Origin of the sequence: Streptomyces adustus (assembly GCF_009377175.1) — a bacterium.
In the GTDB taxonomy this organism is placed as follows: Bacteria; Actinomycetota; Actinomycetes; order Streptomycetales; family Streptomycetaceae; genus Streptomyces; species Streptomyces adustus.
Genome location: NZ_VJZD01000061.1, coordinates 1 through 41,268, shown reverse-complemented (window position 1 = coordinate 41,268; position 41,268 = coordinate 1). Strand labels below are relative to the sequence as shown.

Genomic DNA, 41,268 nt, shown 5'->3' with positions numbered 1-41,268 from the left:
GGGCGACAGGGCGGGGGTCGATGCCGCGGGCCCGGTCGGCGGCCTGGCGTCCGGCCCGGCCGCCCAGGAGGCGCTGGACGGTGGCGGGCGGGAGTGCGGCGAGCAGACCGACGCAGTGGACGCCGTAGTCGCGCAGGATCTCGGTCTGGCGGGGGCCGATGCCGTGCAGGGCCTGGACCGGAAGCGGTCCGAGCCATTGCGTGACCTGGTCGGGGGTGACGGCGAGGACGCCACCCGGTCCCGTGATCCGACCGGAGGCCGTGGCCGCGACGGTGATGGACGGACCGATCCCGACGCGGATGTCGACGCCCAGCCGTGAAATGGTCCGCACCCGCAGTACCTCGCCCAGCCGGACGGCGTCCACGCCGTGGTAGCGCAGCGCGCCCTTCAGCTCCACGAGGGCCGCGGTGGGGGGCAGCGCCTGCACGACCGGCGACAGCTCCGCCGCCTGTTCGAGGACCTGCCGGTAGAGGTCCTCCCCCAGCCGGTCCGGGCAGCGCACATGCATCACGCTCGCCACTTGTCGTACTTCCGTCCCTGTCTCCACGGCACCCACCTCCTCCACCCACGTTATCGAACTAAAATTCGAACACGCGAGATGGCGAATCAGGCATCCGTGGATCTAGAATCGTAAATATGTTCGACGACCTGCCGCCTGACCTGGCGCGACTGCTCACCCTGCGGGTGTGGCACGCCATGTGGCTCCAGCGCATCGACACCAAGATCGCCGCCCTCCAGCAGCGGGAAGCCGAACAGGAGCAGGGCCGCAGGAACCGGCCCGCGGAGCCGGACTGGGTCGTCGAACTCGGCATCGGCCACGGCCGCCCGCCCATCGAGGTCCACGTGGGCGGCTGCTACGCCGTCGGCAAACGACGGCGCCCCGTCCCCCGCGACGAAGCACGCCGCCTCCTCACCTCGGGCGTGCGCGCCTGCGGCCACTGCCAGCCCGACACCGCACTGGAAATCCTCGACTTATCCGCAGGCCCGGCCCCCTCGACCGCGACGCACTGACCGGCAGCCCGACTCCCGCGTCCGCGGTGACCGATCCACTCCTCACGCGGAAGCAGGACAGCGCGATGACCAGCACTCCCCCGCCATCGGTCAGCGAACCGGACCCCTCCACCTTCACCTGCTCCACCAGCGTGGTCGGCCCGTGCTCCGGCTGCCAGCGCACCACCCACAAGTACGGCAACGGCGGCCTGCCCCTGTGCCAGTGGTGCATGGCCGACGCGCAGGAAGCCTGGGGCACGTCCGTCCGCTTCACCAGCACCCGCCCCCAGGCCGCACCTGCCCCCGGCACTCAGGCACGCATCGGCACGAGAGCGGCGTGAGCGCCTCCTTGAGAGTCGGAACTACGCCAGAGCCACGACCATGCCGACCAGCCCGACGACGACCAGCACGACCACAGCCGCGATCAATACGAGAGCGACAGGCGCCCACGCCTTGGACGCCGTGGGCTCGTGCTGGGAGATTCCCGCCGTGGTACTCCCCTCCCCCGGCGGGGTGGGCACGGGAGGCACTTTGCGACCACGGGAAGCAGCGCCGAGCTCCGACCAGGTAGGGGGGTGTGAGGTTGTCATGACATACTCCGGTTGCTCCGACTCGCAGGAGAGGTAGCCGGCCGTTCACCGCGTCGCGTCGAACGGCAAGCCGCTCGCACCGCAGAGCCCGCAAGCCTTAAGTGCTCGGAGAGTCCAACGGCAGGAACGGCGTGAACAGCAAACCTGCGAGCCACGAGTTCCCTCCCCAGGTCGCGGCAATCGCGGGACCAAGCAATTCGAGGCAAGGGCCTCGAGTCCTGTGACGCAGCACCCGCACCCGAGGCCTACGCGGCACCGACCGTCGCGCAAATGCCGCACCGGGACGGTTACGGCGCCGTACACTTCACCATGCTGACCGACGAAAACGAGTCGTACGAGGCCGTCAGGCGACTGACCGGCGGGGCTGCTCTGGCCCAGGCGCTCGATGTGACCGACCCGGACTCCTGGATCGATCTCGACTTCGAGGTCCGCGAACTGGCCTGGCAGCGGCCGGAGCTGTTCCACTCCAAGGCGTCGCCGTCCGGACGGCGGATGAACCGGGGTCCGGATCCTTCGATGCCCACCGTCACTTGGTCCCAGACGCCAGGTGACGCCGAACTCGCCGTCGCCCTCTGCCATCCCGACGGCCGGATCCGCGAGGCCGCGCTGGACCATGCCGAGAAGCGGCCCGACCTGCTGGCGCTGGTCGTCATCCGCTGCGCAGACTGGGTGGGACCGGTACGCGAACGGGCTCGCGCCCTCCTGGCCGAGACATCCCCGCACCGGCTGGCCACACACACCGCGCTGATCCTGCGGATCGGCCGCCGCTCTCGGGGCGGTTTCGCCCAGGACCTGCTGACCGGGGCGCTGCGCGCGGGCCCAGCCGCACAGACCGAGGCCCTGCTCGACAGCGACGACCGGGACACGGCCCGCCTCGCGCACCGCGTCGCCCTCGAGCGGCGGCTGCTCCCCGCAGCGCGGCTCGCTCGAACCGCCGCCCGCCACCGCGACGTCGTAGTGCAGGACCTGTGCGCCGAGGCGGCCGTGGCCACCCTCCGTGAAGGCACCACCATCGACGAGTTCACCGAGGTCGTGGTGCCGCTGCTCGGATCCCGGCAGCCACGGGTCAGGGCGGCCGGGGTCACCGCGCTACGCCGCACCGGACGGCACTCCGACGCCCAGCCGTACCTCACCGACCGGTCCGCCGTGGTGCGGGCGTGTGCCCGATGGGTACTGCGGCAAGGCGGCACCGATCCGGCACCGCTGTACCGCGCCCTGTGCGCCAACCCCGCCGCCCGGCCCGCCGCCGCGGTGGGCCTCGGCGAGTGCGGGGTTCGCGAGGACGCGGACCTGATCCGGACGCTGCTCGTGCACCCGGCCCCCAGCGTGCGTGCCTGCGCGGTGGCAGGCCTGCGAGCACTGGACGCAGTGCGCGTCGACGACGTACGGCCGCTCCTGGACGACCCGTCAGCGGCAGTGGTCCGGCAGGCGACCACGGCTCTGCTTCCATCGGCCGACCGTGTACCGCAAGAGCTGCTGCGCGGACTCCTGACCGAGGACCGTCCGCGCCACCAGCGGGTCGCGGCGATCCGGCTGCTGCGGGCGGTCGGGATATACGCGTCACGAATACCCGGCGCGCGATGGTGATGCTGCTCGAAGAAGAGGTCGATCCCGGCGAGCACGCCGTGGACCCAGGGGCTGGGGGATCAAGCGACGAGTTCGTCCTCTCGAACGGGCGGAACCTCTCCAACGGGTGGAACGGAGCTCGTCCGTCCGCGGGGCACCGCAAGGTCCGACGCCCCGGAGGTTACGCCTTGATGGGACCGCCACCCGGCTCCTTGACGATGCGATCGCCGACCGCGATCGACTTCCACAGCCCCCGGTCGATACGCACCTTGATGAACTGGCCGTCCCCACGCCTCACCTTGACGAAGTGATACATGTTCGCGCCGTCGAGCATGCCCCGCGACTTGTCCTCGACGATGCCTTCCCAGGCATCGTCCGATCCTGGTTCGTGAGATTTGAACATGCCACAAGCCTACGAAGGTCGACAGACGTGGTGCAGTGTCAGGACGCACGAATCCGGCAGTACAGATGTCGCACAGGGAGCCTCACAAATGTCCTGAGCAGCGCAAAGGCGAGTATCTGCTGAGGTCGTCACGGCGTCGTGGTCAGGCGCTCTTCGCCGCCGGTGAATCGGCCGGGCAGAGCGTGCGGGCAGCCGTACGCGCGGCGGCGTCCGGCCTCTTGAGGGGGTTGTCGGTCACGCGGTCGGCGCAGGGCATGAACCCGCCACCGGTCGTCTCCCACGTCACCACGTACCCCTTGACCGGCTTGGCGCCGCCGCCCTGGCACGTGTACGTGAAGTCGGCTTCGATCAGGTCGACGGCGTTCCACAGGTAGTAGGAACCCTCAAGGTCCCCCATGGCGTAGTCGAAGTGGATGGGGAACTCATCCGGCTCGGCCGGCTCCGCGGGGTCCGCGAGCGGCTCGTCGGTCCCGAGATACCGGCCGAGAGCCTTGATGGCGTCCGCCGCGTGGGTCCCGGGGCCCGTGGCCGTGACGTGGGGCTTGTAACTGACGCCTTTCAACGGCTTGATCAGACCCGAGACGGAGTCCGTCTTCTTCTTCAGCCTGATCGGGTCGGCGAGCCCGGTCAGCTTTTCCTCGCGCAGGATGCCGGACCAGGCGTACGTGCCGTGCGCGCACGCGGCGGCCCCGTCGCCCTTTTCGCCTCGGTCCCCGGTGCCGTCGGCGCTGGCGGTGGTGCACAGGAGCAGGACCGCCGCGGCAAGTCCCGTCGCGGTGTTCGTGACTGTGCCCCGGCCCATACCGTCCCTCGTGCCCGTGTGCCCCGTATCCAGCGATGATCACTGGATACGGGGCACACCCTACGTGCGGGTACTCCCGACGGTCGAGGTCTGAGCGCAACCCCCGCGGGCTGATGCGGCCGGAGTCGGGGCAGCGCTGGGTACGCACTTCGGCTTCTCCAAGACGTACTCGCCGACCGACTGCACCACGAACGGAACGACCCGGGGATCCGCGGATCCGACATGGGCGGCTGCACGAGCCGATCGTAGGCGGAGGTCGGCGGCGGATCCCGTTGAGGAAGAGTGATGTGGGATGCGGCACTCGGCCGAGCGTCTGGCTGCCGGTGTGGCGGAAGCGTCCTACGATGATCCCATGATCTCCAGCGCTCGCACCGGTTCCGGGGCGAGTTCTGTGCGCTGGATGTGGCTGGTCCTGGCCCTGGTTGCGGGAGTGCTGGGCATGCACGCCCTGTCCCCTGCCGGTATGCCGGCTGCGGGCCGGCACGACGCGATGATGTCTGCCGAGCTCCCCGGGCATCACCCCGCGCCGGTCCATGTTGCCGGTGATGACTGCCGGCATCTGTCCGATCCGGGCGACAGCGGCATGGCCATGGACCACGCCGACGGAACATGCGCGGCAAGCGGTACGTCCACTGCTTACGTTCCACCCTCCCTGATGCCCGGCGCGGCGGCCGATGCCGAACCTGCGGCAACCGCCGGTGCCGGAAGGGCTACCGGCCCGGTTGACGGCCGCGCACCGCCCGATCTTTCCGAGTTGCAGCTCCTGCGGATCTAGAGGCTCCCGCACGGCACCCTCCTGACGGGGTGGCGTGCTCCGGCCTGCATGCATCCGTTTCTCCCGCGCATGGGCGCGGGCACTTCAAGGAGTTGTACCTCTCATGGCACCTCGCCGTTCCCTCCTCCGCCGCACCCTGGCCGTGGCCGCTGCCGCCACCGCAGCAGTGGTGCTGGCCGCCTGCGGCGGCAGCGATTCCTCGTCGCCGTCGGATCACACGGGCCACAACATGGGCGCGACGTCCACCGCCGGCTCCTCCGACACCGCCGCCGCCGCGCAGGGCGGCCACAACGCGCAGGACGTGTCGTTCGCCCAGGGGATGATCCCGCATCACCGGCAGGCTGTGGCCATGGCCGACCTGGCTGCCTCGCGGGCGAAGTCCCAGCAGGTGAAGGATCTGGCCACGAAGATCAAGCAAGCGCAGGATCCGGAGATCAACACCATGTCCGGCTGGCTGAAGGCCTGGGACGCGAAGGTCCCGGACACCGACACCTCCGGCATGGAGAGCATGCCCGGCATGGACCATTCCGGTTCGTCGATGCCGGGCATGATGTCGGGCGACGAGATGGACAAGCTGACGGGCCTGTCCGGTGACGCCTTCGACAAGGCGTTCCTGGAGATGATGATCAGTCATCACGAGGGTGCGATCGCGATGGCGAAGACCGAGCAGGCCAAGGGCGCCTACGGTCCCGCCATGACGATGGCGAAGTCGATCGTCACCTCGCAGTCGTCGGAGATCACCGGCATGAACGGGATGCTCAGCAAGTAGCCGAGCAGTCAGCCGGGCCGGGTTCGGGGCGGTTGTCGGACCGCCGCCCCGAACCCGTCGGCTGATCCCTCTGGTTCCAGGTATTCACAGGGGTCCGTCCCTTCGCTCGGACTCTGACCGGAGCCCGGTGTCAGAGCCTCCCGATAGCGTGCCTGCAACCAGATCCGACTCCTCTTCGGGAGAACCACCGTGGACATCCTGCTCATCGCCGGCTTGTGGCTCGACGGATCCGCCTGGGACGACGTCGTGCCGGAACTCACCGCGCTCGGCCACCGTCCCGTGCCGCTCACCCTCCCGGGCCAGGGCGACGGCGCCGCCTCCGCGACGCTTGACGACCAACTGGAAGCAGTGCTTGCCGCGGTCGACGCGGCGACCGGAAAACCGCTGGTGGTAGGGCACTCCGCAGCATCGACCCTGGCCTGGCTGGCCGCCGACGGGCGACCGGAGAAGGTGGCCAAGGTCGCTCTGATCGGTGGCTTCCCCGCCGCCGATGGACGGGCCTACGCGGATTTCTTCGCGATCGAGGACGGCGTCATGCCCTTCCCGGGCTGGGATCCCTTCGAGGGCGCGGACGCCGCCGACCTGGACCAGCAGGCCCGCGACCGCTTCGCGTCCGCCGCGGTTCCCGTCCCCGAGGCGGTCGCCAAGGGAGTCGTGCGCCTGACCGACGAGCGCCGCTTCGACGTCCCCGTTGTGGTCGTCTGTCCCGAGTTCAGTCCTGCCGAAGCCGAGGAGTGCATCGCCGCAGGTGACAGTCCTGAGCTCGCTCGCGCCACCCATCTTGAGTACGTGGACCTCGACTCGGGCCACTGGCCGATGGCCACCCGCCCCCGCGAACTCGCCCGCGTCCTGGCGGAGGTCGCCGACTCTTAGTGGTACCGGGTGGGGCGGTCGGACCACCGCTGGCATCGGCCGAGCGCGCCGGTGATGTGCGGCGTTCAGCCTGTGGCGCCGGCGTCGGCCCGCTCGCGGCGCTTCCTGCGGTGCCGGAACACGATGCCGTGGCGCAGCTCGGCCCGCCCGAGCACGAGGTGGCTCCCCAGGAACGACAGCTTGACCAGGACGAGGGCCAGGACGGCGTCGGCGGCCCAGCCGGTCCATCGCGCGTCGGCCAGTGCCGCGCCGCCGATCCCGAGGTGTACCGCGACGATCGCTGCCCCGCCTGCCATGAGGCCCAGGGTGGTTGCGCGTCCGCTGCGGCTCACGTCCCGGTCGTCGGGGTCGCTGTCCGTGCCGGGCTCGGCGTGCGGCGAGGTGTCGGGTTCGGCTCGCTGCCAGCGAGCCTGAAGTCCGTCGCGTCGGCCGATCTTCTCGATCCGCGCGGTGATTGCGTCCTGGAGTCGCCGCAGTGCCTGCTCGTCGTCGGCTTCGACGCGCAGGGTGAGCGCGTCCGCCGTGGCGTCCAGGGTCCACAGGCCGTCGGCGAAGCGGACGGTGCCGTGGGTGTCGGTGAACTCGACGTGCCTCACCTCGGGCTGTGTCCCGCCTTCGCCGTGGCCGCCGGGCGGACGGTGGTTCGTACGGGTCATCTGGCGCAGATGGCGGCAGAGCTGGACGAGGTAGCGGCTTGCGCGGTCGGTCGCGAGGCGGGTTTCTGCGGTCGGCATGGCTGCTCTTTTCTGAGGTACGGGCCCGTTACAGGCGGGTCAGACTGGTGCGCCAGCCGCGGATCCTGTCGGCCGGGGCAGACAGGGAGCTGTCGACCGTGACGGGGTCGATGGCGTCGATCGCCCAGCCGTCCGCGAACGCGGCGCGGATCTCCTCGGGACTCACTCGGTGCACGCGTCCGGAGGGGCCGGGCGGTTCGTCGCGGAAGGAGAGCAGGAAGCACCGTCCACCCGGGGCGGTCACGGCACCGAGGCCAAGGACGTAACGGCCGCGGTCGCGGGTGTGGAACCCGTGGAAGACCAGCGAGTCGAGCACGGTGTCGAAGCTCTGCCCCAGTGCGGGCAGGTCCAGCACGTCGTGCCGCAGGAAACGTGCGGTCAGTCCGCGTTCCCGGGCCTTGCGTCGGGCCGCCGCCAGGGCTGTGGTGGCGAGGTCGACTCCGGTGGCCTCCAAGCCCAGCCGGGCGGCCACGAGGGTGTGCTCGCCGGTCCCGCAGCCCGCATCGAGCACCCGGCCGTGGAACACCCCGCTCTCGGCGAGGTCGAGCAGTGCGGACTGGGGTCGCCCGGTGTCCCACGGCGGCGGGGACGCGTACAGGGCGTCCAGTGCAGGTGTCGTGGCACCGGCCGGATGGGCGGTGCGGACGGGTGGCGCGTCGGACATCGGAGCCTTCCTTTCTCGCCCGGATCGACCCCTCCAGATTTATCGAGACACATTGTCTCTGTCAAGGCAGAGTGTCTCGACCTCGTCGTTGCGTACCCTTGCTGTATGCCGAAGCTGTGGGACGAGACGATGGACGCGCATCGCCGCGCCGTGCAGGACGCCGTCATGGAGACGACCGTCGCGCTCGTGGGTGAGCACGGTCTGGCGTCGGTGACGATGTCGCAGATCGCGAAGGAGGCCGGGATCGGGCGCGCGACGCTGTACAAGTACTTCCCGGACGTCCAGTCGATCCTGATCACCTGGCACCAGCGTCACGTCACGGCCCATCTGGGCCGGCTGTCCCAGGCCCGGGACCATGCGGACAGGCCCGTGGCACGGCTCGAAGCAGTACTGCGCGGCTACGCCCACATCACCTACAAGCGGCCCCAGGACGGAGAGGTCGCCGCTTTCGTCCACAGGGACCAGCACGTCATCGAGGCTCAGCAGCAGCTGCACCAGCTGGTGCGCGAGGTCATCGCCGAAGCCGCCGAGGCAGGCGCGGTCCGGGACGACGTCTCCCCGGGCGAGCTGGCCGACTACTGCTTGCACGCCCTGTCCGCCGCAGGGGGGCTGTCATCGGAGGCAGCCGTGCACCGTCTCGTCGACGTCACCCTCTCCGGGCTCCGGCCTTCGCGCGCAGAAGACCGGACCGCAAGCCATCACTGACACTCGGGCAACCCCCGACTCGCGGTCCGACCCCAACTCGTGTTCGACAGTGCAGGTCCTCGGGGTGCTGGGGCTGGCCGCGTTCTCTGTCCGGCCTCAGGCTCCGGCACCAAGTCGCCCTGGGGCGAGGCCAGTGGGCGCGTGGGGGTGGTAGGTGCCCGTTCCGGTCGGCTGGTGGGCGTCCTGGGTCGGACGGGCCGAGGCGAACACAGCGGCGAGCCGGTCGTGGAGAGAGGCTGCGCAGGGGTGGGCGTTGCGGCGCGGTGTGATCGTGTAGATGCCGCGGGTCGGGGGATCCACCAGGGCGACCGTGGTGACATCGGCCCGCAGTGCGCCCGTCAGCACTGCGGGGATCAACGCGATGGCGTGACCGGTGGCGACCAGGGCCAACTTGCCGGGCAGATCGGCCGCGTTGAGGTCGATGCGGGCGCTGACTCCGGCGCGTGCGGCGTGCTGGCGCAGGAGCGCCGCCGAGCCGTCGTTGTCCTCGGCCCAGGTCCGGTCGGCCAGTGACTGGATGTGCACCGGACCGTCTCCGGCCATCGGATGCCCCAAGGGCACTACGACGACCATCTCGTCGAGTCCCAGGAACCTGCGCTCGACCCGCGGGTCGGCGCTCAGTCCGGGCGGCGCGTCGGTGACGACGGCGATGTCGAGATCGCCGGCGAGCACGCGGCCGTGCAACTGGGCGCTCAGGCCCGGCAGCAGGCTCCACCGGAGGGATCCGGCCTGCTCCAGCAAACCCCGGACGGCCTCGGGGACGATCCCCGCGGCCAGAGAGGGCGTCGCGCCGATGGCCAGGGGCCGCTCCCACACTCCGTCGCGGACGTCCCGTACCGCGCGAACGGCTCGGTCGGCCTCGTTGAGGGTGGCCAGGGCATGACGCCAGAACACCTCACCGGCCGGTGTCGGGCGCACACCACGCGCATGGCGCTCCATCAGAGGCACGCCGAGCTGCCGCTCCAGCCCGGCGATCTGCCGGGAGACGGCCGACTGCGTGTGATGGAGCTCGGCTGCCGCCGCCGACAGCGATCCGGCCCGGCACACGGTCACGAAAGTCCGCCACACCGTCAGATCCATGGCGGCAGTATGCCTCGTCGGTATGCGTCTGCCGCAGGGCAGGGATGCCAGATCTGCGCTTGTCGCGACCCTTCGAGGTGCACCACTGTGGCGGTCATGACCACACCGCACACGATCGCCGTCCTCGGTCTGGGACGCATGGGCGGCACGATCGCGACACGACTGGCCGCCCAGGACCGGGACGTCGTCGGCTGGACCCGCTCAGGGCACACCTCAGGAACCGTCAAGACGACCGGCGACGCGCACGAGGCCGTGGCCCGGGCCGATCTCGTCGTACTGGCGCTGTTCGACGGGCCGGCCTGCCAGCAGGTTCTCGATGACGTCCGTGACTCGCTGCGAGCGGACGCGATCGTCCTCAACACCAGCACCGTCGCCCCCGCCGAGGCAGCGAGGCTGGCCGGTGACCTCGGCCCGGCCTACGTCCACGCGCCCGTGCTCGGCTCGGTGCCTGCCGCTGCCGCAGGCGCCCTCCAGATCCTCGCGGCCGCCGACCGGGACGTGCTCGAACGCGTCCGACCGGTTCTGGAAGCACTGGGCACCGTCCATCGCGTGGACGACGCCGCCACCGCCGCCGCGCTCAAGCTGATCGCCAACAGCAGCCTAGCCGGAGCCGTCCTCGCGCTGCGCGACACCCTGCGGCAGGCCGAAGCCCTCGGTCTGCCCCGTACGCAGACTCTGGACGTCCTCGAACTCGGCCAGCTCGGCGGGCTCGTGGCCCGCAAGCGCCCCTTCCTACTCGGTGAACCGACCGCTGCCACCGCCCACTTCACGATCGGTGCGCTCACCAAGGACATGGCCCTGCTCGCGGCCGCGTCGGACACCCCCTTGCGCAGCGCAACGGGCCTGGACGACCTGGCCGGCTCCCCCGCCGACCCCGAGGACGACATCGCTCTTGCCGCCACCGTCCCCGCCGTACCGGACGCCGTGCTCGAACCGCTGCGCTCCTACATCCGCGGACACGCCACCGGCGACCCCGCCCACTTCCACGACGCGTTCCTGCCCACCGCCCACATCGAGGGCATCCGGGACGGCGCGTTCGTCTCCTGGCGCCTGAACGAGTACTGCGCCCTCTTCCACGGCCGGCCGGCCCCGGACGAGGCGACCCGCACCCGCCGTATCGACGCCGTGGACGTCCACGGGAGCGTCGCGACCGCCACCATGACGCTCATCCACGGCGCCGACACGTTCACCGACATCTTCCTGCTGGCCCGCACCGACGACGGCTGGCGCATCACCAACAAGGCGTACCACCGTCACGCATGAGTGCGGGAAGCGATTCCCGTACCCGGTTGTCTTCCCGGGAGACCTACCCGAGGTCGGTCGGCACCGTGCCGCAGCGGCGGAGACCCCGGTTGTAATCCGCTCCCTCAAGCGCAGCGGAACGCCGACCGATGACCGAATCAGCCATCATCACCGCCTCAATGAGCCATACGATCAACGACCGATGGCATCGTGATCATGTTGGCCAAACGCCTGTACGACGAGGACGAGTCCCATACCTCGGGCCGGCGTCGGTTCGCCGACCGCTCCCCCTCCTTCGCGGCCGCCGCCATCGCGCCGCACTCACCGCAGCGATCTGGTCGGCCTTCGGCCTGCCCGTCCACGAGCCGCCGCACGCTGACTCCAGGGGCCCGCCCGCGCGACCGCTCGGCCTTGGCTCTCTCACGACCAGGAAGGCACCTCGTGCACGACATCGTCGCCCTCGACGCCGTCTCCCTGTCCCGCGCCATCCGGCAGCGGACCCTCTCCTGCGTCGAGGTCATGCAGGCCTACCTGAGCCACACCGAGCGGGTGAACCCGCAGGTGAACGCGATCGTCGGCCGGCCGGACCCGGAACTGTCCCTCGCTCGGGCACGCGAGCGGGACGAACAGCTGAACCGTGGCGAGTACCTCGGCTGGATGCACGGCTTCCCGCACGCGGCCGAGGACCTCGCGGCCGCCGCGGGGCTGCCCTTCACCATGGCTCCCCGCTGTTCGAGGACCGGGCGGCCGCCGAGGACGAGTTGTTCGTGGCCCGGATGCGGGCGGCCGGTGCAATCTTCATCGGCAAGACCAACACCCCCGAGTTCGGCTTCGGTTCGCAGACCTACAACCCGGTCTGGGGAACCACCGGGAACGCCTACGACCCCGCCCTGACCGCGGGCGGGAGCAGCGGCGGCGCCGCGGTCGCCGTGGCCCTGCGGATGGTGCCGGTGGCGGACGGCAGCGACTTCATGGGATCACTGCGCAACCCCGCAGTATTCAACAACGCGTTCGGCCTGCGGCTGGCCATCCGGCCACCGAACCCGGACTGCTGAAGCTGCTGAAGCTGTGCGAGTCGTCCTTCGCCGTCTTCGAGTCCCTCGGATGTTCGGTGGAGATCGCGCTTCCCGACTTCGCGCCGGAGAAGATCTGGGAGACCTTCCTGACTTGCGCTGGTGGGGCATAGCGGCGGCCGGACAGGACTTCTACCGGCCGAAGAAGCGGCGCGCGCGGCTCAAGCCCGAAGCGGTCTGGGAGATCGAGAACGGGCTCGGACTGAGCGGACTAGACGTCTCCGCGGCGGACACCGCCCGAACCGCCCTGTACGCGGCGGTGCAGCGGCTCTTCGAGAGCTACGACTTCGTCCTCGCCCCTTCGGCGCAGGTCTTCCCGTTCGACAAGAACGTGCACTGGCCCGCCGAGATCGACGGCCGGGCGATGGACACCTACCACCGGTGGATGGAGACCGTGGCCTGCTGGTCGCTGACCGGGCTGCCCGTACTGGGCATGCCCGTCGGCTTCGGGACACAGGGACTGCCCATGGGGGTGCAGCTGATCGGCCGGCACCAGGCGGACCTGGCGGTGCTCCAACTGGGACACGCCTACGAGCAGGCCACCCACTGGGTGCACCGGGCTCCCGCGCCGTCGGTCGTCGGCGGCTGACAAACCGTGTACCCCTGGGATGGCTCCGGGGAGCACACGGCAGGAATCACCCGTTCAGCGCCGGGGCGACGCGCTCGGTGCGCGTCTCGATCGCCTGGGCCGGCGCGAGGATGCCGGGGCCCAACCCCGGCAAGCCGCTTCGAGCTCCCGACCGTGTCGCGACCTCACGCCACGCAGCCTTCTAACCAAATCATCATCAAAATTGTCAACAATCACAGCTTCCTTGCCTACAGTCGGGGACTCGAACGAGCTGCACAGCCGGACCTGCCCGCCGTGTCGCCGAGGCGATGCGCAGGTACGGGTGCGGCCCACGTCACCCGCTGCACAAGGAGGTCCACGAATGGACATCAACCGCAGGACAGTTTTCCGGGGCGCCGCGGCCGTAGCCGCGTTCGGAATCGCCGAGAGCGCGGCAGGCGAGGCTTTCGCCGGTACCTCGTCGTCGCGCGGCGCCGCGAGCGCGTCCTCGGCGTACTCGCTGGAGTTCGACTCCACCGCCTGGTCGTACGACTCGGCCAACGACGTGTATTACCAGCTCGGGAAGGTGTACGTCACCAACCCGGCCGCCACGGACTACGAGAACCTGTCGATCTACGTACCGGGCGCCTACCTGACGGCCACCGCGAACAGCGACGGGACCACGTACACGGCGACGGTCAACCCGAAGGGCACCACCGGCGGCTACTCGGGACGCACGGCGCCGATCGTGATCCCGGTCAACACCCCCGGCTACTCGGCGCAGAAGCCGGCCACGTCCTACAGCTACAGCAGCGTGTCGCGGTATCTCCAGGCCGGGCACATCTACGTGTGGCCGGGCCTGCGCGGGCGGAACACCTCGACCAGCACCCGCTCCGACGCGGCGCCCTGGGGCGTGACCGACCTCAAGGCCGCGGTCCGCTTCCTCCGGTACAACAGGAGCGTCCTGCCCGGAAGCACGGACGACATCGTCCTGTTCGGCATGAGTGGCGGCGGCGCCCAGGACACCGTGGCGGGCGCGTCCGGTGACAGCCCCCTGTACCACCCCTACCTGCGAACGATAGGCGCGGCCATGGAGGACGCCGAGGGCCGCCCCCTCAGCGACGCGGTCGCCGGCGTCATGGCCTGGTGCCCGATCACCAGCCTGCACGAGGCCAACCTGTCCTACGAGTGGAACATGGGCCAGTTCGCCTCGACCGGCACGCGCGCGGCGGGCACCTGGACCAGCGCCTACTCCACGGACCTCGCGAAGGCCTGGCCCAAGTACCTCAACCGGCTGGGGCTGCGCGACGAGCAGGGCAGGCGCCTGAAGCTGACCGAGTCCGACAGCGGCATCCACCTGGCCGGCAGCTACTACGACCACCTGATCGAGGTGATCACCACCTCGCTGAACCACTTCCTGGCCGACACCACCTTCCCGTACACCGTCACGACGATGGGCGGCCCGCCCGGATCGGGCCAGACGGGAACCTCCACCACCTACGAGACGGTCGCCGACTACATCACCCATCTCAACGCCGACAGCACCTGGGTCGCCTACGACGCCACGACCAACACCGCCACGGTGTCCGGCCTCGAAGGCTTCGCCAAGAGCCAGAAGAACGCGAACAAGCCGGTCGGCGCGTTCGACGGGTACTCCCGCGCGCAGACCGAGAACGGCGTCTTCGCCATGGGGCTCGACGCCCCGGCCCACTTCGCGCCACTCACCCGGGACGTCATCAAGGCGAACGAGACGACGTACGCCACGTACTCCGACTGGGACTCCGGCTACGGCTCCTCGGCGTACGACAGCGACTTCGCCAAGAAGGACAGCGTCGGCAAGGACATGGCCTGGCGCGCCGACGCGTACAACCCCCTGTACTTCCTCTCCCCCGCCTTCGACGGCTACCGCCGGTCGCGGCCGGCGCGCCACTGGCGCATCCGCACCGGCATCATGCAGGGCGACACCGCCAACACCACCGAGATCAACATCGCGCTGGCCCTGAGGAACTACGGCATCCACGACGTCGACTTCGCCACCGTGTGGGGCCAGGGGCACACACAGGCCGAGCGCACCGGCGACTCGACGACGAACTTCATCAGCTGGGTGGCGTCCATCACCAAGAAGTAACCCCCGTACGAACGGCGTGGGCGCCTGACCGACAAACCTCGGTCAGGCGCCCTGCACCGGAGCGGACGCGGCCTCGTCGTCCCGGTCCTCCTCAACACGCTGAAGTTCCGAGGCGCCCTCGGCCGCTGGATGCCGCCGTGCGGTCAGTGCCCACGTCATGGCCGTCACCGCCGTCCCTGCCAGCACGGCCAGCAGTGCTGTGGTGTGGGTTCCGGCGCCGTCGGCGGCTCGTGCGACCGGGTTGGGCTCTCCCAACCGGTCCAGCAGCCAGCCCAGGGCCGCCGTGCCGGTGAGCGCGGCGCCGGTCAGTCGCAGCACCGGCTGAGCACGCAGTCGTGCCAGCAACAGCAGTGCGGGCAGGGCGAGGCAGACCAGCAGGAGCTGGACCAGCTCGATGCCCAGGTTGAAGCCGAGGAGGCTGGTCACGAGCTGTCCGGTGGACAGGTGCATCTCGGCCAGGACGAAGGAGAACGCCAGGCCGTGCCCGAGTCCGAAGACCCCGGCCACGATTGCCTCCCGGCCAGGGAACAACGGGCGGACGGCGTGGACGGCGCCGACGAGGATGCTCGCGGCGATGAACGCCTCGACCGGCCAGGCGGGGACGTCCAGTCGGCCGAGCGCGCTGGCGGCCAGCGCGACGGAGTGCCCTGCGGTGAAGGCCAGGGTGATGCGGCCGATGCGTACCAGTGCGGTGCGGGAGCCCACCAGGCCGTCCCAGCGACGGCCACGGACCGCCAGGGGCGCGGGCAGGAGCAGGATCAGCAGGAAGAGCAGGTGGTCGGTGCCGGTGAGGATGTGGTCGCCGCCCAGTTCGACCATCGCGAGGAATCCGCGCCAGACGCTGCCCGCCCCGAGGTCGACCTTCAGAGCCGGGACCGTCATGGTCCGGGTGTCGATCCGGATGGTGCCGACCTGGGTGGTGCCCTCGCCGTCGACCTGACCGGCCGCCCAGTCCTGACGTACCGACACCAGGGTTACGTGCGTGACGACTTGGTGGACGATGACGTCGTAGCCGAAGGTGAAGCGCCGTACGTCGCCACCGGCGGGCGGGGTCAGCACGGCCTCGGCCACCAGCTCACGGTACTGGCCGGTCGAGGTCTGTTCGGCGCGGCTGATGCTGAGCGCGCCCACGGTGACCTGCCACTGCGTACCGGAGGTTGTGGCCGGGCGGATGTGACGGCCGAGGTACGCGCGGACGGCCGCGGCCCTACGGGACAAGGTGGCCTGGGTGGCGTCGCTTAGGTCGATGCCGCTGGCCACGGCGAACTCGCCGACCGGGAGTTCCAGCCGCGCGTTCACCGCGGTCTGGTGGACGTCGAGTTCCACGACCGAGTGCGGCATCGGATGCGCGGCGGCCGGCGACGCCCCCGTCAGGAGCGCCGCCGGCACCGCGATCGCGATCCCGGCCACCAGGCGTACGAATGCTGCGGTCAGCCAGTTTCGCAATGCGGTCATGAGAACGAGAACTCGCTGCCGTAGTCGCGGGTGTGGTCCCGGTACACGGTGTGGTAGTGGATCTGGTCGCGGAAGACCACGCCGTTCTGGCACACGAACTCGACCCAGACGCTGGGACCGTCGATGCGGACGTAGTCGCCCTGGGTGTCCAGACCCGTGCCGCCGGAGTAGGCGACATAGGTCTCGGACAGCTCCTTGGCGTACGTCTTCATGAGCTGCGCCGCCGTGGCGTCGTCGACGTCGGCGACCCACGGGTGGATGGCGGCCAGGACCAGCTTCTGCTGCTGGGGCGACAGTTCGCTGACCTTGATGCCTTGCTTGGTCTCCGGGAACTTGCCGTCCTGGCTGGGGCCGAGCAGGACGTCGCCGAAGGACTGGGACAGTTCGGCCTTGGCCAGCTGGTCGGTGCTCAGGCTGCCGGTCAGCTTCAGCAGGCCGTCGCGGAACTTGGCGAGCGGCGCGTAGGTGGTGCCGTCGTCGGCGGTCCAGCTGGTCGGCTCGACGCCCGTGAAGAAGGGGCTGGCGCCGGCGACCTTGCCGTCCTTGTAGGTGATGTTGACGGCGAGGTGGTGACCGCCGAAGTGCAGCTGCCAGGTTCCGGTCGCGGACGGGGTGCCGAGGAAGGCCAGGTAGTATGAGCCGCTGCCGTACGAGAAGCCGCCGGGGCCTCCGCCGCCGCCAGGGCCGCCGGAAGGCGGGGCACCGGTGGGGAGATCGGTGGCGGTCGAGGTGGGTGCGGCCGAATCCGAGGCGGTCGGCTCCGCGGACGCGGAGTCGGTCGGCTCCGCGGTGGCCGAGTCGGTCGGCTCCGCGGTGGCCGAGTCGGAGGCGGAGCTGGTGGCCTCCGCCGAGGCGAGCACGTCGTCGGCCTCGAGGGTCTGGAGCACGTGCTCGTAGCCGGTGTCCTTGCCGGAGCCCAGAGCCACCTTCAACACGTGCTCTGCGGACGCCAGTTGGTCATCGGTCAGGGTGCCGAAGCCGATGCCGGGCCGGCAGGACGAGCCGCACGGCAGATTGGACCAGGCGGTCGCGTTCGCCTGCGAGAAGTCCAGCACCGTGGACGCCTGCTGGTCGGAGTCCAGCGTGTTCAGGAACGCGTTGGCGGCGCTGACCACGGCCGCGACACCCTTGGCGTTCTTGTCGACGGGGCGCTTGGCGGCCGATGCCGCTTTCGTCCCACCGGTGATGGTCGAAGCGTTCGCCGCGGCGAATCCACCAACGGCGAGGGTCACTCCGGCGGCCACGCCCGCGATGCCCCGCCGAACCCTGCGGCTACGCACTCGACTTGTTCTCTCTTTACTCACGACACTCCCTGAAACAAGGATGGGAGACGGTGCCGCAGGTTCCTCCTGCGGCACCGTCCAGGACACGCGCGCGATCGACGAGAGAACTATCAGCAATATTGTTGACACCTCAAGGCGAGGTTCCCCGGAGTGCGTCCCCTTCGGTGGGGTTGCTCCAGGTATCCAGCAAAAGTACTGGGCTTGTTGACAGGTTCCTCTTATCCGGCTTCCAGCAGCCGACACGCGGTCGCGAGACGGCTCGGCCGAGGATCACTCAGGCCGGGACTTCCTCGCGCCGACAAGCTCTGTCGCCGTGACCGTTCCGCTCCGCGAACCAAGATCGATTGTCAGTGGTGGGTGGCACAGTAGGGGCATCGAGTCGGAACGAGGGGGAGCTGCCATGGCCGGAAGCCAGAACTACATCAATCACGTTGCTCTTGTGCTGGACGCCAGTTCGTCCATGTCGCATCTGAGCTCCAAGGTCGTCGAAGTCGCCGACCAGCAGATTGCGTATCTTGCTCGCCGGTCGAGGGAACTGGACCAGGAAACCCGTGTCACGGTGTACGTCTTCGCGGACAAGGTGGAGTGCGTCATCTACGACAAGGACGTGCTGCGGATGCCGTCGCTGAAGCAGTTGTACCGGGTCGGGGGAATGACGGCGCTGCTGGCAGCCGCACTGAAGTCACAGCATGAGCTGGCGCAGACGGCCCAGCTGTACGGCGACCACAGCTTCCTGACGTTCGTGCTCACGGACGGACAGGAGAACGCGAGTCACCGCTGTCCGGACGCCCCTGCCAGGAATCCTCGTGAATTGGTCAAGGCCGTGGCCGAGATGATCGCGACGCAGGAGGACAACTGGACACTGGCCGTCCTCGTGCCGGACCAAATGGGCAAGCGCGAGGCCATGCGGTGCGGTTTCCCTCGGGACAACATCGCCGTCTGGGACGCCACCAGCACACAGGGGCTGGAGGAGGCCGGGCAGGTCATCCGGGAGGCCACCGAGAAATTCATGGTGGGCCGAACCCAGGGCATCCGGGGATCGCGGACGGTCTTCTCCATGGGTGCGGAGGCGGTCAACAAGGACACCATCAAGGCGGTCGGCCTCGCCGCGATGGATCCGTCGCGGTACCAGCTGATCCCGGTGGCCCGTGACGCGGCAATCCGGGACTGGGTCGTCGAATGCGGGCACACCTACCGTACGGGTGGCGCGTTCTACCAGCTGAGCAAGTCCGAAAAGATACAGGCCAGGAAGCAGATCGCGGTGCTGGAGAAGAAGACGGACCGGGTGTACTCGGGGCCCGAGGCCCGCGCTCTGCTCGGCCTGCCGAACGAGGAAGTGCGTGTCAAGCCCGACCACAACGACGACTTCACGATCTTCGTGCAGAGCACCAGCGTGAACCGGAAGCTCGTACCGAACACGCGACTGCTGCTTATGCTCTGACACGCCTACCGCTGGGGAGGGCGCCCCATCCTCGAGTCGGTGGCTTGAGCCGTCCTGCGTAGGCGGCACACCGCACACGCTTCCCGGATCACCGCCTCGGCCGGCGGTCGCCGCCGTCGGGGGCTGCGGTGAGTTCGGCGTGCAGCTGGTTACGGGTGCGCACCAGTATCCGCCCGAGCATGTTCTTGCCGTTCCCGGTTCTGCCCCGACCCCAGTAGTGATCGGTGGTGGTGTCTTCGACGATCTCTTCCTCACCGGTGGACAGAAGAATGTCACGGATATCGGCATGCGCGCGGAACTTGGTTGCCACCGCACGGCGCATCACGTCGTCCTTGACCCGCTCCCAGTCCCTCCGCAGAGGTTTGGACGCGTCACGGCCCAGCTCCGCTGCCCGCAGCGGCGTGCGCGCACGCCGGACGAGATCAGTGTGTCGGGTGCCCTTGAATTTCTGCGCCTGGAAGTAGTGCTCCGAGGTCGGCCACCAGACCCCGTCGAGGTCGAAGCCGTGATCGGAGAAGTTCGAGAAACATCCATAAGGGACTTCGTCGGCGCCATAGAAGTAGATCGTCACGGGAACCTCACGGGTGTTGCGGAAACCCGCACCGTGTCAGGCATGCCCCAGCCCCCGCAACCAGTTTTCTTCGCCGGGCCCGGCCCTCCAGCGCACCAGCGACCCGGGCCCCCTCGGAGTCAGATGCTTTCGGGAACCTGCTGGGGCAGCGTCTTCGGTGATCGGCGGTTCGCGGAAAGCAGCGCGGCCGAGACCAGCATCGCGAGCAGGCCGAGCATGACGACGGCCGAGGACAGCGTGCCCAGCATGCCCTTGGCGGCCAACAGGGCGAGCGGGCAGATGAATTCGCCGAGGAAGAAGGCCGCGGTCCACAGGCCGGTGCCACGCCCGCGGTCGGCGAAGTCGAGCCGGGACAGCGCCAGCGTCAGCAGAGAGGGCAACAGCAGCCCCGTACCGACGCAGTTGACGACGGCTCCGACGACGAGAAGGGCGACGTGGTCCGTCGCTCCCATCAGTACGAAGCCCACGGCGCACAGGAGGAAGAGGACCGGCATACGGCGTCGGGGCCGGTCGGTGAGCCTGGTGAAGAGCACCGAGCCCGCGACGGTGGCCGCGCTGGCCAGCGCCGTGACCGCGCCCACCACTCCGGTGGACCGCACGCCCAGGTCGTCCATGAGGTACGACATCTCCACGGGCACGGTGTAGAAGACCAGCGCGCCGAAGACCGTCAGCACGCAGATCCCCGCCATACGCCGAAGCGGGAAGGGGTGCCGGACAGGTGCTGCCGGCTCGGCCGTCGGGTGTGGAGTCGGCAGCACCCGGGCCATCGCCGGAGCGAGCAGCAGGCCGACGGCGTACAGCCAGAAGGGTGCTCTCCAGCCGATCGAGCCGAGGGCCCCGCCCAGGACGAAGAAGAGTGTGGCGGACGCCGATGCGCACATGGTCTGAAGGGCGAGGTAGCGGTCGCGGGTGCGGCCGCTGTAGTAGTCGCCGATCAGCGTGGTGCAGCAGGTCATGATGGCCCCTTCGGCGACGCCGACCAGGACGCGGCTGAGCACGATGCCGTAGAGGGAGCCCAGCCACAGGGGGACGGTGCCGAACACCGCGTACAGCACGGTGGCCACGACCAGCAGGCGCTTGCGGCCGAGCCGGTCGACGAGGACACCGGCGAACGGGGCGAGCACGGCCAGGGAGAGGGCGGGGACGGTAAGCACGAGGGGGACGAGTGCCTCGCTGCCCGCGACGTGCGCGAAGTGGTCCTGCATGCGCGGGAGGACCGGTGCGATGAGGACGGCTCCCAGGATCGGCAGGCAGCTGCCCGCCATCAGCAGCACGGCGGGCAGCCCGCCCCTGACGGCCGGGTCCCCCGCCGGTTCGTGGGACGGCGGGGCGGCGGAAGCGGGCATGGCGACACTCCGGGGACGTGAAGGTGGGAAGAGCGCCGTGCAGCGGACGGGATGTGCGGTGCAGAGGCACCTGCTGTCGGCTGACGGGCGCGTCGGTGTGCCACGACTATGCGTTCCGGGACTCGGCCTGCCCAGCCCTCACGTCATCCAAGTTGCCGATGCTCCTGATCCAGCGGGTGGATAGCGATGTCACCGGCTGCGCCGGGCCTCGGCGCCTTCCCGCCCGGAGGGCCGTCCTGTCCGGGGTCGGACGCTCGCGTCCGGGGTCTCTGAAGCTCTGCTCAGTCCTGGGGAGCCAGTCGGGCCCCGACGCGCGCGGCGGTCTCGCGCAGCCAGATGTGGGCCGCGTCGTGCGTGTGCACCGGGTGCCACCACAGCGCCTCTCTCAGCGGTACGGCTTCGTAGGGCGGCTCCACCACCCGGACGGCGGCGATGGGTTCCATCATCCGGGCCATGCGTGCCTGGATCAGTGCGATGCGCCGGGTGCCGGCCACCAGCAGGGGCAGCGACTGGAAGCTGTCGACGGAGACTTCGACCCGCGGTTCGATGCCGAGCATGCCGAGCTGGCGCACTGCCGGGGCGTCGTACGTTCGCTGGTAGGTCACCCAGGGAAGCCGGGCGAGGTCCTTGCGGGTGAGCCGGTCGTCGACGCTCGGGTGGTCCTGCGCGACGAGGAAGACCCAGTGGTCGTCGTAGAGGTCGGTGGCGGGGAAGTCGCTGATGACCCCGTGCGGCATGAACAGACCGTCGCTGGCGCTCAGCAGCGTGGCGGTGTCCTCCACCACGGTCGTCGGGGTCTGGGAGAAGCGCAGCCGGATCCCGGGAGCTTCCTCGTGGATCACCCGGGCCAGTTCGGCGCCGAAGATCGCCACGGCGTAGTCGGACGCCATCAGCCTGAACTCGCGGGTCTCCTTGGCCGGGTCGAAGTCCGCCTGGCTGGTGAAGAGACGTTCCAGCACGTCGTAGGCGGTGGCGGTGCGGTCCAGCAGCACCTGTCCCAGCGCGGTGAGCTCGTAGTGGCCGCCGACGCGGGCGAGCAGGTCGTCGTCGAAGTGCCTGCGCAGTCGGGAGAGTGCGGCGCTCATCGCGGGCTGGCTGAGCCCGACGCGCTGCCCGGCGCGGGTGACGTTGCGTTCCTCCAGCAGGGCGCGCAGGGCGACGACGAGGTTGAGATCCAGGCGGGCCAGGTTCATGAAGGTTCCTCCGCGGAGCGATGCCGATCCAGTGCAATCCATACGGTGGATCGCGGTTATCCACAGAATCGATTTCCCTGATCGGTGGTGCGGGGTTCAGATTAGTCGCACCGCAATCAGGAGGACATGTCCGTGAAACCTGAGTCCGTGTCCGCACTCTTCGCCGGACCTTTCGCCCTCGCGACGCTCTCGGCCCCCGACGGGCCCCGCTTCCCCGCTCTCGTCACGCCTGACGGCAACGCCCTGGACCTTCGGGCCGCGCTGGGTGACGAACAACTGACCGTGCTGCGCCTGCTGGACCGCTGGGACGAGACCCTGCCGCGGCTGCGCGCCCTGGCCGCCGACACCGGTGTCGGCCGGACGCCGATCGAGGACCTGCGGGTGCATGCCCCGGTCGAACCGCGCCAGATCTTCCAGTCGGGTGCGAACTACCGGCAGCATGTGATCGACCTGCATGTCGCCCACCGTGCCCCCGGCGACGACCGGCCCGAGGCCGAACGGCGGGCGGAGGCGGCCGAGATCATGGACCGGCGGGCGGCCGAGGACCTGCCGTACGTGTTCATCGGCCTGCCCAGCGCGATCACGGGTCCCTACGACGACGTCGTGCTGCCCGCCTGGGCCGAGAAGCCCGACTGGGAGCTGGAACTGGCGGCGGTGATCGGCAGGCCCGCCTACCGGGTGTCCGTCGACGAGGCGGCGTCGCACATCGCGGGCTACACGATCGCCAACGATCTGACCGACCGGTCGACCGTCTTCCGCAGGGACATGCCGCAGATCGGCACCGACTGGCTGCGCAGCAAGAACGCCCCCGGTTTCACCCCGCTCGGCCCGTGGATCGTGCCCGCGCAGTCCATCGCCAACCCTGACGACCTGCGCGTGACGCTGAAGCTCAACGGCGAGACCATGCAGGACGAGTCGACCAAGGACATGATCTTCAAGGTCGCGCGGATGGTGTCGTACGCCTCGCAGACGGCGCATCTCCTCCCGGGCGACCTGGTGCTCACGGGCAGCCCGGCCGGCAACGGCATGCACTGGGGGCGGCTGTTGCGCGACGGCGATGTGATGGAGGGTTCGGTCACCGGGCTCGGCGTCCAGCGCACGCGCTGTGTGGCGGAGGCGGCGGAATGACCGCCATCGATCCCCGCGACCCGGCGGGCGCGATCGCGCGGGCGGCCAAGACGTACTCCAACTGGGGCCGTTGGGGCGAGGACGACCGGATCGGCACCCTGAACTTCCTGGACGAGGACAAGCGCCGCGAGGGTGCCGGTCTCGTCCGGCGCGGGGTCAGCTTCTCGCTGTCGCAGTCCTTCGACATGGACGGCCCGCAGAAGGGCTGGCGGCGGCGCACCAACCCGGTGCACACCATGCTGGACACCGGCACCGACGCCGCGCTCGGCCACCAGGGGTTCCCGCACGGCATCGGCGGCGCCGACGACGTGATCGCCATGCCGCTCCAGTGCTCCACCCAGTGGGACGGGCTGGGGCACATCTTCGACCGCGGCAAGGCGTGGAACGGTCGCCCGGCCGAAAAGGTCGTCACCTCCGACGGCGACCTGGTCACCGGCATCGAGCACATGGCTCCCCAGGTGGCCGGACGCGGTGTGCTCCTGGACGTGGGCCGGGTCGTGGGCACCGACGGCGAGCTGCCCGACGGCTTCGCCGTCACCGAGGCGCACCTGACCGCCACCGCCGACGCGCACGGCGTGCGCGTGGGACGCGGCGACATCGTGGTGGTGCGCACCGGTCAGCTCGCGCGCGTCCGCCGGGACGGGTGGGGCGAGTACGCGGGCGGTCCCGCGCCGGGGCTCTCCTTCACCACGGCCGGCTGGCTCCACGGCAGCGAGATCGCGGCGATCGCGACGGACACCTGGGGCTTCGAGGTCCGCCCCAACGAGTTCGAGAACGCCTTCCAGCCCCTGCACCAGGTCGCGATACCCAACATCGGCCTCCTCATCGGCGAGATGTGGGACCTGGAAGCCCTGGCCGAGGACTGCGCGGCGGACGGCGTGTACGAGTTCTGGCTCACCGCCGCTCCCCTGCGCATCACTGGCGCAGTCGGTTCCCCCGTCAACCCGATCGCGATCAAGTGACGCGCCCAGCAGAGGAGTTCGCCATGAGCACAGCCCGCACAGTCTTGGTGATCGGCGGTGGGGCCGCCGGAAACGCCGTGACCGTGCTGCTGCGCCGGTCCGGTCTGACCGTGGACCTGATCGAGGCCAAGGACGACTGGAACGCCACCGCCGGTTCAGGTATCACCCTCCAGGGCAACGCCCTGCGGGTACTGCGCGAACTGGGCGTGTGGGAGCAGGTCGACGCATCCGGTTTCGGTTTCGGGTCGGTCGGCATCACCGCTCCCGACGGTACGGTCCTGCACGTCGCCGAGGACCTTCGCACCGGCGGCGACGACCTGCCCGCCACCGTCGGCATGCAGCGCCCCCACCTCCAGCGCATCCTGATCGACGCCGTGCGTGCCAGTGGCGCCTCGGTGCGCCTCGGCACCCGGGTCGAGCGGCTGGAGCAGGACGACACCGGCGTGAGCGTGCGCTTCACCGACGGTACCGAGGGCCGCTACGACCTGGTGGTCGCCGCGGACGGGATGGGTTCCGCCACCCGCGCGGCCATCGGGATCACGGCGAAGCCGGAGCCCACCGGCATGGCCATCTGGCGTGTCGCGGTCCCCCGGCCCGACGGCGTGACCCGCACGGACCTCGCCTACGGCGGCCCCGCCTACATCGCCGGATACTGTCCGACGAGCGACACCACGATCTACGCCTACGTGGTCGAGGCCAACCGCGACCGGGCGTCGATCCCGGCGGAGTCCTACGCCGACGAGATGCGCGGCCTGACCGCGGCGTACGGGGGATTCTGGCCGGAGATCACCGAGCACATCACCGATCCGGCGAAGGTCAACTACAGCTGGTTCGACCGGATGCTGGTCGAGGGTTCCTGGCACCGGGGCCGCGTGGTCCTCGTCGGCGACGCCGCCCACTGCTGTCCGCCCACCCTCGCGCAGGGCGCCGCCCTGTCCCTGGAGGACGCCTGGGTGCTCGCGCAGCTGCTGACCGGCGCCGAGGTCTGGGACGACCCGCTCCTCCAGTCGTACTACGAGCGGCGGATCGCCCGCGTCCGTCCGGTGGTCGAGGCGTCCGTGCAGATCGGGCAGTGGCAGCTCGACGGCGTACGCGACGCGGACGTGCCCGGTCTCATGGGCCGCACGATGACGATGCTCAGGGAGCTGCCGTGACCTCGCCGACCGTCGACGTCCACGCGCACGTACTGCTGCCCGAGGTCGAAGCACTCGTGGAGGGCCTGCCCGGGCAGGCGACGGCCAGAGCGCTGGACGCACGGCGCAACGGCCCCGCGGCCCTCGCGGTCAGCGGCCCCATGGTGCGCGACCGCGTCCCGCAGCTCACCGACCCGGCCGCACGCCTGGCCGCGATGGACGCGCAGGGCGTGGACGTCCAGCTCGTCAGCCCCTCGCCCTCGCACTACCACTACTGGACGGACGAGGAGACGGCCGAGAAGCTGTACCGGCTGGCCAACGAGTCGACGGCCGCGCACTGTTCAGCCGCTCCGCACCGGATGCGCGGCCTCGGCCTTGCGCCGCTCCAGCACCCTCACCACACGGTGCGCGCGCTCGATCACGCCCTGGAGCAGGGACTGGCAGGAGTGGAGGTCTCCAGCCACGCCCCCGGCCTGGAACTGTCCGACCCGGCCTACGAACCGTTCTGGTCGCGGGCGGAGGAGACGGGCGCCATCGTCTTCCTGCATCCCTTCGGGTGCACGCTGGACGAGCGCCTGGACCAGTGGTATCTGTCCAACACCGTGGGCCAGCCCACCGAGAACGCCGTCGCACTGTCGCACCTGATCTTCTCGGGAGTGCTCGACCGTCACCCGGGGCTGAAGGTGATCGCCGCCCACGGCGGCGGCTACCTGCCCACCCACATCGGCCGCTCCGACCACGCCTGGTCCGCCCGCCCCGACGCGGCCGCCGGCTGCGCTCATCCGCCCAGCAGCTATCTGAAGCGCCTGTACTTCGACTCGCTCGTGCACGACCCGTCCGTCCTGCGGGAGTTGATCCGGGTGGCGGGCGCCGATCGGGTGCTGCTCGGCTCCGACTTCCCCTTCGACATGGGCTCGAAGGACCCCGTCGGCGCACTGCGCGCCGCAGACCTGCCCGAGGCCGACTTCGAGGCCGTCCGGGGCGGCACCGCCGCCACCCTGCTCAACCTGACCCAGTCCTGAGGAGGAACCGTCATGAGCGCACGACTGCTCACCCATCTGCGGCACGTCGACCTGGCCGTGCCCGACTACGACAAGCAGCTCGACTTCTACGCGGGCGTCTGGGGCCTGACCAGGGTCGCCGAGGACTCCGGGATCTCCTTCCTCGCCGCCGAGGGCTCCCCCGAGCAGTATGTCGTCAGGCTGCGCAAGGCCGAGGAGAAGCGTCTCGACCTCGTCTCCTACGGCGCCGCAACACCGGCCGACGTCGACACTCTCGCCGAGCAACTCCTGTCCGGTGGGGTGCAGTTGATCACGCGGCCCGGCACGGTGGACACCCCCGGCGGCGGTTACGGCTTCCGCTTCTTCGACGTGGACGGCCGGACCATCGAGGTCTCGGCCGACGTGGCGGTACGGCAGCACCGCAAGATCGAGGAGAAGGAGTCGATCCCGGTCAAGCTGTCGCACGTGGTCCTCAACTCCCCCGACCTCGACCGCACCCGGGCCTGGTACGAGACCCACCTCGGCTTCCGGCTCTCCGACACCCTGAGCTCGCCGCACATGGGCGAGGTCATGCACTTCATGCGGATCTCCGACCAGCACCACTCGATGGCACTGGCCAAGGGCCCCCACACCTCCCTGCACCACGTGTCGTTCGAGATGCGCGGCATCGACGAGTACATGCGCGGCTCCGGCCGGGTGATCCGCGCCGGTTTCCAGAAGATCTGGGGCCCCGGCCGTCACATGGCCGGTGACAACACCTTCACGTACTTCCTCGACCCGCACGGCAACACCGTCGAGTACACCACCGAGCTGGAATGTCTGGACGAGGACACCTGGCACCCGCACGTCTACGACTTCTCCCAGCCCGAGGTCACCGACCAGTGGGGCACCGCCAACCCGATGAACGAGCTGGTCGCCAAGGAGTCCTTCAACGACCCCGACCGCGGCTGCTTCGTCGCCCCGCCGGTCTGATCCCCCTCCCGACTCCCGGGGCGCGGGCGCCTGTCATCCGCCCTGACACACGGCGCCGCACCCCGGGCCCTGCCCCAGCCAGGAGCTGCTCATGCGCTTCGCCGCCTACGAACACCGGCGTCAGACCCGCGTCGCCGTCGTCGCCGACGACGGCGTGCTGTATCCCGTACCCGGCGTCCGATCACTGACCGAGATCATCGACGCCGGGGGCGGCCTTTCGGCACTCCTCGAACTCGGCGCCGCCACCCTCGACGTCCCGCCGGGCCCGCACGTCTCCCAGGTGCGTCTCCTGCCACCGCTCCGACCCGCCTCCGTGCGGGACTTCGTCACCTTCGAGGAACACGTCGAGGGCGTACGGCGCGCGGTGGAGGGCGCAGCCGGGGTGCCCGAACAGTGGTACGCCGCGCCCACCTTCTACTTCACCAACCCGCACGCGATCTACGCGACCGGCGACGACATCCCGATGCCGCCGGGCTCCGCCGTCCTGGACTTCGAGCTGGAGGTCGCCGCGGTCATCGGGCGCGAGGGCCGCGACCTCACGCCCGACCAGGCACGCGACCACATCATCGGCTACACGGTCTTCAACGACTGGTCCGCACGGGATCTCCAGTCCGCCGAGATGAAGGTGGGACTCGGCCCGTGCAAGGGCAAGGACACCGCCACCACCCTCGGCCCCTGCCTGGTCACCGCCGACGAGCTCGAACCGTACCGGGACGAGGACGGCTTCCTGAGGCTGGCCCTCACCGCCGAGGTCAACGGCGAGGTCGTCGGCCGGGATCTGCTGTCCAACATGAGCTGGACGTTCGAGGAGATGGTCGCCTACGCCTCCCGGGGCACCCGGGTCGTCCCGGGCGACGTCCTCGGCTCCGGCACCTGCGGCAACGGCGGCTGCCTCGCCGAACTGTGGGGCGTACGCGGAGAACGGACCCCGCCGCCGCTCAAGCCCGGCGACACCGTCACCCTCACGGTCGAGGGCATCGGCACCGTGTCCAACACCGTCGTCCCCGGCACCGCCCCCGTGGCCATCCCCGCCGGCCGGCGCCGCACCCGGGAGCGGCCGTGAGCGACCTGCACCCCAAGCGGCTGCTCGGCAAGGTCGTCGTGGTCACCGGAGCGGCCCGCGGCCAGGGTGCCGCCGAGGCCGAGGCACTGGTGCGGGAGGGAGCCCGGGTCATCGCCACCGACGTCGCGTCCTCCGAGGGCTGTCGTCGCCTCGACGTCACCAGCGAGCAGGACTGGGCGGAACTGGCCGCCGAGCTCGAAGAGACGTACGGGCAGGTGCACGGCCTGGTGAACAATGCCGGCATCACCTGGCGCGCCCGCATCGGCGACGTACGCCCGGAAGACCTGGCACGGGTCCACGCGGTCAACGTGACCGGTCCGCTGCTCGGCATCCAGCACCTCGCCCCGCTCATGCCGTGCGGCGCCTCCATCGTGAACGTCGGCTCCTCGGCGGCCCTCACCGCTCACTACCCGGTCGCCTACACGACCAGCAAATGGGCCCTGCGCGGCCTGTCGAAGACCGCGGCCACGGAGCTCGGACCGCGCGGCATCCGCGTCAACACGATCCATCCCGGCTACATCGAGACGGAGATGACCGCGTCCGCCGCACCGGCCTTCCGCGCCGCCAACATCCGTGAGACCCCGCTCGGGCGCACGGGCACCGCGGCCGAGGTGGCCCCGCTGGTCGTCTTCCTCCTGTCGAACGAATCGTCCTTCATCACCGGCGCGGAGATCGCCGTCGACGGCGGCCTGACCGCGCACGGCGGCGTGAAGTCCGTATCGGACGCGCTCTTCGGGGAGGCCTGCGCATGAAGCGGCTCGACGGCAAGGTGGCCCTGATCTCCGGGACCGCCCGCGGCCAGGGGCGGGCCGCGGCACTGCGCTTCGCGGCCGAGGGCGCGCTCGTAGTGGGCGGCGACCTGCTGCACGAGGAGGCACTCGAAACGCAGCGCCTCATCGCCCGCGAAGGCGGGACCGCGCTGACTCCCGGCCCCCTGGACGTCACCGACGAGCAGTCCGTCTCCTCCTGGGTCGAGGAAGCCGTGGACGCCTTCGGCGGCATCGACATCGTCTACGCCAACGCGGGCGCCGTCCGCTTCGGACCGGTCGACAGCCAGCCCTACCAGGACTTCGCCTTCACCATGCGGGCCGAACTGGACTCGGTGTGGCTGACCGTCCGATCCGCCTGGCCGCAGCTGCGGCGCAGCCGGGGCTGCATCCTCACCGTCGGCTCCACCGCGGGACTCACCGGCTCACTCACCAACCAGCGGACCGCGCACTCCGCCTCCAAGGGTGCCGTCATCGCGCTGACCCGCCAACTCGCCGCCGAAGGCGCCCCGCACGGCATCCGCGCCAACTGCGTCAGCCCCGGCCTGATCGACACCGCCGGCTCCCGCACCAATCTCCTCTCCGACGACCACCCGATGCGCGCCATCGCCCGCCACATCCCGCTCGGCCGCGTCGGACGCCCCGACGACGTCGTCAACGCCGCGGTCTTCCTCGCCTCCGACGAAGCCGCCTACATCACGGGGGCCAACCTCGTCGTCGACGGCGGCTGGTCCGCCGTCCTGCCCGGCGCGAGCCCCTGAAAGGACAACCCCCGCATGAACAAGGTCCGAGCGAGCGCCACGGAGGCGGTCGCCGACATCCACGACGGCGCCTCGCTGGCCGTCGGCGGCTTCGGCCTCAGTGGCGTACCCGAAACCCTCATCCGCGCCCTGTACGCGCAGGGCGCCGGCGATCTGAAGGTCGTCTCGAACAACTGCGGCGTCGACGGCCGGGGCCTCGGCGTGCTGCTGGCCGCGAGCCGCATCAGCCGGGTGACCGGCTCCTACGTGGGCGAGAACAAGGAGTTCGCCCGGCAGTACCTGTCCGGGGAGCTGGAGGTCGAACTGGTGCCCCAGGGCACTCTGGCCGAGCGTCTGCGGGCCGGCGGCGCGGGTATTCCGGCCTTCTACACCCCGGCAGGCGTCGGTACGCAGGTGGCCGTGGGCGGACTGCCCTGGCGGCACGGGCCCGACGGCTCGGTCGCCGTGGCCTCCCCACCCAAGGAGACCCGCGACTTCGGCGGCCGCACGCACGTCCTGGAGCACGGCATCGTCACCGACTTCGCCCTCGTACGGGCCTGGCGCGGCGACCGCCACGGCAACCTCGTCTTCCGCAGAGCCGCCGCCAACTTCAACCCGCCGGCGGCCATGGCCGGACGCATCACGGTCGCTGAGGTCGAGGAACTCGCCGAACCGGGCGAGCTGCGCCCCGACGAGATCCACCTGCCCGGCGTCTACGTCCAGCGGATCGTGGCGCTCACCGCCGAAGAAGCCGCCGACAAGAAGATCGAGAAGAGGACGGTACGTTCCTGATGGCCTGGACCCGCGACCAGATGGCCGCCCGCGCCGCCGCAGAACTCACCGACGGCTCCTACGTCAACCTGGGCATCGGCCTGCCGACGTTGATCCCCGGCCACCTGCCGGCCGGCGTGCACGTCGTCCTGCACTCCGAGAACGGCATCCTCGGTACGGGCCCCTACCCCACCGAGGCTGAGGTCGATGCCGACCTCATCAACGCGGGCAAGGAGACCGTCACCGTCCTGCCCGGCGCGAGCTTCTTCGACTCCGCCCTCTCCTTCGGCATGATCCGCGGCGGCCACATCGACACGGCCGTACTGGGTGCCATGCAGGTCTCGGAGCGGGGTGACCTCGCCAACTGGATGATCCCCGGCAAGATGGTCAAAGGCATGGGCGGAGCCATGGACCTGGTACACGGAGCCCGACGTGTCATCGTCCTCATGGAACACACCGCCAAGGACGGCAGCCCCAAGATCCTCAAGGAATGCACCCTCCCGCTCACGGGAGAACGGTGCGTGCACCGGATCATCACCGACCTCGGTGTCCTCGACATCACCCCGGACGGCCTCGCCCTCGTGGAAACCGCCCCCGGCGTCACGATCGAGGACATCACGGCCCGCACGAATGCGCCGCTCCGGGTGGACAGCATCGCTGCTGTGTGAACGTGCCACGGCAGTTCGTCGGCCTGTGAGTCGGCGGGAGCCCTGCCGAGGACGCGACCAGGTACGACGCCGGCACGCCCTGCTGCGCGGCCTGGGGCTCTGAGCATGTCCTCGGCGGCCGGCCTGGACGCGTAGGCCGCCGAGGAGTTGGTCATCGCGCTCTGCGGGGTGGGGTGAACACGTACAGATCGAGGATGTCGGGGCAGGCGGCGGCTCCTGGGCCGCCGTCCCGTACCCAGGCGGCGATGTCCTCCGTGGCGTCGGGGTCGTTGACGAGGCCGAGCCAGACCGGGCGCGCGCCTGCGGCGCGTGCTGCGGCGGAGGGCTGGACGACGACCACGTTGGCGTGTTCGCACACGCCGAGGCAGTCCGCGACGCGTACGGGTATCTCCTCGGTCAGGCGCGCGAGTTGGCGGTCGTGATCAACGCCGGTGACTTTCGGGGTTCCGCAGCAGCAGTCCCGGCAGACGACGATGCGGCACGGTGCCGGTGCGGCGGAGGTGTGCTCCGTGCCCGGTGCTTCAGGGCGCTGTCGAGCCATCGCTCGTCACACTCCTCTTCGGGGGAGATGCGTCCCGGGCGGCCGGGCGCAGGAAGCGGATCACGGGGTGGCCGGGGCCGTGGGTGACCTCGGTGCGGACGCCGTAGACCCGCTCGACGAGGTCGGGCGTCAGTACCTCGGCCGGGGTGCCCTCCATGACCGCGCGGCCGTCGCGCAGGACGAGCAGGCGGTCGCAGTACATCGCGGCGAGGTTGAGGTCGTGCAGGGCGATCACCGTGGTGACCGGCAGGCTCGCGACGAGTTCCAGCAGGTCGAGCTGGTGCTGGATGTCGAGGTGGTTGGTGGGTTCGTCGAGGAGGAGTTCTCGGGGTTCCTGGGCGAGCGCGCGGGCGATCTGGGTGCGCTGGCGTTCGCCGCCGGAGAGGGTGTGCCAGGACTGGCCGGACCGGTCGGTCAGTCCGGTGCGCCGCAGGGCCTCGGTGACGGCTTCCAGGTCGGCCGTCGTCGGAGGTGTCCAGGCGCGGCGGTGCGGGATGCGGCCCAGCGCGACGACCTCGCGGACGGTGAGCTCGGTCTGGGTCTCGGCGTGCTGTTCGACGCTGGCGATGCGGCGGGCGGTGGCGCGGCGGCCGACCTCGGCGAGCGGGCGCCCGTCCAGGGTCACGACTCCGGCGGTGGGGGTGAGGACCCCGGCCAGCAGTCTCAACAGGGTCGACTTGCCCGAGCCGTTGGGCCCGAGCAGGCCGACGGTCTCGCCGGGGCGCAGGGTGAGGGTGACGCCGTCGACGACGACCTTGTCGCCGATGCGCCAGCCGACGCGGTCCGTGTGCAGGCTGGTCATGTCCTGCTCCGTCCGCGGTAGAGGACGGCGACGAACGCCGGTACGCCGATCAGGGACGTCACCACGCCCACCGGGACCTCCTGGGGGTCGAGGACGGTACGGGCGAGGGTGTCCACCCACACCAGGAAGACGGCCCCGGTCAGCGCGGTGACCGGCAGGAGGCGGGCGTGCCCGGAGCCGGTGACGGCGCGGGTGGCGTGCGGCAGGACCAGACCGACGAAGCCGATCGCGCCGGCGCAGCTGACCAGGGCGGCGGTGAGCAGCGCGGTCGCGCAGAGCAGGACCAGTCGGGTGCGGGCGACCCGGACCCCGAGTCCCGCGGCGGCCTCGTCGCCGAAGGCGAACGCGTCGAGCGTACGGGCGTACCCGAGGCAGACGACGAGGACCACGGCCAGGACGACGGTGCAGAGCAGTACCTGCCCCCAGTCGGCGCCGGTGAGCGAGCCCAGCAGCCAGAACAGCACGCCCCGGGTGGTCTCCGCGTCCGCCGAGGTGAGGACGGTGAAGGAGGTCAGTGCGGAGAACAGTTGCATGGCCGCGACCCCGGACAGGACGACCCGGTCGGTGCTCCCGCCGAGGGTGTGGCTGAGCAGCAGCACCAGGCCGAAGGAGAGCAGCGCGCCGAGGAAGGCACCTGTCGACAGGGACACCGCTCCCCCGCCGACCCCGAGCACGACCACGGCTACCGCTCCGGTGGACGCGCCGGAGGAGACCCCGAGCACGAAAGGGTCGGCGAGCGGGTTGCGCAGCAGTGACTGCATGACCGCGCCGCACACGGCGAGTCCGGCCCCGCACACGGCCGCGAGGAGTGTGCGGGGCATCCGCAGGTTCCACACGATGCCGTCGCGCAGCGGCGCCAACGCGCTTTCGCCGAGGCCGAGATGGGACGCGACGGACGTCCAGACGTCAGCGGTCGAGATGTCGGCGGGTCCGATCGTCACGGCCACGGCGATCGACACGAGCAGCGCGACCATTCCCCCGCCCGTCAACAGCAGGGAGCGGACGTTCACTTGGCGAACCCGAAGTCGCGCAGGCCGGCGGCGACCTGCTCGATCCCCTCGATCGTGCGGATGGTCGGGTTCATCGCCTGCCCGCTCAGCAGGACGTACCGCTTCTTCTTCACGGCGGTCAGGTTGCGGGTGGCGGGGTTGGACTCCAGGAAGCGGATCTTGGCCTGGGCGGTCTCGGCGGTCTGCTGCTTGCGGGTCAGGTCGCCGATCACGATGACGTCGGGGTCGCGGTCGGCGACCGTCTCCCAGTTGATCTGGGGCCATTCGTCGTGGGTGTCGGCGAAGGCGTTCTTCGCGCCGACCGCGCGGGTGATGGCGCCGGGCGCGCCGCAGCAGCCCGCGAGGTAGGGCGACTGGGAGTTGGCGAACCAGTACATGAGGGACACGTCCGAGGCGTGCAGTCCGGCGGTGGCCGTGCTCACCCGCTGCTTCAGCGAGGCGACGAGCTTCTCGCCGCGCTCCTCGACGCCGAACGCACGTGCCAGGTCGCGGACTTCCCCGTAGACGGCGTCGAGGGTGAGCGGCTCGCTGCGCGACCCGTCACCACCGCTGTCGTTGTCCTTGCCCGCCGAGCAGTCGGACGGCGAGACGTACGTGGGCACGCCCAGCTTCTCGAACTGCTCGCGTTCGGCCACCCCGCCCTTGCCGAGGGTGGAGACGAACGAGGCGGTGACGAAGTCGGGTTCGGCGTCCAGGACCTTCTCGAAGGAGGGGTTGTTGTCGGCGAGGCGCGGCACGGAGGCGTCGGCGTTCTCCAGGCCCTTCATCACCGGGTCGGTCCAGGTGGCCGTACCGGCCATGCGGTCGGCGAGGCCGAGGGAGAGCAGGATCTCGGTGGTGCCCTGGTTGAGGGAGACGGCCCGTTTCGGGGCCGACTTCAGGGTGACCTTGTGGCCGCAGTTGTCGAGGGTGACCGGATAACCGGCGGTGGAGGTCTCCTGGGCCTTCGCGTCGGCGCCGGAGGAGCCGCAGGCGGTGAGCAGGAGGGCGGACGCGAGGAGAAGTGTCGGGGTGCGGAGAAGTGCGGAGGTGCGAAGCACGGGCATGCCTTCGGGGTCGGGGCTCGTACGCGGAGCCTGGCCTACGGACGTCCCTTCGCACCGGGGTGCGAAGGTGCCAGCAGGTCTTCGGACTCGGGTTCGTCCGGTCGGGGCGCCTTCCCGGTCTCCCAGTGGCGTCGTGCCCCGCCCGTCCCCCTCACCGCTGCGCGTCAGTTCCGGATTCGCACCGGATTCCCTGGCCTCGGATGTGGCTCGACTGGCCCGCTGAGGCTATCAAGCACCCGGCGCGGGTGGAGGGGCGGCGGTCCAGCTCCAACGCGACCCAGCCGGTGCGGCTCCGGCGGCTACCGACCGGGGGCAGCGAGCCGATGCGGTTCCGGATGTCGGACTTGGCTTCCGTTTCCGGACGAGATCGCCGGGCGCGTGTCCGGGAATGACCGTTCCGCCTGACGGTTGGGGCTTCGTTGGCTACTGTCCTCCGGGTGGACGTACGTTCGAAGGAATTCCGGTTCTGTGTGCTGGGTCCGCTGCGCGCCTGGTGGAACGACACGGAGCTGGTGCTCGGACCGCCCCAGCAGCGCGCCGTCCTCGCCCTGCTGCTCCTGCACCGCGGTCGGGCGGTCGGTGTCGGGGAACTCGTGGACGGGATCTGGGGAACCGAACCGCCGACGGCCGCCGTCTCCGTGCTGCGGACCTACGTCTCCCGGCTGCGCAAACTCCTCGAACCCGACCGGCCCGTGACCGGGGCACCGCGGCTCCTGGTGTCCCTCGGCGACGGATACGCCCTACGCCGTGACGCCGTCGTCGGCGACATCGACCTGTTCGAGGACCTCGTCGGACGGGCCGAGGCCCGGCGCGTCGCGGGCGACGACCTGGCCGCCGTACAACTACTGGCCGGCGCACTGGAGTTATGGGACGGCGTCCCGCTCGCCGGGGTGCCGGGGCCACGTGCGGAGATCGAGCGGCGTCGGCTGGAGGAACGGCGGCTGGCCGCTCTGGAGACGCGGCTGCGCATCGAGGTGGACCTCGGCGGGCACGCGCGGGTGCTGCCCGAAATCACCGCCCTGTACGAGGCTCACCCGCTGCGCGAGGCGCTCTGCGAGCTGTTCCTCGTCGCCCTGTACCGCAGCGGGCGCCGGGCCGAGGCGCTCGACGTGTACGAGCGCACCCGCCGGACCCTCGCCGAGCGGCTCGGCATCGAACCGGGCCCGCGCTTGCGCACCCTGTACGCCGGGCTCCTCTCGGACGGTCCCGGGCCGGTGGAGGTTTTCGGCACCGAGGAGCCGGGCCCTGGCGGTTCCTCCGGCGCGTCGACGAGTGGCGGCGATACGACCGGTCCGCCGGCCACCGGCGGAACAGGCGGCCCCGGTCCCGCCTTCGCGGACCAAGCGGGCGGTCCCGAACCGGACTTCGATGACGACGGCGCGGTCGGCCAGGACGATCCGGCCCGCCCCGCCGGCGTCGTCAGGCCCAGCCAACTTCCCACCGATCTGGCCATGTTCACCGGACGCCGGTCCCAACTCGAAGGCTTCGACGCGCTGCTGCCGCATCAGGAGCATCCGCGGACCGCGCTGATCGGCCTGATCAGTGGAATGGCCGGCGCGGGCAAGACGACTCTCGCCGTGCACTGGGCGCACCGGATCGCCCACCGGTTCCCCGACGGCAGCCTGTACGTCAACCTCCGCGGCTACGATCCGTCCGCGTCCCGGATGGAACCGGGCGAGGCGATCGAGACGTTCCTCGTGGCGCTCGGCATCGCCCAACAAGCCGTCCCCGAGGGGCTCGACGCGCAGGCCGCCCTCTTCCGCAGCGTCCTGGCCGGCCGTCGCGTCCTGATCGTGCTGGACAACGCGGCCGACACCGAGCAGGTCGTGCCGCTGCTGCCCGCCGCCCCCGGCTGTCTCGTCATCGTCACCAGCCGCAGCAGGCTCAGCGGGCTGGTGGCCCGGCACGGCGCCCATCCGCTCACGCTGGGCCCGCTGTCCGCCGGGGAATCCCTCGAACTGCTGGCCCGGCGGCTGGGCGACGCACGTGTCGACGCCGAGCCGGAGGCCGCCCGGGCCATCGTCGGCCTGTGCGCCCGGCTGCCGCTCGCGCTGTCGATCGTCGGGGCGCGTGCCGCCCTGCACCCCGACTTCCGGCTCGCCGACATCGCCGCCGAACTGCGCCAGGACCACGGGAGTCTGGACGCCTTCTCCGGCGGCGACCTCGGCTCCGACGCCCGCGCCGTCTTCTCCTGGTCCTACCGTGCGCTGTCGCCCGAGGCGGCCGGGCTCTTCCGCCGACTCGCCCTGCACCCGGGCCCCGACGTCACCACCGACGCGGCCGCCGCCCTGGCCGATGTGCCCGCGCGCCGGGTCCGTACGGTGCTGACCGAGCTGACCGGGGCGAGTCTGCTCATCGAGCGGGCGCCCGGACGGTTCGACTTCCACGACCTGCTGCACGCGTACGCCGCGGAGCTCGCCGAGGCCGAGGACGACGAACCGGCGCGCGGCGCGGCGCTGCTCAGGATGCACGATCACTTCCTGTTCGGCGCGCACCAGGCCTCCATGGTCCTCGATCCGTTCCGCGAGCCGATCCCCCTGCCGCCGAGCACAACGGACGTGGCACCGCTGCGGTTCAACGGCCGGGCACAGGCGACCGCCTGGCTGCGCACCGAGCGGTACGTGCTGCGCGAGATCGTCGCGCACGCCGCCGCGCACGGCTTCGACGCGCACGCCTGGCGCACCGCCGCGGCCCTGGACGTCTACTTCAACCGGCTCGGCTACTGGCACGACCTCCTGGAGATCAACACCGGGGCACTGTGGTCGGCCCGGAAGCTGGGCTCCGTGACCGGCCAGGCGTACTCCCTGTGCGGACTGGGCGTGGCGCACTCGCAGCTCAACCACGCGGCGCAGGCGCGGGAGCACCTCGAAGCCGGTCTCGACCTGTTCCGGGCGGCGGGCCACGCCGGCGGCCAAGCGCGGGCCCATCGCGGTCTCGCCTACCTGTGCAACCGGACGGACCGCCGCGACGAGGCGCTGGACCACTACGCGCGGGCCGTCGAGCTGTACCGGTCCGAGGACGACGTCAGCGGCGAGGCCGGTGTGCTCAACCAGGTCGCGTGGACGTACATCCTGATCGGCGAGCACGAGAAGGCCCTCGAACACTGCACGGAGGCCATCCTGCTCTACCAGGAGCAGGACGACCCCTACGGCGAGGCGTCCACCCAGGACACCCTCGGCTACGCCCTGCACCATCTCGCCCGGTACCCCGAGGCGATCGAGCACTTCGAGCTGTCGGCACGGCTGTTCCACGGCATCGGGGACCGCTTCCTGGAAGCCGACGTCCTGAGCCATCTCGCGGACGCCCACCTCGCCACCGGCAACCGCGAAGCCGCGCGTACGGCGTTGGGGACGGCGCTCGCCCGGCTGGAGGAACTCGCTCACACGGAGGCGGACGTGGTGCGGCGCCGGCTGCGCGAACTGGAGCCGGACCAGGCGGAACCGGGCGGGTGACGAAGGAAGTTCAGCTCAAGCCGTTGTCCTTGAGCGCTGTGCGCAGGCTGCGCAGGGCGTAGTACACCCTGGACTTCACCGTGCCCTGCGGGACGCCGAGGACGTCGGCCGCCTGCTGCGTGGTGCGGTCCGCGAAGATCGTCGCCCGGAGCGCCTCGCGGTGCGCCGGGGTCAGCGACCGCAGGGCGTCCCGTACCACCATCGAAGACAGCATCCGTTCGATGTCGTCGATCTCGACGCACATGTCGGTCAGCCATGTGTCGCCCGCGATCTCGGCCGGCCGGGCCATCCGGGTGCGGTGCGCGTCGATGACGAGGTTGCGAGCGATCCGGAACATCCAGGGACGCACCGCCATCCCCTCGCCGTCGGCCAGGGTCCGCTTGTTCCAGCAGCGCAGCAGCGTCTCCTGGAGGATGTCCTCCGTGCGGTGGGTGTCCCCGCCCAGCATCCCCAGCACGTACGAGTAGAGCGCCGGGCCGTGTTCCAGGTAGAGGTCGCGCAGCGCCCGCTCCTCGGGGGAGACGGCGCATGCCGATCCGATGACCGTCACGTTCATGGTGTGCTCCTGCTTCTCGGGGTGACCCGCTCCCGGTGCGCAGACCGGGGGCCGGGTCTCCTGGAGCTCGGAGTGTCGCGACGGGCGATGCACGTTCGTTTGACATGGGGTCCACGGGGCGATCGACAACCGGTACACGCCGCGTTGACGGCGATATACACGCAGGTCGCAGTGGATGCGGGAGCGGTCAGAGGCAGGCGTCCTCCAGCGCGTCCACCCGTCTGCGGACCCGTCCGGCGAGCTCCCCGTGCACCGAGGGAAGTGCGCCGTGGCGATCCAAGTGGTCCCACATGTGCAGCAGTTCGCGTCCGTGCGCCGCAGCCGCGCGGTCGTCGTCGAGCCACTGCCAGGCGGCCGCCGCACGTACCACTTCCTCCGGAGCCCGCCGGTCCCCGGTGCGGCACCGGATCCGGGCGACGGCCAGGGCCAGCACGACGGCCTGGCGGTGGTCGCCGCGCAGATGCGCGATGTACGCCTCCACGGCCCGCGCCTCCACCGCGTGCGGATCGTCGGCGCCCGCCTCGTCGGTCAGGTTCTCGCGCAGCTCGGTCGCGAGCGCGTACGCCTCGTCCAGCAGGCCGGCGGCCGCGAGTTCGTTGATCCGGCCGATCGGTCCGGCGAGTGCGGAGGGCAGGACCACGGCAGGTACGGGAACCGGTGCCGGGGCGGCTGCCCGTGCGGCGGCGGTGGCCCGGGCCACGGCGGTGGCCACGGCCGTACCGCCACCCACGTTGTCGCCACCCGCGCTGTCGCCACCCGTGCGGTCGTGGACCGGGCCGGGCTCCGGCGAGGATGGCTCCTGCGGCACGGATACGGGGTCGGACCGCTTGCTCTGGTCGGGCTCGTCGAGCCGGTCTCGCCCTTCGAACTCCTCGGGCTGGTCGGGCTGGTCGGGCTGGTCGGGCTGCGCCTTCGTCGTCGAGGTGAGCAGGCGGCTGGAGCCGTCCGGGGACACCTCCAGGACGAAGTGGCCGTGGTCCGGGCCGTCGTTCACGGTCGCCTCGACGGCGGCGTCCCGTTCGACGGCGTACCGCTGGAGCCGGTCCAGTACGGCCTCGTGCACGGACTGCCCCGTCTCGGGGACGAGGGATTCCCCGTCGATCGCGGCGAACCCCTGGTCGGAGATGAGCACTTCGTAGCGGGCCATGGCCGTCCTCCTCATGAGGTGGGGGTCGGGGACAGGGACTCGGTGGGTACGGCGCCGGGCAGGGCGGTCTGGACGCCGGTGGGCGTGGGAGTGCCCGACGGAATGGCCGCGACCCCCGCGTACTTGGCGAACTGGGCGCGGACCGCCGCGACATAGCCCTGCGCCTCGGCCGTCTTCGGCACGCCCTTGGCGGCGCGGACGGCGTCCATCCCGACGTCGTAGCCGGCCAGAGCGAGGTCCAGGACGCTGCCCACGGCCTCGTTGGCGTCGATCATCCGCTGCGCCTGGCCGGCCAGATCGCAGATGTAGCGCCCCTGGGCCATGATCGAGTCCTTGGCGTCCAGAGCGGACGTCTTGCCGTTGCCGTCGTCGTCCTTGCCGTACTGCTTGAAGACGTCGGGCAGCAGCTGCGAGATGCCCTGTCTGCCGTCCGGGCCGGTCAGGGAGGCGTTGAAGCCGGACGCCTTCTCGATCTGGGACGCGATCACGATCGGGCCGATGGCGCTGCACACCGCGCCGGCCTTCTGGATGGGGTCCACCAGGTCCTCGGGGACCGTCGAGGTGTCGAGGTCGCCCTGGCCGTCGCCCTGGAAGACGGCCAGCACCGAGCTCGCGTCGCTCGGGCCCGGGATGTCGCCGCCGCCCCCACCGCCGAAGATGCTGTGGAAGAGCAGGTAGATCGCGATGAGCGGGGCCAGCAGCACCCCGAACCCGCAGAAGACGATGACGATGACGGTCCCGCCGGCCAGGCCGAGCGGGAAGAGCAGACAGCCGGCGCCCCCGGCGGCGATCGCCGTGTTCCGCGCGGACTTCGAGCCGCCCTCCTCGCCCTGCTGGGTCGGCGCGCCGCCCTTGTCCTCCGCATCCTCGCCCATCGGTGTCCGCCTTCTTCCTCTCACCTTGAACCGCTGTACCGGGACGGCCCGTTGTGCTGTCCGACCGGCTCGGGAGATGGAAACGGGCTGTGGAACAAACAAGTTCAAATCAGTGGAAACCAAATTGAGTCAGAGCAGCGGACATACGAGGCAAGAGGGGGGCGGGGCAGCCATGGAAGCGTCTTCGGCGAGGCCGCCGGTCCAGGCGGGAGGCTGGGTCCGGGGGCCGAGCACCCCCAGGTCCGGACCGGCACGGACCACCGGGGCGGCACCGACCACTGGGGCCACACCGACCACGATGCCTGCGCAGGCCCCCGTTCCGGAGCAGGCCCCAGTGGCGGCGCAGGCTCCCGCGGCCGCGCAGACCGCACCGGCGCAGACCGCACCGGCGCAGACCACCGCCC

42 protein-coding genes, 1 pseudogene and 1 riboswitch are annotated in these 41,268 nt (G+C 70.6%); of the genes and pseudogenes, 23 read left to right on the top strand and 20 right to left on the bottom strand.

The window, feature by feature from the left end; genetic code table 11:
- Positions 1–508 (bottom strand): annotated as a pseudogene (locus FNH09_RS17600) (hypothetical protein); the annotation flags it as partial.
- Positions 509–636: 128 nt separating this feature from the next.
- On the opposite strand from FNH09_RS17600, the gene FNH09_RS17595 reads away from it, so the two are divergent.
- Both FNH09_RS17595 and FNH09_RS17590 read left to right on the top strand, forming a co-directional pair.
- The gene (locus FNH09_RS17595) at positions 637–1,011 is read left to right on the top strand and encodes a DUF6233 domain-containing protein (RefSeq protein WP_152888930.1); all 375 of its coding nucleotides are present in this window, start codon (positions 637–639) and stop codon (positions 1,009–1,011) included.
- Positions 1,012–1,076: 65 nt separating this feature from the next.
- The gene (locus tag FNH09_RS17590) at positions 1,077–1,331 is read left to right on the top strand and encodes a hypothetical protein (protein ID WP_152888928.1); all 255 of its coding nucleotides are present in this window, start codon (positions 1,077–1,079) and stop codon (positions 1,329–1,331) included.
- A 21-nt stretch (positions 1,332–1,352) separates the two neighbouring features.
- On the opposite strand, the gene FNH09_RS17585 is transcribed toward FNH09_RS17590, so the two are convergent.
- Positions 1,353–1,580, bottom strand: a complete 228-nt coding sequence (locus FNH09_RS17585; RefSeq protein ID WP_152888926.1) for a DUF6480 family protein — start codon at positions 1,578–1,580, stop codon at positions 1,353–1,355.
- A gap of 309 nt (positions 1,581–1,889) precedes the next feature.
- Here FNH09_RS17585 and FNH09_RS17580 point away from each other — a divergent pair, with 309 nt between their 5' ends.
- Positions 1,890–3,167 carry a hypothetical protein gene (locus tag FNH09_RS17580; RefSeq protein WP_152888924.1) on the top strand — a complete coding sequence of 426 codons (1,278 nt, stop codon included), beginning with the start codon at positions 1,890–1,892 and terminating at the stop codon, positions 3,165–3,167.
- A gap of 160 nt (positions 3,168–3,327) precedes the next feature.
- On the opposite strand, the gene FNH09_RS17575 is transcribed toward FNH09_RS17580, so the two are convergent.
- Positions 3,328–3,549, bottom strand: coding sequence for a DUF7489 domain-containing protein (locus tag FNH09_RS17575; RefSeq protein WP_152888922.1), 222 nt, complete (start codon positions 3,547–3,549; stop codon positions 3,328–3,330).
- 142 nt (positions 3,550–3,691) lie between these two features.
- Complete coding sequence (locus FNH09_RS17570) at positions 3,692–4,351, bottom strand: hypothetical protein (protein WP_152888919.1); 660 nt, start codon at positions 4,349–4,351, stop codon at positions 3,692–3,694.
- Positions 4,352–4,703: 352 nt separating this feature from the next.
- On the opposite strand from FNH09_RS17570, the gene FNH09_RS17565 reads away from it, so the two are divergent.
- From FNH09_RS17565 to FNH09_RS17555, 3 genes are all read left to right on the top strand, one after another.
- Positions 4,704–5,126: a DUF6153 family protein gene (locus tag FNH09_RS17565; RefSeq protein WP_152888917.1), complete on the top strand. Its 423-nt coding sequence runs from the start codon at positions 4,704–4,706 to the stop codon at positions 5,124–5,126.
- Positions 5,127–5,229: 103 nt separating this feature from the next.
- Complete coding sequence (locus FNH09_RS17560) at positions 5,230–5,895, top strand: DUF305 domain-containing protein (RefSeq protein WP_152888914.1); 666 nt, start codon at positions 5,230–5,232, stop codon at positions 5,893–5,895.
- Positions 5,896–6,084: 189 nt separating this feature from the next.
- On the top strand, positions 6,085–6,768 hold the full coding sequence (locus FNH09_RS17555) for an alpha/beta fold hydrolase (protein WP_162468724.1): 684 nt from the start codon (positions 6,085–6,087) through the stop codon (positions 6,766–6,768).
- Between the two features lie 65 nt (positions 6,769–6,833).
- On the opposite strand, the gene FNH09_RS17550 is transcribed toward FNH09_RS17555, so the two are convergent.
- Together FNH09_RS17550 and FNH09_RS17545 are read right to left on the bottom strand one after the other, a co-directional pair.
- Positions 6,834–7,502: a DUF2218 domain-containing protein gene (locus tag FNH09_RS17550; protein ID WP_152888912.1), complete on the bottom strand. Its 669-nt coding sequence runs from the start codon at positions 7,500–7,502 to the stop codon at positions 6,834–6,836.
- A gap of 28 nt (positions 7,503–7,530) precedes the next feature.
- Entirely contained in the window at positions 7,531–8,166 is a 636-nt protein-coding gene (locus tag FNH09_RS17545) for a class I SAM-dependent methyltransferase (RefSeq protein ID WP_152888910.1), read from the bottom strand.
- Between the two features lie 105 nt (positions 8,167–8,271).
- Between FNH09_RS17545 and FNH09_RS17540 the strand changes: the two genes are divergently transcribed.
- Positions 8,272–8,871 carry a TetR/AcrR family transcriptional regulator gene (locus FNH09_RS17540; protein ID WP_152888908.1) on the top strand — a complete coding sequence of 200 codons (600 nt, stop codon included), beginning with the start codon at positions 8,272–8,274 and terminating at the stop codon, positions 8,869–8,871.
- 96 nt (positions 8,872–8,967) lie between these two features.
- On the opposite strand, the gene FNH09_RS17535 is transcribed toward FNH09_RS17540, so the two are convergent.
- Positions 8,968–9,951, bottom strand: coding sequence for a LysR family transcriptional regulator (locus tag FNH09_RS17535; protein ID WP_152888907.1), 984 nt, complete (start codon positions 9,949–9,951; stop codon positions 8,968–8,970).
- A gap of 96 nt (positions 9,952–10,047) precedes the next feature.
- Here FNH09_RS17535 and FNH09_RS17530 point away from each other — a divergent pair, with 96 nt between their 5' ends.
- On the top strand, positions 10,048–11,214 hold the full coding sequence (locus FNH09_RS17530) for a nuclear transport factor 2 family protein (protein WP_152888905.1): 1,167 nt from the start codon (positions 10,048–10,050) through the stop codon (positions 11,212–11,214).
- A gap of 399 nt (positions 11,215–11,613) precedes the next feature.
- Here FNH09_RS17530 and FNH09_RS49830 read toward each other — a convergent pair whose 3' ends face one another.
- Positions 11,614–11,868 carry a hypothetical protein gene (locus FNH09_RS49830; RefSeq protein WP_338017601.1) on the bottom strand — a complete coding sequence of 85 codons (255 nt, stop codon included), beginning with the start codon at positions 11,866–11,868 and terminating at the stop codon, positions 11,614–11,616.
- On the opposite strand from FNH09_RS49830, the gene FNH09_RS49825 reads away from it, so the two are divergent.
- From FNH09_RS49825 to FNH09_RS17520, 3 genes are all read left to right on the top strand, one after another.
- A complete protein-coding gene (locus FNH09_RS49825) occupies positions 11,847–12,248 on the top strand; it encodes an amidase family protein (RefSeq protein ID WP_338017600.1) in 402 nt (133 codons plus the stop codon). The two genes, FNH09_RS49830 and FNH09_RS49825, sit on opposite strands and share 22 nt — an antisense overlap.
- Positions 12,249–12,360: 112 nt before the next feature.
- The gene (locus FNH09_RS47655) at positions 12,361–12,855 is read left to right on the top strand and encodes an amidase family protein (protein ID WP_202919682.1); all 495 of its coding nucleotides are present in this window, start codon (positions 12,361–12,363) and stop codon (positions 12,853–12,855) included.
- A 340-nt stretch (positions 12,856–13,195) separates the two neighbouring features.
- Positions 13,196–14,941 (top strand): esterase, encoded by a 1,746-nt coding sequence (locus FNH09_RS17520; RefSeq protein ID WP_152888904.1) that lies wholly within the window; start codon positions 13,196–13,198, stop codon positions 14,939–14,941.
- 42 nt (positions 14,942–14,983) lie between these two features.
- Here the strand turns inward: FNH09_RS17520 and FNH09_RS17515 are convergent, their stop codons facing one another.
- Both FNH09_RS17515 and FNH09_RS17510 read right to left on the bottom strand, forming a co-directional pair.
- Positions 14,984–16,396, bottom strand: coding sequence for a HupE/UreJ family protein (locus tag FNH09_RS17515; protein WP_152888902.1), 1,413 nt, complete (start codon positions 16,394–16,396; stop codon positions 14,984–14,986).
- Complete coding sequence (locus tag FNH09_RS17510) at positions 16,393–17,640, bottom strand: DUF3500 domain-containing protein (RefSeq protein ID WP_338017599.1); 1,248 nt, start codon at positions 17,638–17,640, stop codon at positions 16,393–16,395. Before FNH09_RS17510 ends, FNH09_RS17515 begins: the two co-directional genes overlap by 4 nt.
- A gap of 439 nt (positions 17,641–18,079) precedes the next feature.
- Between FNH09_RS17510 and FNH09_RS17505 the strand changes: the two genes are divergently transcribed.
- The gene (locus FNH09_RS17505; protein ID WP_152888899.1) at positions 18,080–19,120 is read left to right on the top strand and encodes a vWA domain-containing protein; all 1,041 of its coding nucleotides are present in this window, start codon (positions 18,080–18,082) and stop codon (positions 19,118–19,120) included.
- An 88-nt stretch (positions 19,121–19,208) separates the two neighbouring features.
- On the opposite strand, the gene FNH09_RS17500 is transcribed toward FNH09_RS17505, so the two are convergent.
- The 3 genes from FNH09_RS17500 to FNH09_RS17490 form a co-directional block, all read right to left on the bottom strand.
- Positions 19,209–19,691, bottom strand: a complete 483-nt coding sequence (locus FNH09_RS17500) for an NADAR domain-containing protein (RefSeq protein WP_162468723.1) — start codon at positions 19,689–19,691, stop codon at positions 19,209–19,211.
- 119 nt (positions 19,692–19,810) lie between these two features.
- Positions 19,811–21,037 (bottom strand): MFS transporter, encoded by a 1,227-nt coding sequence (locus FNH09_RS17495; RefSeq protein ID WP_152888897.1) that lies wholly within the window; start codon positions 21,035–21,037, stop codon positions 19,811–19,813.
- Between the two features lie 281 nt (positions 21,038–21,318).
- A complete protein-coding gene (locus FNH09_RS17490; protein WP_152888895.1) occupies positions 21,319–22,230 on the bottom strand; it encodes a LysR family transcriptional regulator in 912 nt (303 codons plus the stop codon).
- 126 nt (positions 22,231–22,356) lie between these two features.
- Here FNH09_RS17490 and FNH09_RS17485 point away from each other — a divergent pair, with 126 nt between their 5' ends.
- From FNH09_RS17485 to FNH09_RS17440, 10 genes are all read left to right on the top strand, one after another.
- Positions 22,357–23,358, top strand: a complete 1,002-nt coding sequence (locus FNH09_RS17485) for a fumarylacetoacetate hydrolase family protein (RefSeq protein WP_152888893.1) — start codon at positions 22,357–22,359, stop codon at positions 23,356–23,358.
- On the top strand, positions 23,355–24,320 hold the full coding sequence (locus FNH09_RS17480; RefSeq protein WP_152888891.1) for a cyclase family protein: 966 nt from the start codon (positions 23,355–23,357) through the stop codon (positions 24,318–24,320). Before FNH09_RS17485 ends, FNH09_RS17480 begins: the two co-directional genes overlap by 4 nt.
- Positions 24,321–24,343: 23 nt before the next feature.
- The gene (locus FNH09_RS17475; protein WP_152888889.1) at positions 24,344–25,474 is read left to right on the top strand and encodes an FAD-dependent oxidoreductase; all 1,131 of its coding nucleotides are present in this window, start codon (positions 24,344–24,346) and stop codon (positions 25,472–25,474) included.
- A complete protein-coding gene (locus FNH09_RS17470) occupies positions 25,471–26,475 on the top strand; it encodes an amidohydrolase family protein (RefSeq protein WP_162468722.1) in 1,005 nt (334 codons plus the stop codon). The genes FNH09_RS17475 and FNH09_RS17470 overlap by 4 nt, the downstream gene beginning before the upstream one ends.
- Positions 26,476–26,487: 12 nt before the next feature.
- Complete coding sequence (locus tag FNH09_RS17465; protein WP_152888887.1) at positions 26,488–27,426, top strand: VOC family protein; 939 nt, start codon at positions 26,488–26,490, stop codon at positions 27,424–27,426.
- Between the two features lie 91 nt (positions 27,427–27,517).
- Entirely contained in the window at positions 27,518–28,489 is a 972-nt protein-coding gene (locus FNH09_RS17460) for a fumarylacetoacetate hydrolase family protein (RefSeq protein ID WP_152888885.1), read from the top strand.
- A complete protein-coding gene (locus FNH09_RS17455) occupies positions 28,486–29,241 on the top strand; it encodes an SDR family oxidoreductase (RefSeq protein WP_162468721.1) in 756 nt (251 codons plus the stop codon). Before FNH09_RS17460 ends, FNH09_RS17455 begins: the two co-directional genes overlap by 4 nt.
- On the top strand, positions 29,238–30,017 hold the full coding sequence (locus FNH09_RS17450) for an SDR family NAD(P)-dependent oxidoreductase (RefSeq protein WP_152888883.1): 780 nt from the start codon (positions 29,238–29,240) through the stop codon (positions 30,015–30,017). The genes FNH09_RS17455 and FNH09_RS17450 overlap by 4 nt, the downstream gene beginning before the upstream one ends.
- Positions 30,018–30,032: 15 nt before the next feature.
- The gene (locus FNH09_RS17445; RefSeq protein ID WP_152888881.1) at positions 30,033–30,788 is read left to right on the top strand and encodes a CoA transferase subunit A; all 756 of its coding nucleotides are present in this window, start codon (positions 30,033–30,035) and stop codon (positions 30,786–30,788) included.
- On the top strand, positions 30,788–31,435 hold the full coding sequence (locus FNH09_RS17440) for a CoA transferase subunit B (RefSeq protein WP_152888879.1): 648 nt from the start codon (positions 30,788–30,790) through the stop codon (positions 31,433–31,435). The genes FNH09_RS17445 and FNH09_RS17440 overlap by 1 nt, the downstream gene beginning before the upstream one ends.
- Before the next feature lie 151 nt (positions 31,436–31,586).
- Here the strand turns inward: FNH09_RS17440 and FNH09_RS17435 are convergent, their stop codons facing one another.
- The 4 genes from FNH09_RS17435 to FNH09_RS17420 are packed head-to-tail and all read right to left on the bottom strand — an operon-like array spanning position 31,587 to position 34,834.
- Positions 31,587–31,976, bottom strand: a complete 390-nt coding sequence (locus tag FNH09_RS17435; protein WP_152888877.1) for a (2Fe-2S) ferredoxin domain-containing protein — start codon at positions 31,974–31,976, stop codon at positions 31,587–31,589.
- Positions 31,957–32,778, bottom strand: coding sequence for an ABC transporter ATP-binding protein (locus FNH09_RS17430; protein ID WP_152888875.1), 822 nt, complete (start codon positions 32,776–32,778; stop codon positions 31,957–31,959). Before FNH09_RS17430 ends, FNH09_RS17435 begins: the two co-directional genes overlap by 20 nt.
- The gene (locus FNH09_RS17425; protein ID WP_162468720.1) at positions 32,775–33,788 is read right to left on the bottom strand and encodes an iron chelate uptake ABC transporter family permease subunit; all 1,014 of its coding nucleotides are present in this window, start codon (positions 33,786–33,788) and stop codon (positions 32,775–32,777) included. The genes FNH09_RS17430 and FNH09_RS17425 overlap by 4 nt, the downstream gene beginning before the upstream one ends.
- Positions 33,785–34,834, bottom strand: coding sequence for an ABC transporter substrate-binding protein (locus FNH09_RS17420; RefSeq protein ID WP_152888873.1), 1,050 nt, complete (start codon positions 34,832–34,834; stop codon positions 33,785–33,787). Before FNH09_RS17420 ends, FNH09_RS17425 begins: the two co-directional genes overlap by 4 nt.
- A gap of 55 nt (positions 34,835–34,889) precedes the next feature.
- A riboswitch (cobalamin riboswitch) is annotated at positions 34,890–35,065 on the bottom strand.
- A gap of 206 nt (positions 35,066–35,271) precedes the next feature.
- Here FNH09_RS17420 and FNH09_RS17415 point away from each other — a divergent pair.
- Positions 35,272–38,286 (top strand): BTAD domain-containing putative transcriptional regulator, encoded by a 3,015-nt coding sequence (locus tag FNH09_RS17415; RefSeq protein ID WP_162468719.1) that lies wholly within the window; start codon positions 35,272–35,274, stop codon positions 38,284–38,286.
- Positions 38,287–38,296: 10 nt separating this feature from the next.
- Here FNH09_RS17415 and FNH09_RS17410 read toward each other — a convergent pair whose 3' ends face one another.
- The 3 genes from FNH09_RS17410 to FNH09_RS17400 form a co-directional block, all read right to left on the bottom strand.
- Positions 38,297–38,842: a sigma-70 family RNA polymerase sigma factor gene (locus FNH09_RS17410; protein ID WP_152888868.1), complete on the bottom strand. Its 546-nt coding sequence runs from the start codon at positions 38,840–38,842 to the stop codon at positions 38,297–38,299.
- Between the two features lie 187 nt (positions 38,843–39,029).
- Positions 39,030–39,989: a hypothetical protein gene (locus FNH09_RS46710; protein WP_156110821.1), complete on the bottom strand. Its 960-nt coding sequence runs from the start codon at positions 39,987–39,989 to the stop codon at positions 39,030–39,032.
- An 11-nt stretch (positions 39,990–40,000) separates the two neighbouring features.
- The gene (locus FNH09_RS17400; protein ID WP_238426735.1) at positions 40,001–40,864 is read right to left on the bottom strand and encodes a lysozyme family protein; all 864 of its coding nucleotides are present in this window, start codon (positions 40,862–40,864) and stop codon (positions 40,001–40,003) included.
- Positions 40,865–41,268 lie beyond the last annotated feature (404 nt).

What these genes read in the sequence shown, in the direction of transcription:
- FNH09_RS17505 (WP_152888899.1), top strand. Translation starts at nt 18,080, where the DNA reads ATGGCCGGAAGCCAGAACTACATCAATCACGTTGCTCTTGTGCTGGAC.
- FNH09_RS17460 (WP_152888885.1), top strand. Translation starts at nt 27,518, where the DNA reads ATGCGCTTCGCCGCCTACGAACACCGGCGTCAGACCCGCGTCGCCGTC.
- FNH09_RS17575 (WP_152888922.1), bottom strand. Translation starts at nt 3,549, where the DNA reads ATGTTCAAATCTCACGAACCAGGATCGGACGATGCCTGGGAAGGCATC.
- FNH09_RS17495 (WP_152888897.1), bottom strand. Translation starts at nt 21,037, where the DNA reads ATGCCCGCTTCCGCCGCCCCGCCGTCCCACGAACCGGCGGGGGACCCG.
- FNH09_RS17520 (WP_152888904.1), top strand. Translation starts at nt 13,196, where the DNA reads ATGGACATCAACCGCAGGACAGTTTTCCGGGGCGCCGCGGCCGTAGCC.
- FNH09_RS17435 (WP_152888877.1), bottom strand. Translation starts at nt 31,976, where the DNA reads ATGGCTCGACAGCGCCCTGAAGCACCGGGCACGGAGCACACCTCCGCC.
- FNH09_RS17545 (WP_152888910.1), bottom strand. Translation starts at nt 8,166, where the DNA reads ATGTCCGACGCGCCACCCGTCCGCACCGCCCATCCGGCCGGTGCCACG.
- FNH09_RS17450 (WP_152888883.1), top strand. Translation starts at nt 29,238, where the DNA reads ATGAAGCGGCTCGACGGCAAGGTGGCCCTGATCTCCGGGACCGCCCGC.
- FNH09_RS17550 (WP_152888912.1), bottom strand. Translation starts at nt 7,502, where the DNA reads ATGCCGACCGCAGAAACCCGCCTCGCGACCGACCGCGCAAGCCGCTAC.
- FNH09_RS17475 (WP_152888889.1), top strand. Translation starts at nt 24,344, where the DNA reads ATGAGCACAGCCCGCACAGTCTTGGTGATCGGCGGTGGGGCCGCCGGA.
- FNH09_RS17580 (WP_152888924.1), top strand. Translation starts at nt 1,890, where the DNA reads ATGCTGACCGACGAAAACGAGTCGTACGAGGCCGTCAGGCGACTGACC.
- FNH09_RS17410 (WP_152888868.1), bottom strand. Translation starts at nt 38,842, where the DNA reads ATGAACGTGACGGTCATCGGATCGGCATGCGCCGTCTCCCCCGAGGAG.
- FNH09_RS17590 (WP_152888928.1), top strand. Translation starts at nt 1,077, where the DNA reads ATGACCAGCACTCCCCCGCCATCGGTCAGCGAACCGGACCCCTCCACC.
- FNH09_RS17515 (WP_152888902.1), bottom strand. Translation starts at nt 16,396, where the DNA reads ATGACCGCATTGCGAAACTGGCTGACCGCAGCATTCGTACGCCTGGTG.
- FNH09_RS17440 (WP_152888879.1), top strand. Translation starts at nt 30,788, where the DNA reads ATGGCCTGGACCCGCGACCAGATGGCCGCCCGCGCCGCCGCAGAACTC.
- FNH09_RS17570 (WP_152888919.1), bottom strand. Translation starts at nt 4,351, where the DNA reads ATGGGCCGGGGCACAGTCACGAACACCGCGACGGGACTTGCCGCGGCG.
- FNH09_RS17430 (WP_152888875.1), bottom strand. Translation starts at nt 32,778, where the DNA reads ATGACCAGCCTGCACACGGACCGCGTCGGCTGGCGCATCGGCGACAAG.
- FNH09_RS17560 (WP_152888914.1), top strand. Translation starts at nt 5,230, where the DNA reads ATGGCACCTCGCCGTTCCCTCCTCCGCCGCACCCTGGCCGTGGCCGCT.
- FNH09_RS17465 (WP_152888887.1), top strand. Translation starts at nt 26,488, where the DNA reads ATGAGCGCACGACTGCTCACCCATCTGCGGCACGTCGACCTGGCCGTG.
- FNH09_RS17420 (WP_152888873.1), bottom strand. Translation starts at nt 34,834, where the DNA reads ATGCCCGTGCTTCGCACCTCCGCACTTCTCCGCACCCCGACACTTCTC.
- FNH09_RS17530 (WP_152888905.1), top strand. Translation starts at nt 10,048, where the DNA reads ATGACCACACCGCACACGATCGCCGTCCTCGGTCTGGGACGCATGGGC.
- FNH09_RS17585 (WP_152888926.1), bottom strand. Translation starts at nt 1,580, where the DNA reads ATGACAACCTCACACCCCCCTACCTGGTCGGAGCTCGGCGCTGCTTCC.
- FNH09_RS17535 (WP_152888907.1), bottom strand. Translation starts at nt 9,951, where the DNA reads ATGGATCTGACGGTGTGGCGGACTTTCGTGACCGTGTGCCGGGCCGGA.
- FNH09_RS17540 (WP_152888908.1), top strand. Translation starts at nt 8,272, where the DNA reads ATGCCGAAGCTGTGGGACGAGACGATGGACGCGCATCGCCGCGCCGTG.
- FNH09_RS17400 (WP_238426735.1), bottom strand. Translation starts at nt 40,864, where the DNA reads ATGGGCGAGGATGCGGAGGACAAGGGCGGCGCGCCGACCCAGCAGGGC.
- FNH09_RS17595 (WP_152888930.1), top strand. Translation starts at nt 637, where the DNA reads ATGTTCGACGACCTGCCGCCTGACCTGGCGCGACTGCTCACCCTGCGG.
- FNH09_RS17480 (WP_152888891.1), top strand. Translation starts at nt 23,355, where the DNA reads ATGACCGCCATCGATCCCCGCGACCCGGCGGGCGCGATCGCGCGGGCG.
- FNH09_RS46710 (WP_156110821.1), bottom strand. Translation starts at nt 39,989, where the DNA reads ATGGCCCGCTACGAAGTGCTCATCTCCGACCAGGGGTTCGCCGCGATC.
- FNH09_RS17490 (WP_152888895.1), bottom strand. Translation starts at nt 22,230, where the DNA reads ATGAACCTGGCCCGCCTGGATCTCAACCTCGTCGTCGCCCTGCGCGCC.
- FNH09_RS17485 (WP_152888893.1), top strand. Translation starts at nt 22,357, where the DNA reads ATGTCCGTGAAACCTGAGTCCGTGTCCGCACTCTTCGCCGGACCTTTC.
- FNH09_RS17565 (WP_152888917.1), top strand. Translation starts at nt 4,704, where the DNA reads ATGATCTCCAGCGCTCGCACCGGTTCCGGGGCGAGTTCTGTGCGCTGG.
- FNH09_RS17445 (WP_152888881.1), top strand. Translation starts at nt 30,033, where the DNA reads ATGAACAAGGTCCGAGCGAGCGCCACGGAGGCGGTCGCCGACATCCAC.